Source organism: uncultured Victivallis sp., assembly GCA_944389935.1.
GTDB lineage: Bacteria > Verrucomicrobiota > Lentisphaeria > Victivallales > Victivallaceae > Victivallis.
In genome coordinates this window covers 1-57,671 of record CALXOE010000014.1, presented here as the reverse complement: position 1 = coordinate 57,671, position 57,671 = coordinate 1, and the positions used below count along the sequence as shown (strand labels likewise).

Below are 57,671 nucleotides of genomic sequence, written 5' to 3'. Positions count from 1 at the left end.
TGATGCCCTTTTTCGCGATGACGATGCTCTGCATTACGACGATCTGGATCGACTTCGAGCATCGGCTCATTCCGGATGCGACGACCTATCCGGCGATGCTGTTCGGCGTTGCGGCATCGGCGGCGTTCCCGTCGATCTGGGGTGTGAAGAACCATTTCCTCGCTGCGGGATTCGCGCTCGGCTCAGGCGCAATCGCGGGAGGACTCCTCGCTCTCTTCGCCATCGTCGGGCGCGCCGTTGCAAAGCGCGAAGTGCTCGGGTGGGGAGATGTGAAATACACGGCCGCCGCCGGAATCCTGCTCGGAATGCCGGGAGCGTTCTTCTCGGTGCTGGCGGGAAGTCTGCTCGGCTCGCTTTACGGAGTTGTATGCGCGCTCCGGGGTGGAAAAAAACTTGCACGGACGACGGTTCCGCTCGGGCCGTTCCTCGCATTCGGCAGTTTTATCTGGATGTTCGCGGGAGAAAAACTCCTGCGCTGGTATCTCGCGTTTTTTGCCGGCCGGGAAGTGTAAAAACCCGATTCGGGGCTTGCACTCTCACGACGGTGTGTTATATTACCAGAAAAAATGGATCGTCAATCAGAGTGAATGCAACCTAAGGAGTAAGAAGATGGCTTCCATGTTTGATGCGGCGAAGAAAGTTTACGAAGATCTCGGTGTGGATGTCGAAGCGGCGTTCAAGCGTCTCGACCAGATTCCGGTGAGTCTCCACTGCTGGCAGGGCGATGACGTCGCCGGGTTTGAGAACAGTGACGCGCTTGACGGCGGCATCGCCGTGACCGGCAACTATCCGGGCCGCGCCCGCAATGCCGATGAACTGCGCGCTGATATCGAAAAAGTCCTCTCGTTCCTCCCCGGAAAAAAGCGGCTGAATCTGCATGCGATTTATGCGGAGACCGACGGCAAACCGGTCAAGCGCAACGAGATCGAGCCGAAACATTTCGCCCGCTGGGCCGACTGGGCGAAAGAGCATGAGCTCGGACTTGACTTCAATCCGTCTTACTTTTCGCACCCGATGATGAAAGACGGGCTGACGCTTTCGAGCCCCGACGCGGGCGTGCGCCGGTTCTGGGTGGAGCACGGCATCGCCTGCCGTACGATCGCGGAGAGTTTCGGCAAAAAACTGCGCAACACGTGCATCACGAACTTCTGGGTGCCGGACGGCTTCAAGGACACCCCGTTCGACCGCCTCTCCCCGCGCGAACGGCTTGCCGATTCCCTTGACAAGATCTTCGCGTCTCCGTGCAACCCGCGCTACAACCGCGATGCGGTCGAGTGCAAGCTCTTCGGCATCGGCGCCGAAAGCTGCACGGTCGGCTCGCATGAGTTCTACATGGGTTATGCGATGAAGAACGGCAAACTGCTCTGCCTCGACGCGGGCCACTTCCACCCGACCGAGGTGATCTCCGACAAGATCACGAGCACGCTGATGTTCCTCGACGAGATTCTGCTGCACGTGAGCCGCGGCGTCCGCTGGGACAGCGATCACGTCGTGACGATGACGGAGGAACTCCGTGCGATCGCCGAAGAGATCGTCCGCCACAACTACGACAGGCGCGTCCACATCGGGCTGGACTACTTCGACGCCTCGATCAACCGCGTGATGGCCTGGACGATCGGAGCGCGCAACATGTACAAGGCGCTTCTGATGGCGCTGACCGAACCGGCCGCCATCATCCGCAAGGCGGAGAAGTCCGGTGACAAGAGCAGCCGCCTCGCCTGGATGGAAGAGGCCAAAACTCTCCCGTTCGGCGCGCTCTGGGAAGAGTACTGCCGCCGCAACAACGTCCCCGGAGCGAACTGGATCGACGAGGCGAAAACCTACGAAAAAGAGGTTCTTGCCAAACGCGGATAAGCCCGGCAGCAAGGGCCCGCGCGGCTCCCGGAATCTTCGGGAGCCTTTGTTCGTTGAAACCGGTAACTTCCAGGGAAGATAAAGAGGAAGAGATACAACATGTCACTGGCGATCATCCGTGAATTGTCCAACCGATACGGTGCGGATCCCTCCTGCGTGCTGGCGGGAGGAGGCAATACCTCGTACAAAGACGAAAAATATCTCTATGTGAAACCCAGCGGCGTCGCCCTTGCCGACATCACGGAATCTGATTTCGTGAAGATGGAGCGCGAAGTGATCCGCCGGGTCTTTTCGCTGCCGGAATACGCCGATGCCGCCGAACGCGAGGCGATGGTGACGAAACTCATGGCGTTCGCCGTCGCCGGCAGCGGCGCGCGGCGCCCCTCGGTGGAGGCTCCTCTGCACGAGTTGATGCCGTTCACCTACATCGTTCACCTGCATCCGGCGGCAGTCAACGGGCTGACCTGTTCACAGAACGGCCCGGAAGAGTGCGCGAAACTCTTCCCGGAGGCGCTCTGGATTCCGGAAACCGATCCCGGCTTCACACTGGCGAAAACCGTTCACGACGCGAGCGTGAAGTACGAAGCCGCGCACGGGCGGCCCGCCTCGATGATCTTCCTGCAGAATCACGGGGTTTTCGTCGGCGGCAACTCCGCACAGGAGATCGATGCCGCCTATGATCGGATTTTATCCACGCTGCGGACCGTCTACGAGAAGGCGGGCATCGCCGCGACCGCGCCGGGAACAGGGGAGCTTGACGAAGCGTTTGCGTTTGAACTCGCACCGAAACTGCGCGGCTGGCTCGGAGACGGCAGGACGCCGAAGACGGTGAAAACCCTCGCGCCGTTTCAGACGGCGCGCGGCGCATTCACGCCCGATCATATCGTCTATGCGAAATCGTATTCGCTGATTTCCGACGATCCGACCGAGGCGGAAATCCTCGCATTTGAACAGAAACACGGTTATAAACCGTTCGTGGTGGAGGTTCCGGGCAAGGCGGTATTCTGCGCCGGGGCGACCGGAAAAGGCGCGGAGACAGTCGCTCTCCTCGCCCGGGACGGAGCGCTCGTGCAGCAGCTCACGGCCGCGTTCGGCGGGCCGCGCACGCTCTCCGACGCGGGACGCGGCTTCATCGAGAACTGGGAAGCTGAATCGTACCGGAAAAAGGTCGCCGGCGGCGCGAGCGTGCGGCTCTCCGGCAAGGTCGCGGTCGTGACCGGCGGGGCTCAGGGATTCGGTTACGGAATCGCGGAAGAGCTCGCCGCCGAGGGCGCGACGGTCATCATTGCGGATTTGAACGCGGCAGGCGCAGAGGCCGCAGCCGCAAAACTCAAAGCTCCGGGCGGCGCGGGTGCGGTCGCAGTCAACATTGCGGACGAATCCTCGGTCGAATCGATGGTCCGTGCGGTCGTGCTCGCCTGCGGAGGGATCGACCTCTTCGTCGCGAACGCGGGCGTGCTCAAGGCCGGTTCGGTCAAAAGTTTTGAAAAGCGCGACTGGGAGTTCGTCACGAGCGTAAACTACACGGGCTACTTCCTCTGCGTCAAACATGTCTCCGCAGTCATGGCGCGGCAGAACGCCTGCTGCGCGGCGTGGACCGACATCGTGCAGGTCAACTCCAAGAGCGGACTCGTCGGCAGCAACCGGAACGGCGCCTATGCGGGGAGCAAATTCGGAACGGTGGGGCTCACGCAGAGCTTTGCGCTCGAACTTGTGGCGGACCGGATCAAAGTCAACAGCGTCTGCCCCGGGAACTTCTTCGACGGGCCGCTCTGGTCGGATCCGGAAAAGGGGCTTTTCGTGCAATACCTGAACAGCGGCAAGGTTCCGGGCGCGAAAACCGTTGCCGACGTGAAACTTCATTACGAAAAACAGATCCCGATGCACCGCGGCTGCTACCCGTCGGACGTGGCAAAAGCGATTGTCTACGCGGTCTGTCAATCTTACGAAACCGGCCAGGCGATCCCGGTCACGGGCGGCCAGGTCATGTTGAATTAAACAAGAGGAATTATGAGCAAGACGATTCTGTTTCAGGGAGATTCGATCACGGACTGCGGCCGCACATGCAGTCAGGATCCGTCGGCAAGTCTCGGCATGGGTTACCCGTTCTTCATCTCGGCGCGACTGCAGGCGGAACACCTCGGCGACGAGCCGACGGTCATCAACCGCGGCATCAGCGGCAACCGGGTGGTGGATCTCTACGCGCGCTGGAAAATCGACGCGCTGAATTTGAATCCGGACGTGCTGTCGATCCTGATCGGCGTGAACGACACGTGGCACGAATTCTCGTACAACAACGGGGTGGAAGTGCCGCGCTATGCGGAGTTTTACCGGAAACTGCTCGACTGGACGCGGGAGAAACTCCCGGCGTGCGCGCTCGTGCTGTGCGAACCTTTCGTGCTCGAAACCGGGGTCGTCACGCCCGCCTGGGTCAATGAGATCAACGAACGGCGCAAAGTGGTGAAAGATCTCGCCGAAGAGTACCGGACCGTATTCGTCCCGTTCCAGAGCGTTCTTTCGGCAGCCGCGGCGAAAGCGGGAGATCCGGCGAAGATTCTCGGTGATGGAGTGCATCCGACCCCCTGCGGCCATCAGTTGATGGCCGATGCCTGGCTCAAGGCGGCGGCGGACGTGTTATAACCGGCGGGGAGATCACACACATGCAGCAGCAGATTCACGAGCTTCTCGTGGAGATGGGGGAAGATCCGTCGCGCGAGGGGCTGGTCGATACGCCGGCACGGGTGGAGAAGAGTCTCCGCTACCTCACGCGCGGCTATACGCAAACGTTGGAAAAGGTGGTCAACGGGGCGCTTTTCGAGGCGGAATCCGATGATATGGTCATCGTGCGGGACATTGAATTCTTCAGTCTTTGCGAACATCACATGCTGCCGTTTTTCGGCAAATGCCACGTCGGCTACATCCCGGACGGGAAGATCATCGGCGTGAGCAAAGTCGCACGCATTGTCGATATGTTCGCACGGCGGCTTCAGGTGCAGGAACGGCTCACGAAACAGATCTCGGAGGCGCTCATGAGCATCCTCGGGGCGCAGGGAGTCGGCGTGGTCATGGAGGCGCAGCATCTCTGCATGCAGATGCGCGGCGTCGAAAAACAGCACTCGGTCATGACCACGAGTTCGATGATCGGGTCGTTCCGGAGGGAACTTGCGACCCGCAACGAATTCACGCGCCTGATCCGATGAGAGCGCTGGTGCAGCGGGCGGCCCGCGGCAGCGTCGATGTCGCCGGCGAACGGATCGGCGAAATCGGCCCGGGGCTGGTTATCCTGCTCGGGATCACGCATTCCGACACGGAGAAAGAGGCGGCATTCGTCGCGGAGAAGTGCATGAATCTGCGCATTTTCGAGGACGAGGCGGGCAAGATGAACCGTTCGCTGCTCGACATCGGCGGCGAGGCGCTCATCGTTTCGCAGTTCACGCTGTACGGTGATGCCTCCCACGGGCGGCGGCCGTCATTCACGGAAGCCGCGCGGCCGGAGCTGGCGAATCCGCTCTACGAAACATTCGTCGAACTGTGCCGCGGATACGGGGTGCGGGTCGCGACCGGCCGATTCGGGGCAGACATGAAACTCTCCCTCGTGAACGACGGCCCGGTGACAATCATGGTGGAGTCACGGTAAGATGAGTAAAGGGGTGGTGGTACTCGGAGCGACAGGCTCCATCGGAAAGAGCGCGCGTTCGGCATTGGCTGCGCTCCCGGAACGGTTTCGCGTGGTCGGGCTGGTCGCCCGGAACAATCTTGAGGAACTCGCGGCCCAGGCGGCACAGTTCCATCCGGAGTGGACGGTCACGACGGATCCGGCCCGGGAACAGGAGCTCGCCGGGCGGCTTCCGGCGGGCTGCCGGGCGGCGGGCGGCATGGAGAAAGTGCTCGAACTGGTCACTTCTCCGGAAACCGACATTGTGCTCTGCGCGATCGTCGGGACGGCCGGGCTCGAACCGGTCATCGCCGCGATCCGGGCGGGAAAACGAATTGCGCTTGCGAGCAAGGAAATTCTCGTTCTGGCCGGAGAGATCATCGCCCGTGAACTTGCAGCCCATCCCGAAAGCGAGATCATCCCGGTGGACAGCGAACACTCGGCGATCTTCCAGTGCCTCGCGGGACGGCGGCCCGGAGAGATCAAACATCTCTATCTGACCGCCTCCGGCGGCGCATTCCGGGAGTGGACGCGCGAGCAGATCGCCTCCGCGAAACTCGAAGACGCCCTCGCCCACCCGACCTGGAATATGGGGGCGAAAGTCACGATCGATTCCGCTTCGATGATGAACAAGGCGCTCGAAATGATTGAGGCGCGCCACCTGTTCGGGGTTCATCCGGATCAGATCCGGGTGCTGATTCACCCGCAGTCGGTCATTCACTCGCTCGTGGAGCTGACGGACTCGAGTCTCATCGCCCAGCTCTCGAAGCCGGACATGCGGTTCGCGATCACGTATGCGCTGACCTATCCCGAACGGGCGGCGACCGATCTGCCTGAACTGGACTTTGCCTCGCGCCTCTCACTCGAGCTCCGGCTGCCGGAACCGGGGAAATACCCTGCCCTCGAATTCGCCCGTGAGGCGATGAATCGCGGCGGCACGCTCCCCGGCGTGATGAACGCCGCAAACGAAGTCGCCGTCGACCGGTTCCGCCGCGGGGAAATCCCCTTCCCGGCGATCTGGAGCATCATCGAAAAAACCATGACTGCACACGAGACGCAGCCGCAGTCCGATCTCGCCGCCATCCGCTCCGCGGACGCCTGGGCGCGCCGTTACGCCGGGAGCGTACAGAGATGATGACCCGCCGCAGGAAGCAGTTCTATCTGACGGCGGCGCTTCTGATGCTGCTGGCGTTGGCACTGCGTCTGCTCCGATTCGGCGACGCCCTCGAATACGACGAAATCTGGACACTGGAAAGTTACGCCGCCGGCCCGGTGTCGAGGATCTTCACGGATCTGGCGCTGCCGAACAACCATCCGCTGAACTCGCTGCTGGTCAAGTTGATCGCTTTGACGGGAGCGCCGGTGACCTGGATCCGGCTCGGGTCGCTGGCGGCGGGCATGCTGGCTGTCCCGCTGGCGGGAATCACGGCGCTGGGCTTGTGGAAACGCCGGAGCACGGCACTCTGGGCGATGTTTTTTCTCGCGGTGCTGCCGGGGGCGGTTTTCTATTCCCAGCAGGCGCGGGGCTACTCGCTGCAGCTCTGTCTGCTGCTGGCTTATACGGCCGGACTTGTTACCGTGCGGAGACATCCGGTTCCGGGAGTGATCGGAATTCTGCTCGGCGCAATCGGTTCGATGCTGACGCTGCCGACATCCGCATTCTATCTCGGTGCGATCGGATGCGTCTGCGTGTTCCGCTGCCGGAATCAGTTGAGCCGCTATCTGCCGGGAGCGGCGGCACTCGCCTGCGGCGGACTCTTCTGTCTGATCTGGGTCGTAATCAATCTGGACAATTTCGCGGCGAACCAGAACTGGGGAATCCCGATCGATTCTCCGACCGCATTTCTCGAATTCCTCACGAATTCGATGGTGCTGAGTGTGCCGTTCTATCTCTATTTGCCCGCGCTTGCGGCACTGCTGCTCAGGTTTCGCCGCTCCTGGCCGGTACTCTGGCTCTGGGGCTGCCTGATTGCGGCGGCGCTGCTTTTCAACGGCGGGCCGTCGCGCACCTATCTGCCGCTCGTGGCGGCCACGGCGCTGGCGGCGGCCTGCGGCTGTACGCTGCTTTCACGGCGATTGCCGAAGTTGAAGCGCGCGATACTCATCCTCTTTGCGGCGGCCGGACTCTATTCGATTGCAGCGGCCTGCCGGGAGCCGTATCCGGAGTGGTATGCGCTGCACGACACGATCCGGGAACTTCCGGAAGAGATCACCGTGCTGCTTCCCGCCAACGATACGCGCCCGCTGGCCTGGAACAATTATCCGGATGCCTACCGTGAACAGCTGCGCCGGATCGCGCAGCTGCCGCAGGGACGTTCCCGGACGCTGCTGATTTTGAGTCGCAATCCGGAACCGGTTCTGAACGGCGGCGCAGGAAGCGGCGCGGAGCGGGAATTTCCTCTCGACGTGCCGGGGATTCCGGTTCGGCTGGGCGCCTGGTTCGGCCACATGTACGGGCTGGAGGAGTTGAAAGGCGCGCCCGACCGGGGAGATACGGTCATCGCATTCATCCGTCCGCTTCCCGAGAAAGCCGCGATCGAACTCTTCTGCTCATTCATGGAACTTCCGGAAAGTCTTTCGCTGAATCTGTGGCTCTGCCCCTCGATTACGACGGATCAGGTCAAGTACCGTTATTATCTGATGGGAGCGAAAATCGAAGATCCCGGCAGACTGAACTGGGAACAGTTTCTGAATCAATACCCCGGGGCAACGGCCGTTTTTCGCCTCGTGCCGCCAGGAAAAAAGAAATAAATCCGGGCGCGACACTTGAAAACGGCCGGAAAACGGTTATGATATGTTCATATGTTTTTAAGATGCGGGAGCGGATGGCCGACATCCTCCCGGAACGGTAACTGAGAGGGAATCAAATAGAATGATCTTGGACTGGATTTTAAATATACTTTCGATTATCTTCGTTTTTGTGGCGATCGGGTTCTGCATTTTCTCGCATGAGCTCGGCCACTTTCTCGCGGCAAAATGGAGGGGACTGCATATCGACGCGTTTTCACTCGGCTTCAAGCCGTTCTGGCGGAAGAAAATCAACGGAGTGGAGTATCGTCTCGGCTGGCTGCCGTTCGGCGGTTACGTCGAACTGCCGCAGGTCGATGCGACCGATGCGATTCCGAAAGCCGCCGACGGGACGGAACTGCCGCGTGCCAAACCGCTGGACCGGATCATCACGGCGGTGGCGGGACCGCTTTTCAATATTCTCTCGGGGCTGCTGATCGGCTGCTTCGTCTGGTGGATCGGGATTCCGCAGGATTCGCCGAAAATGCGGGAATTCTCCGTGCTCACGGTCGATAAGAACGGCCCGGAATGGGCCGCCGGACTCCGCCCCGGGGACAAGATCGTGAAGATCAACGGGGAACCGTTCTTCTCGACCTGGAAAGAGGTCATTCTCAACAAGATCCTGCTGACGGTCGGCGAAGTGACGTTCGACGTGGTGCGGGATGGGAAAACGCTGCAGATCTCCTACGTCCCGGTGGAAAATCCGGACGCTCCCGGCCAGCTCGGCGCCGAGGGAATCGCCTGGCCGTATTTCACGGTGCTGGTTCCGATCGCAATCCATCCGGAAGACGGTTCTCCTGCGGAACAGGCGGGGATCAAACCGGGCGACGTCGTGATCGCAGTCGACGGCAAACCGCTGTCGGAATTTCTCGAGTATCAGAGTGCAATCGACCTTGCCGGCAGCCGCGGTCTGCCGGTCCGCCTGACTCTGCAGCGCGACGGGAAACTGCTGGAAGTCTCCGTGCGGCCCAAAGCGATCCCTGAACTCACCGGCGAAGAAAACACGGCCTATCTGATCGGAATCAACTTCGATATCGCCAAAAACGGCAACAAGGCGCTGGTGGGGTCGCTCATCCCCGGCTATCCTGCGGAAACGGCGGGACTGCAGCCGGGCGACCGGCTTCTGAAAGTCAACGGGATTCCCGTCTCCAGCAACGTGGAGTTCAAAGAGCAAATCACGAAGAACAAAAATGCGCCCAGCGTCATTGAGCTGGAACGGAACGGCGAGACGCAGGAACTCACCATTGCACCGATCCTCTGCACACCGCAGACCATCGGCGCCGAGATCGAAATGCTCGACCATCCGACCCCGTTTCAACAGCTGGTCAATACGATCGACATGACGGAGAAATCGCTCGTCGGGATTCTGGTCGGAGTCGGCAACAAACTCGGGCTGACCGAACAGACCAGTTCGCTCAAGCCGAGCCACATGTCCGGCGTTCTCGGGATGGGGACGGTGCTCTTCACTTCGGTGCGTCATACGTCATTCATGAGCGCAATCTATTTTCTGGTCATCATCTCGTTCGCACTGGCGATTTTCAATCTGTTTCCGCTGCCGGTGCTCGATGGCGGGCACATTCTGTTCGGCCTGATTGAGATCATCTTCCGCAAACCGCTGCCGACGGTTGTCATCAAGGGGCTCTCGATGGTGTTTGTGGTGCTGCTGGTCGGGCTCATGGTTTACGTCACATTCTCCGACGGCCGCCGGCTGCTGCGCCAGACGGGAGTTCTGTCCAGCAAACCGGAGACCACCCGGAAACAGCTTCCGGATACGGAAAAAGTTCAGGAGAAACCGGTAGAAGAACATGTTACAGCGGCGCAATAGCAGAATCATCCGGATCGGGAACGTCGCCATCGGCGGCGGAAATCCGGTGTCGATCCAGTCGATGACCAATACCGATACGCGCGACGTCGCTTCGACGCTCGCGCAGATCCGACAGCTTCATGAGCTCGGCTGCGAGATCGTGCGGCTCGCGGTGCCCGATCAGGAGGCGGCGCGGGCGCTGGCGGAAATCCGGGCGGCGAGCCCGATTCCGCTCGTGGCGGATATTCATTTCGACTACCGGCTCGCGCTCGCGGCGATGGAGAGCGACGTAGACGCCGTCCGACTCAATCCCGGCAATCTCGGAGAGGGTCTGGAACTCGTTGCGGCCGAAGCGGTCAAACGGAACGTTCCGATCCGGGTCGGAGCGAATTCCGGAAGCGTGCGGCCGGCGCTGCTGCACAAATTTGAATCTCAGGGGATGAGCCGGGATGAGGCGATGGCCGAGGCACTGGTCGAAAGTGCTCTCGAACAGTGCCGGATGCTCGAAAAACTCGGCGTTACGGCAATCAAGGCGGCGTTGAAATCCTCCAGCGTTCCGGTGACAGTCGCGGCTTACCGCAAATTCGCAGACCGAACGGATTACCCGCTGCACATCGGCGTGACCGAGGCGGGGACGCCCGGTCGCGGCATCGTCAAATCAGCGGTCGGCATCGGGACGCTGCTCATGGAGGGGATCGGCGACACGCTGCGGGTCAGTCTCACGGGCGATCCGGCCGAAGAGGTCGTCACGGGCAGGCGAATCCTCGAAGCGTGCGGCCTGCGCGACGCCTCCCCGGAAATCGTCTCCTGCCCGACCTGCGGCCGCACGGAGATCGACCTCATCGGTCTGGCGGAGCGGGCGGAACAATTTATCTCATCGGCCAAACAGGAGGGGTACGAGATCAATCTGCGTAAAGTCGCGGTCATGGGGTGCGCGGTCAACGGCCCCGGCGAGGCGCGTGACGCCGATCTCGGTATGGCCGGGAGTAAAAACGGACAGCTTGTCATCTTCAAACTCGGCAAAGTCGTCGGAGCGTTCGAGCCTGAGGCCGGATTTGAATGTTTCAAGGCGGAAATTCTGAAATGCAGTCAGAAAAAGAAAGGGAAGGTATGATGAAATTCCGATGGAGGCAGCTGCTTCCGGCAGCGGCGCTCATTTTGAGCGGAACCGCGGCCGAGGCGAAAGTGGAACTTGCGCCGGTCTTTTCCGACAATGCGGTTCTGCAGCGTGATATGGAAGTCCCGGTCTGGGGCTGGGCCGATCCGGGTGAAAGCGTCACCGTGAAATTCGCGGATCAGACGCAGACCACCACAGCCGGTACCGACGGAAAGTGGATGGTCAAGCTCTCCCCTCTCTCCGCCAGCAAGGAGAACCGCACGCTGGAGGCCTCCGGCCCGACCAACACCGTGAGTGCCAAAAACGTCCTCGTCGGAGAAGTGTGGATCGCCAGCGGCCAGTCCAACATGGAGATGCCGCTCTGGGGCGGCGGAGCGAATTTCCGCCACCGCAACGCGAACGGAACGGGCAAGGAGGTCGCCGACAAAACCAATATCCCGACGTTCCGTTTCACCCGGATGCCCCGGCAGTGGAGCGGTACGGCCATGCCGAAAGAGCCGGTGAAATGGAATCTCGCGGTTCCCGGCAAAGAGCTTGAAGATGCAAGTGCGGCCGCGTTCTTCTTCGCCCGTGAACTCGTGAAAGAGCTCGATGTTCCGGTCGGCATCATCGGCGCCTACTGGGGCGGGACCCGGATCGAACCGTGGACGCCGCCGGAAGGATTCAATTCGGTTCCGGAACTCGCGAACATCGCCAGAACCGTGAATGCGAAACTCCCGGGGACGAGCGATTACAAGGCCGTCAGCGACAAGGTGATGGCCGATTACGCCGCCTGGATGGAAAAGTACAGAAATGCGATTGCCAACGGCCAGCAGCCGCCGACTCCGCCCGCGTTCCCGGCGGAACAGCAGCCGTTCAACAATCACCAGCAGCCGACTGTGCTCTTCAACAAGATGCTCGCGACTTACGTGCCCTATGCCGTGCGCGGCGCGATCTGGTATCAGGGCGAAGCGAACCTCGGCGACCGGATGCTCTACAAACACAAGATGCAGGCGCTGCTGAACGGCTGGCGCAAGGTGTTCAACAATCCGGGCATGTCGTTCTACTTCGCGCAGCTCGCGCCGTTCACCTACGGCGGCGATCCGACGGTTCTGCCGCAGCTCTGGGAAGCGCAGCAGGCGTTCGCCGATGCCAACGAAAAAGTCGGCATGGCGGTCATCACCGACGCGGTTCACAACATCCGCGACATCCATCCCGCCGACAAGGAGGTCGTCGGCAAACGTCTCGCGTACCTGGCGCTGAAGAACGATTACGGCCGCAGCGACATCAAGGCCGATTCGCCGCGCCTCAAAGATTCAAAGGTGGAGGGAAATACTTTCGTCCTCGACTTCAAATTCGTTGAAAGTTGGAAGAATGCTGACGGCAACATTCCGTTCTTCGAGATCGCCGGCATGGACGGCGCGTTCTATCCGGCGAAAGCCGTGATCGACGGGACGAAGATCCGCGTCAGCTCCGACCGCGTCGCCGCTCCGAAGAGCGTGCGCTACATGTGGAATCAGACGAACGAGGGGAAACTCGCGAACGAAGCGGGCCTGGTGCTCGGTTCATTCCGGATTCAGTACACCCCGACCTACGGCGAACTGCTCGCCTATTATCAGACGAACAGCAAGCTCGTTTACGAGTACGATCTCAAGAGCGGCTCCGGTTTCGGCGACAAGACCAAAGTCCGTTACACGCTCGACAACAGCGACGCGATCAAAGGCAAACTCACCCGGATCACCTACGTGGTCCGTCTCGAGGATAAGAACGGAAATGCGCAGTTCGTCTGCGTCTCAATGGATCCGTTCACCCAGGATGTGAAGCAGATCGGCGTGCCGGTCCGTTCGACCGGGGCGCAGTTCCAGACCCGCGTGCGCAATTTGAATGTGCATTCGAACGTCGACAGCATCAAGACCGGCTTGTTCAACGAGGGAAACATCGAGTTCTGGCCGAACAACTACGCGCAGCGCAATGCCGCCAGAGTTCCGAATGCCAGCGATTTCGCCTATGATTTCGGCGACCAGATCGACAACAACGTCAAGATCGGCTACGGCTCGATGCAGATTCACAATTTCAGCGCGCGGCAGACCATTTTCGCGTACAACAAATTCGAGGCCGGTGCGAATGCAGACCTCGGCATCGGCAACCAGCCTGTCGACAATCCGGACTGGACGTTCTCCAGTTCCGCGAAAAACTACAACAAGGCGACTTTGTACGTCTTCGTCGACGAGGTTCCGCGCAAGTCGGAATCCGAACTCATGGGACAGGTCACGGCGCGCGTGCCGGAAGCCGGCGCCATGAAGCTCGCCTACGCCTACGATCTCAGGACCGGCAATAATTTCGGCGACCGGACCCGGGTCAACTACGAGTTCGACAACAGCAGCGTCCTCACCGGCAAAGCGAAGAGAGTCGCCTATCTCATGGTTCTGACCGGCAATGACAACCGGGAAAGCTGGGTCTATGCCGCGATGGATGCGTTCGATCCGAGCGTCGCCAAACTCGGCGTCCCGACCAAGTCGACCGGCGCGTTTTTCCAGAAGAAGATCGCCAATCTCGAAGTCAAGTCCAACACGAACAAGGTCAAGGCCGGTACGTTCGCCGAGGGCAACATCGAATTCTGGTCATGCAATTACAGCAATCCCAATGCCGCGGGGATTCCGGGAGCTTCCGACACCACGTTCGATTTCGGCGACGAACGCACTCCGGGAGTCGATCCCGGCTACGGCTCGATGCAGATCCACAACTTCGGGGAGAAGCAGACGATTTTCGCCTACAACAACTTCCCGGCCGGCCGGAATGCCGACATCGGAATCGGCAACCAGCCCGCCAACAATCCGGACTGGACATTCTCCGGCGCGCTGAAGAACTACAAGAATGCGTGGCTCTACGTCCTCGTCGACATGGAGTAAATACGCCATAACGAATCCGGGCTCCGGAGCCGCATCGGTTCCGGAGTCCGTTTTGTTTTATCCAGTCGTCACAGGAGGCCGACGGCTTCGCGCAGGCGGGAAGAGAACTCCTCGAGCGTATATTCGCCGGAAAAGGCGGAGGCCCCCTGCCCGATCGCCAGAACCGGCAGCAGGGAGGTGACGACCCGCTTCGATCCCCAGCGCGCGCCGAGATGACGATCGCGCAGACTCAGCACCCGGTCGATCCACTCCCGATAGTCGCGCAGCGGAGTCTCCGGAGCGATTCCGAAACCGGAACGCAACACGGCAGCGACCTCGCCGTCCTCCAGATGCGGGACATTGAAGTAGAGTCGGTGAAGCAGCCGGAGTTCCACGGCGCCGGGGGCAAACAGTTCCCCGGCTCCAAGCAACTCCAGAGCTTTGTCGAAGCTGCGGGAAGAGCGGTTCAATTCAGCCAGCAGTGCCATCCGGCTCGGACCGACCGGAAAATCCGGCCCGGGCTCGCCGGAGAGCTGGAACTCTCCCGCATCATAAAGGGATACGACGATCAAAAGGGTATCTTCCGGCTTCTCTTTGAAGAACCGCAGCGCCTCGCCCAATGCCCGGTCACAGAGCCACAACTCCCGCAGCAGCATGGAGCTGTCGTTCTCCAGCCCGGCGCGCGCCACGTTGCTGAAGTCGGCGGCGAGGAAAAAACCGTTCCGATTGTCCAGGCACTTCAGTGCGGCCGAGACATAGCCGATCATACGGTCCCGCTCCTCCACAGACGCCCGTTCCCAGGCATAGACCCGGCCGGGCTGATCGCGGTGACGGATGAAAAGCCGGGAAACCGGCGGCGTAAGATTCCGGAGATCGAGAACATTCCGGTAGCCGAGGCGCGCCATCACGCTGCCGATCCGGTCCTCCGCAGCCTCGTCAGGGGCGACAACGACCTCCCCCGCAAGAAAGTTGAAATCACACAACGGCAACCAGTTGGCGACGGCACCCGTTCCACTCGACAGCGGCTCATGGGCGTAGAACGCACCGGGCAGAGCCCCGGTCAACTCCCCGTCGGAAACGATTCCGACGCGCTTTCCCCGCAGACGAGCCAGAGTTGCGACGGAATCGAGCTCCTCGCCGGAGGAGATTCCCCCGACGGCTCCGTCCTCCGCCCGACCAAGGAGCGCGGCGTTGATCGTCGCAAGCGCAGGGTTCTGAAACGCCCCCGGCAACGGCAGAAGCGTCCCCCCGACCGGAAGTGCGGAAAGATTCGACATCCCGGCGATCTCCGTTCCAACCTGCCGGGCAAACTCCAGCTGCGCCTGATTCGCACCGTTGACGAAAAACACGATCACATTCTTCGCCGCCGCGAACGCAGTGGCGGAGGAAAACAACAGGGCGAAAATCAGGATGGCCGCCCGATTCATCTCACTCTTCCGTCTTGACGCGGTTTCGCCGACGCTCGAGCTCGGTCAGGTAGAGTTTGCGCAGCCGGATGTTCAGCGGCGTCACCTCGACGAGCTCATCGTCCTCGATGTATTCGAGCGCCTGTTCAAGCGACATTTTGCGCGCCGGTGCGATCTTCATGTTCCGGTCGCTCCCGGCGGCGCGCATATTCGTAAGCTGCTTCGCCCGCTGGACGTTGACCACAAGATCGCCCTCCTTGCAGTGCTCGCCGACGATCATGCCCTCATAGCAATCCACACCCGGCTCGATGAAGAATTCACCGCGCTGCTGAAGTCCGTCGATCGCGAACGGAATCGCCTTCCCCTGCGCCATGCTGACCATCGTCCCGTTCGTGCGGGAGGGAATCGGGCCCTTGAACGGCTCGTAGTGATCGAACAAGTGCGAGACGATCGCTTCGCCCTGGCTCGCGGTAAGCGCCTTGCTGCGCAATCCGATGAGTCCGCGGGTCGGGATGAAGAATTCCACGAGCTGCCGTGTGCCGCGCGACTCCATCTGGATGAGTTCTCCGCGCCGCTGGCCGACGATCTCGATGATCTTGCCGGCGAATTCGGAGGGGACGTCGACACTGAGGCGCTCGATCGGCTCGTTCTTCACGCCGTCGATCATCTTGCAGATCACCTGCGGCTTCGCCACAGCGAACTCGTACCCCTCGCGCCGCATCGTTTCGATCAGAATCGCCAGATGCAGCACGCCGCGACCCGAAACTTTGAACGCCTCGCCGTTGACATCCTCCACCCGCAGCGCCACATCGCGTTCGACTTCCTTGAAGAGCCGTTCGCGCAGCTGGCGGCTGCCGACGTATTTTCCCTCGCGTCCGAAGAACGGAGAGTCATTGATCCGGAACATCATCGAGATGGTCGGCTCATCGATCGCAATCGCCGGCATCGCCTCGGGGTGTTCCGCATCGCAGATCGTGTCGGAGATGTCGATGTCCAGAATTCCGACAATCGCGCAGAGGTCGCCGCACTCGACCACACTGGTCTCCTTGCGGCCGATTCCCTCAAAAGTGAAAAGCTGTTTCACCTGGGTGTTCTCAATGGTTCCATCACGTTTGACGATCACGAGCGGCTTGCGGGTGTCAAGTGTGCCGCGGTAGACACGGCCGATTCCGATACGGCCGACGAAATTCGAGTAATCGAGCGTCGCAACCTGGCACTGAACAGGGCCCTCGGCCCGCTGCGGCGGCGGAACGAACTCGATGATCGCATCAAGCAGCGGGTAAATCGATTCGCGCGGATCGTTGAGATTCCGCACCGCCCAGCCGTCACGTCCCGAGGCGTAGAGCAGCGGGAAATCGAGCTGTTCGTCACTCGCATTGAGTTCGCAGAAGAGATCGAACACTTTCGTGTGCACCGCGTCCGGGCGGGCATCAGGTTTGTCGATCTTGTTGATGACGACCACCGGCCGCAGGTTCAGCTGCAGCGCCTTGTCGAGGACGAAGCGGGTCTGCGGCATCGGCCCCTCGGCGGAGTCGACCAGCAGGATCACGCCGTCGGCAAGTTTCAGCACCCGTTCGACCTGACCGCCGAAATCACTGTGTCCCGGGGTGTCGATGATGTTGATCTTGACGTTCTTGTACTCGATGCTGATGTTTTTCGACAGGATCGTGATACCGCGTTCGCGCTCCAGATCGTTGCTGTCGAGGAAGCAGTCGGCGACTACTTCGTTTTCACGGAAAATTTTGGCCTGCCTCATGATCTGATCGACCAGCGTCGTCTTGCCGTGGTCGACGTGGGCGATGATCGCAATGTTTCTCAAGTCACGCATGGACTTTCTGTACCTCTGTTCACATGTTGAAAAGTAAATCTTTACAATATAGCACCGGTAAGCCCGTTTTTCAATGAAACATCACTTGCAGGATCCGGAAATTACGTGTATATTATCATCACGTTCAACCCATATTCCGGAAAGCGTTACATTATGAACAAGAAAAACTTCGTCCATCCGCGCGACCAGATTGTGGACATCATGAAACGTATCTACGGATACGGCATGACAACCACCAGCGGTGGAAACCTCTCGATCCTCGACTCCGACGGCAACATGTGGATCAGTCCCGGCAGCGTCGACAAGGGAACGCTGCGCCGCGAGGACATCGTCTGCGTGAAACCCGACGGGACCATCGAGGGACGCCACAAACCGTCGAGTGAATTTCCGTTCCATCGCGCGATCTACAAGATGCGCCCCGATATCAAGGGGATTCTGCATGCGCACCCGCCCGCGCTGGTCTCTTTCAGCGTGGCCGGGAGGATTCCGGACACCAACGTCCATGCCGCCGCCAAAATGATCTGCGGCACGGTCGGCTATGCTCCCTATGAAGTTCCCGGCAGCGAAGCACTCGGGCGGAACGTCGCCGCGGCTTTTTCCGCAGGACACTCGACGATCCTGCTTGAAAACCACGGAGCCTGCACGGCCGGATCCACACTTCAGGAGGCGTTCCAGCGGTTTGAGACGCTCGACTTCTGCGCCCGGCTCATCAACCGCGCGATCCAGCTCGGCACGCCGCATTACCTCTCCGATACGGAGATCGAATTCAGCCAGCTCGACCGCAACATCGACTTCCGGCCGTTCGACCCGGAAGTGCGCTCCAGCGACGAAATGGAGCTGCGTTACCAGATGGCGCTGCTGATCCGCCGCGCCTACAAGCAGATGCTCTTTACGAGCACCGAGGGGACCTTTGCGGTGCGCGTCGACAAAGAACGGATTCTCATCACCCCGCGTGACGTCGACCGCGGCAACATCCAGCCCGAAGATATGGTGCTGGTCAAGGGAATGCGCTACGAATCGGGTCGCAAACTCAGCCGGGCCGCCTGGCTCTTCCGCGCGATCTTCGACGCCCAGCCGGAGATCAACTCGCTCATCATCGCGAACCCGCCGCACCTCATGGGCTACATGGTCGCGCACGAGGAGTTCGATCCGCGCGTGATTCCCGAGTGCTACATTCTGCTGCGCGAAATGCCGACCTTCCCGTTCGGAACCCAGTTCCGCGAGCTCGGGAAGATCACCGGAACGCTCTCGCCGCGCTATCCGATCATCATGATTCAGAACGACTGCATGATCTCGAGCGGTCGCACGCTGCTTGAGGCGTTCGACCGCATGGAAGTTGCGGAATACAGCGCCAAGGCGACCATCAGCGCGCGCAATCTCGGCGGGATGAAGCCGATCAACGACGAACAGATCGCCGACCTTGTGAAAGCGTTCAAGCTCATTCCGTGATCATCGGAATCGAATTCTGAAATCGCGTCCCGGAGTTTTCCTGCGGAAACTCCGGGATTTTTTTCAATTTCCGAAAAGGGATTCCAGCAGCGATCTCGTTCCGATGAAGAGTCCGCAGAACAGCGCGGCCCCAAGCAGAATCCAGGCGAGATAGAGCCGGGGAGTTAAATTTTCGACACCCGAATACTCCTCGACCCATCTCCAAAGCCGGTGGACGAAAATCAGCGAAACGATCATCACGACAAACGTGACAACTCCCGCCGAAAGAATGGATATCGCGACTGTCATGTGTTCGTTACAGCACTGTGCTGAACAGATTCATTGATTTTGAGCTTTCCGGTTTTTCTCCGCGAGAGAATTCAGATCCAGCGCGTTGATCGCGCCGAAACAGGAGTGAACACCACGCACGATCATGCCGTCATACTCCGGGTCGTCCTCCATCCGCTGCGGCTTCACCGGCTTGAGCAGAGGACGCCCGCGCAAATCCAGAGGAATCATCTTCCGATCCACGATCCGGATCGCCTGAACATAGAACGGCGAAGAGTCCGACAGCTCCTCTTTCAGATAGCGCGTCAACCCTTCGCGGATTCCCCCTTTCTCCAGCTGCGGCGTCACGATCTCCACGCAGAGCAGCCGACCGAACATGAAAGTCAGCGCCGTGCAGGTCGCGGAACGGTCAAAGTGATTTCCGGCGAAAACCAGCGTCTCGCCGAACGCGTTCGGGATGCGATAGAGCGGCTTCTTCCGGTAAAACACGAACCGGGCAAGCTCCTGCTGTTCCATTCCACCGAGAAGAAATCCGCAGAACGTCTGCCCGGCTTCCGCAATGTGCCGCCCGGCGGCATCCTCGAGCTCCTTCGGGTAGGTGAAGCAGATCCGTTCCGACCAGAGCGGACGTTTGCCGTTCCCGTTGCAGACCGGGCACTTCCTGCGTTCGATGACCCAGCGGGCGTAAGCGGATTTCGGCCTATAAAGCGGATTCGGTTTCTTGATCGAATTTTTTCCGCTGCCCATGCAGAAGAAACAGCGCACGGGAGATCCCTCGCGCTTCACAGAAAGCAGACTGGACGCGTGTTCATCAAGCAGTACTCCGATCCGGGAGATCTCCACAAGAAAATCGAGCTTCAGCACCTTCAGAACCGCCTCGATCATTTCGCGGTTCTCGGAAAACTTGTTCCGCAGATAAGTGTTGCTCCATTCCGCCGCCTCCCCCTCGATCAGCACCCGGCAGCGGCGGAAGCACTCTTCGCGAAAATCCTGAAACCGCTCGAGCGTGAACTCCTCATCCTCCTTGAAGGTGTCGCTGATGCAGGAGACCCATTCGCTGCTTCGGCGCACCAGTTCCCGCTCGCGGCCGATCTTCTCCAGAAAGACCGGTTCGAGATCGGAGGGATCAAGATTGTCGATGCGGGTGGCAAACCGCCGCACCTGCCGCTTCAGTTTCGTCGCCTCGTATTTGGAACCGGTCGTGCTCCGATCCGGTTCAAGAATGCGCAGATATGTCGAGACGCCAATCACCTCGCCCCCCTCGTCCAGCACCACCGGGCCGCCCGAGTTGCCGGGAACGAAAGGAGCATCGACTTCAATCTTATCCGGGCCGATGCCGAGCAGTTTCCCTTTCTGCGTGACGATCACATCGTCGCCAAGGCTGTTGCCGTAAGCAACCACCCCGGTGTCAATCGGAATGGCTCCCGCATCGCCGACCGCGGTCAGCAGTTCCCGCTGCTCCTGTTCCGCCCCCTCGTAGGAGATGATGACCAGATCGCGCGTTTTCGAGGCAAGCACCTCTTTCGGAACGTACTTCCGCCCGTTGATGTCCACAATCTCGGGATCTTTCATCGAAAGAAAGACATGCGCATTCGTCACGATGACCGGCTGCTCCCACAGCCGGACCAGAAAGGCCGAACCACGCCCGTCCGGCGACTTCACGATCAGATAGTAATCGCTGTCCCGCTCGCTGACGGCTGTTCCCCGGTGATTCTTCCGGATTCGCGACAGCAGCGAAGATTTCTGCCCGCTGCCGCCGGAATTGTCCCGGGCGGGAGCTTCCGTATTCAGCTGATTCGCCTGTTCCTCGGCATCAACCCCGCAGAAACAGGTCAGGCAGAATGCCAGGAACACCGGCCGGATGACGCTTTCCCATCCCGAATACCCATAAGATCTTCGCACCAGATTCCGAATCATCATCCCCGCAATGCCTCCTGACATGCCGTTGTCTTTGCCGCGTATAATCGAACGATATTCCAACTCCCCGCCGACACTGGGGGGATTCGCAAACTCAATTCAACGAATCGAGCAGTTCCTCCGTGCGCGCGAGTTTCTCCTCCATGGACGCAAGCTGTGCTTTCGTATCCGCGACGACGTTCTCCGGCGCTTTTGCGAGGAACTTTTCGTTGCCGAGACGCGCTTTCGTTCCGGCGATCCAGCCGGTCAGCTCCTTTTTCTGCTTCTCGAGCTTCGTCTTTTCCGCAGCGACGTCGATCAAACCGGCCAGCGGCAGATAGACCGTCCCGAGCGCACACACCCGCGAGGGTGCCGCGCCATTCGCCGCCGGATCATAGTCCGCAAGCGAAAATTCGATCTCTTCGGCGTTCAGCAGACTCATCATCGACGCCTTTTCCGACTCAAGGAACGCGAGCGACTCCGCATCGACCGCTTTCACGAAGAACTTCACTTTCTTTCCGTCCGGCAGATTGTAGGAAGCTTTCAGGAAGCGCCCCGCGCGCACCAGCTCGAACTTGCCGTCGATCCGCGCGAGCGTCGCAGCGTCCGCATTCCGGAACCCGTCATCCTCCGGGAACGGCTCGAACATGATCGTCTCCGCCTCCCCGAGGAATCCCATCTGATGCGCGAGCTCCTCCGTGATGAACGGCATGAACGGGTGCAGCAGCCGCAGAATCCGGTAGAGCGCGTAGTCGAGCACCGCCAGTGCCCGCTCTTTCTCCGCGCCGCCCGCGCGCATCGGCACTTTTTCCGCCTCGATGAACCAGTCGCAGAAGCTCGACCAGACCAGATCGTACACCTCATGCGCGGCGGAATGGAACCGGAATTCCGCAATCGCCGTGTCGATCGAATCGATCGCCGCGTCAAGTTTCGCAAGCATCCAGCGCTCATCGCCGGAAAGCGCCGCGACGATGTTTTCCGGCAACGCGCGGAAGTGTGCGGAAGTCTCCCCCTGCATCTGCCGGAAGCGGCAGGCGTTCCAGAGTTTGTTCGCAAAAGTCTTGCCGATCTCGCACTTCTCGTTGCTGTAACGGATATCCATCCCGACCGGCGCGATGTAGGTGATTGTGAAACGCAGCGCATCCGCGCCGTACTCGGCGATCACGTCGAGCGGATCCGGAGAGTTCCCGAGCGACTTCGAGAGTTTCCGCCCCTGCTCGTCGCGGATGATGCTCGTGAAATAGACGTTCCTGAACGGAATTTCCTTCATGAACTCGCACCCGGCCATGATCATGCGGGCGACCCAGAAGAAGATGATGTCCGGCCCCGTCACGAGGTCGCAGGTTGGATAGAAGTACTTGAGTTCTTCGGTCTTTTCCGGCCACCCCATGATTGAGAACGGCCACAGCCAGCTGCTGAACCAGGTGTCGAGCACATCCTCCTCCTGGCGCCATTCTCCCGGAGCGGTCGGGGCATCCTCGCCGACGTAGACTTCGCCGGTCGCGTCGTTGTACCAGGCGGGAATCCGGTGTCCCCACCAGATCTGACGCGAAATGCACCAGTCCTGAATGTTCTCCATCCAGTGAAAATAGGTCTTGCTCCAGCGCTCGGGATAGAATTTGATTTTCCCGGACTGCACCGCTTCGATCGCGGGCTTCGCGAGCTCTTTCATGTTGCAGAACCACTGGTAGCTCACGAGCGTCTCGATCGGAACGTCGCCGCGCTCGGAGTAGCCGACAGCGTGCCGGATCTCCTCGACCTTTTCGAGCAGCCCCTGCTCCTCCATCATCCGGACGGCCTTGTCGCGCGCGGCGAAGCGGTCGAGCCCCTCGAACTCTTTCCCGGCGCGCGCGTTGAGCGTCGCATCCGGATTCATGACGTTGATGACCTCGAGGTTGTGGCGCTTGCCGACCTCGAAGTCGTTCGGGTCGTGCGCGGGGGTGATTTTCACGCAGCCGGTTCCCTTGGTCGGGTCGGCGTGAACGTCGCCGATGATCGGGATTTCGCGGTCGGTCAACGGCAGCTTCACGGTCTTGCCGATCAGGTGTTTGTAGCGTTCGTCCTCCGGATTCACGGCGACGGCGGTATCGCCGAACATCGTCTCGGGACGGGTCGTCGCCACGACCAGATAACCGGAATTGTCCGAAAGCGGATAGCGGAAATAGTAGAATTTGCCCGCAACGTCCTTATAGATCACCTCTTCATCCGAGAGCGCGCTCTTCGCGACCGGACACCAGTTGATCATGCGCTGACCGCGGTAGATGTACCCCTTTTTGTAAAGTTCCACAAACACCTTGCGCACGGCGGCCGAGAGCCCCTCGTCCATCGTGAATCGTTCGCGCTCCCAGTCGCAGGAGCAGCCGAGCGTGCGGAGCTGCCGGATGATCTTGCCGCCGAACTCCCCTTTCCACTGCCAGACGCGGCGGATGAACTCCTCGCGCCCGAGCTGATCGCGGGAGGTGTTCTCTTTCTGGCGCAGATACTTCTCGACCCGCGCCTCGGTCGCGATGCCGGCGTGGTCCGTACCGGGAAACCAGCACACCTCTTCGCCTTTCATGCGGTGGTAGCGGATCAGGATGTCCTGAAGCGTGTTGTTGAGCACGTGCCCGAGCGTCAGGATTCCGGTGACGTTCGGCGGCGGAATCACGATCGAATAGGGTTTCTTCTGCGGATTCGGTTTCCCGTGGAAATAGCCGGACTTCTCCCAATGCGGATACCATTTGGCTTCCACCGCGGCGGGCTCGTAAGCGCGCGGCAAAGATTCGCGTGTGCTCATATCGTACTTTTCACTCCATAGTGTCTCTGGTTATCAATGACGTATACCGGATTAATATAGCATGAATCCGGCGCAATTTCGCGGGGAGTTCTCCGGAAAATCCGATTTTTTCCGAGGGGGGGCGGCGCCCCCGGCGTCACACATCTACGCCGAAGAGGTTGACCGGCAGCATCAGAATCCGGAACACGAGCTCGAACGGCGCAACGCCTCCCTCGATGATGTTTCCGACGCCGGGCCCGAAACCGCCGAGCGGAAGCCCGAGGGTGCACTGCACGATCCCCCACGGCAGGTAGAGGATCCGGAAGCCGGCCATCCCGGCTTTCGCGAGGCCGCGCGCAGCGCACCCGAGTCCGTACATGACATAGGGATGCGTCGCCTCGGCCATGCGCATCGCGGCGGGCGCGAGAATCGCAATGGTCACCGGATCCATCGCCTCGGCTTTCGGCGCGGCGAAGAAACCGGTTCCGGCAAATATCAGAATCAAAATTAAAATGCGTTTTTTCACAAGCCGCGCGACTCCATGATTATAAAGCTGAAAGAATATCTTTTAAACTACATCCGCAAATGATTTTTTTCCATTGAAACAAAAAATTTTTCAAAAAAAATCATCGTGGGCATTGGTTGATGATTCCAGTCAGTTCCGTGATGCCGGACGAGCTTGCCATGGGCGAAATTCCGTGCCCCTCCCCGGCCGAACAAGGCGGAAAGAACGCAGGTGCCGCTGCCACCGGCAGCGAGGCTGCGAGTCACCGCGACTGGAGTCGGAAGATGTTGCGTATGGCTCCGGAGAGTTCCACTGAGAAATATCACAATGATTCTTTCTTCGGTTTTCTCACACGTCCGTTCGACGGCCATGCCACCGTTCCAGACTCGCTGCGGGGAGAAGCATTCCGGAACGGACGGAGGAGCTTTCCGGGAAAATCCGGCTGGCATATGGCAATAAGGCGCTGCATTATGTGGTATGACTCGACATGAATCCGTACGTTCCGCTGGCGCGGTATTTCGCTTGAATTCCACAACTCGGCCGTCGACTGAAATCAGGAAAGCGATCCGAACATCAGTCATCATCATGATGAGATTTTCCGGACTTCCTCTCGTCGGCGAGCTCGTCGAATAACGGTCACAGGACCGAAGTGCGGCCGGACTCCGCCTCCGGCAACACCGGAGGATTTCCGGAGGACACGTCCGGCTGTGACTCCTGCGTTTCTGCCGCGCAGCGGTGGATGAACTCGCGCGGCGACATGCCGGTCCGGCTCTTGAACACCGTGCAGAAGTAGTTGCTGTCGGAAAATCCGCAACGCCGTCCGATCTCTCCGATCGAGTATTTCCGGTGATAGTGGCGCAGCAGAAGTTCCGCCTCCTGCATCCGCCGCTCGGAGAGCAGTTCCCGGAACCCTTTCCCGCCCGCACGGCGGATCACGCCGCCCAGGTAATTCACATTCACATGCAGAATCTCCGCCAGATCGCTCAGCGCCGGATTCTGGTGGTAGGAACGTTCGATGAAGTGGCGGCACTGCTCCATGTAGAACTCATCGCCGCGTTTTTTGCCGCACCCGCCCCGGGATTCACGATAGGACTCAAGTTCCAGGATCACGTACTCCCCGAGAAACGCGGCGTAACGGGCGATTTCACTGCGTCGCTCGCGCGACAACTCCCCGGGACGGCGGCCATTCCAGCCGGACGCGAACTCCTGTCCGGGCGGCAGCAGGTAGCCGAGGTAGATGATCGCGGCAAGATTTCCCTCGAAAATCACCGGATGCGCGTAATCCCAAACCCCTTTCGGGCAGAATCCCCAGAACGGACGGCCGCGGAGAGCGATTTTCCGGCTGCGGGCCTTGTTGGCGGAACAGACGGAAAGCCCTCCGGGCTGTTTCTTCGCCCAGCGGCAGAAATCGCCGTGGTGATGGTACTGGTCGGGAGCAAGCTGGAGTTCCGGCATCTCCGCAAATGCCGGATGCAGGACCTCCAGATCGATCACGGTCCCGAGCTTCAATTCCAGATGTCGAATTGCATTCTGCAAATCCATGTGCAAACTCCATTTCTGTAATAATTTAAGATTTGATCCCCGATTTTTCAAGGTTTCGACCGAAAAAACCGTTAAATTATAAGAAAACGGAAGCGGTGACGGCGCCATTCCGCTGCCGGAGTGCGAAACCATTCGGCGACCAAAATTTCCAAATCAAGGAGATCACGATGAAATTCTATCAGGAACCCGCGAAGCAACTGCCGATCGTTGCAGAAACCGAAGTCCTCGTCGCAGGTGGCGGTCCGGCCGGAATCGGCGCCGCCCTCGGCGCCGCCCGGGCCGGTGCGAAAACCATGCTGATCGAAAATGCAAACTGCCTCGGCGGCATGGCCACTTCCGGCATGATGTCCCATTGGAGCGGCGGCACCGAGTCCCCGCTGCTCGACGAGATTTTTCAACTGGCCGAACAATCTCCGCTCCTGCCGGCCGATTCCGGCCTGCCGCACTCACACTGGGCGAACGCCCATGAAGTGCAGAAAAGCGTCATGCAGAAACTCCTGCTCGAAGCCGGCGTCACGATTCAATACCATACCCGCATCGCCGGGGCGATCGTCGAAAACAACTGCGTGAAAGGGGTCATCACCGAGAGCAAATCCGGGCGCGAAGTCATTCTCGCCCACACGGTGATCGACGCAACCGGCGACGGCGACGTCGCGGCCGAGGCGGGTGCGGAATTCGTTCTCGGTCGCCCCGGGGACAATATCTGCCAGCCGGTTACCCTGATGTTCCGCATCGGCGGCGTCGATCGGGAACACGCCGTCTACCCCGGCAGTTTTGAAACGCTGATCGACCTGCCGAAAGGGGAAATTCAGGCGCTCGGTCACCAACACCTCCCGTTCCCCGCCGGCCACGTGCTGCTCTACGAAGCGCCGCTCCCGGGTGAAGTCTGCGTGAACATGACGAACGTCATCAACATCAACGGAACCGATGTGCGCGACCTGACGAAAGCGGAACTCGTCTGCCGCGACCAGATGGAGAAAATCATCCTCTTCCTGCGCGAATTCGTACCCGGCTACGAGAACTGCTACGCCGTTACGAGCGCATCGAACGTCGGTGTGCGCGAAACCCGCCACTTCAAGGCGCTCTATCAGCTCACGGAGTTCGACATCGTCGAGGCGAAACTCTTCGACGACTGGATCGCCACACGCAATTCGTTCAATTTCGACATTCACAGCCTGAAAGGCCCGGGGCTCGACGAGCACGGCGCCCAAAAGCACTTCAAATCCAAAGGGAAATACTCGATTCCATACCGCTGCTGCATCCCGGAGAAACTCGACGGCCTGCTGCTTTCGGGACGGAATATCGACGGCAGCCATAAGGCGCACTCGAACTTCCGCGTCATGCCGATCTGCCTGAACATCGGTCAGGGAACCGGCATCGCCGCCGCCATCGCCGCACGCAAAAACATCTCCGTCCGGGATGTCGATGTGCGCGAAATTCAGCAGAAACTCCTCGCCTCCGGCGTTCGCCCCTGAACCCGGATACACCAAAAGCCCCGGAAACACGGTCTCAGCCGGCTCCGGGGCTTTTTCGTTCAAACCTATCGTGAAAAACGCAGCCAGAGATAACTGCGTTCCGCCGGGAGCGTACAGCGAATCCCGCGCTTCCCGGCCAACTCAAACCGCCCCTCGCCTGCAATCGTCGCAATGGCGTACTCGGTCAGCTTGACCGGCAGATCGATCTCGCGCGTCTCCTCCCGGTCGAGATCGCGCAGCAGAATCAGGTGGCAGATCGACTGATCCGTCGTCGCCGTGAAAAATCCGGAAGTCGTCGTCCCGTCCGGGCAGGGTCCGACCGGCCAGGCGACACCAGCATGGAGCTCGTCACGGAAATTCCGCCACAATGCCAGAATTCCTTTCAATTCCGCGCGGCACTTAGCGGAAAGACCGCTCAATTCACACCAGAGCAACGGCGAAGACACCATGATCGATGCGAAAATCCAATCCATTCGGTAGTGATACGGCGCCAGCGGATCATTCCCGTACTTGTCCTGGTTGCGCTCCGGATTCAGACATTCAAACCGCAGCCGCACCGGGGGAACCGCCCGGGAGAGCTCCCAGAGATTCCGGAACGTCGCATACGGCCACCATCTCCGCCAGTCGCTGTAGCGGTTTTCGACAAACAGCGTTCCGAATTCAGGCATGCCGAAATACCCCGGACGAATCTCCGCAGTCACATCCAGATCGAACGTCAGCTTCCCGCCGGTACGTTCAAGCGCCTCATGGAAAAAACAGCGGAGATTCGCCTCACCCGCACGGGTGCGTGACTTCACGCCGTCGACTTTGATCCAGTTCACGCCGAACTCCCGCTGCAGACGGCAGACCGTATCCACATCGCGCCGCCAGTTCGCAAAATCATTCGACGAATCGGGAGAAAACCAGAGTCCGAGTCCGACCTGCTTTTCCGCCGCCCGCGCCATCAGCGGCGAAAGCCCGTTCGGGAAACGCCCGGGATGCACTTCCCAGAATCCCGCATTCGCCGCGTAATATCCCTCCCAGACGCCTCCGGACTCCTGGGCTTTCACCGAATTGACCGTCACGCCGCGCTGCCAGCCGTCGTCGATCTGGCAGACATCGATGCCGAGCGAAGAGGCGATATCGATCTCCTCGAGCATGAAAGATTCGTTCAATGCCTGATCCCGGTTGCGGTCGCCCCAGGTGTTCGAGAGCGCCAGCCCGTCCCGCCCCGGAACAACGCAACGCAGCTCCCGTTGAAACAGATGAAGCGCCCTCGTGAGGCCCATCCAGCCGCCGTCAAAACCGATCACCGCCCACGGATAGCGGTCCCCATGCAGAGCGAATGTTTCAGCATCCCACTCAAAATCAATCGGATCGGTGAGAGGACGACGTTCCGGAAGCGGAGCGAATTTCAAAAGGATGATGCCCCGTCCGGAAAGCGGATCCTCCACCGCGAACAAAGTTCCACGCAATGCGATCTTCTCCACCGTGGCAAGGCGGTATTCGTTGATCCGCAGAAGATTGTCATGCCGGTCCGTCTGATCCGCAAACACAAATTCGCGCAATTTCAAATGTGCCGAGGCCGCCCGGAAGCTCTCACAGCAGGAAAACCCCCGATCCCGAACCGCCTGCGCAACGTCCGGGTCAACCTCCAGCCCGGTCGGATCGGCCGCTTCCGGTTTATTCGGGAAATCCCCGGAACTTTCCGGCGCAGTGCGTTCGACCACCACCGCCGACACCTCGGAAGAGACCGCGAAATGGTAATGCATGCCCCCCGTCGGCAACTCCAGCTCCAGCAGCGCATGCAGCGCCGGAGCTCCGGTCTGCGTCAACGGAGCTCCGTACACCTGAAACCGGGACCGGATCTCCTCCTGCACCGTCTCGTTGCGCACGGCGAGCAACTCCTGGCCGTCAAGCAGAATCGATACGGGAAGCAGCCCCCGTTCCGTAATCCGCCAGCTGCGGGAAAAACGCCGGTTCCCGATCGTGACGATTCCCGCATTGGAAGAGGCAAAACAACCCGCGGGCGTTGCGAACGATTCAACCGGGCCGGACAACAGCATACCCATGAAAAACTCTCCTCCCGACCGCTCAAAATGAAACGTTGACATCGCCGTGAATCCGCGTCGGCGGCTCCATCAGCAGCATTCCGGCCGGAGTCTCCCAATCCCGGTTCCAGTCCCGCACGAGGAGCGGATCGGTCGGTTCCCCCCAGGGATTCAGGTCGATGATCAGAATCTTGCCGGTGCTCGTGAAGTAGATATCCATCACCAGAGTCTTGACCGGCAGCAGCCAGGAGATCTTGTCGATGAAATCCGCGGCCTGCGTCCAATACGAATTCCTCACCCCCTCCAACCGCCGAAAATGGCGGATCAGGTGATACTGACTCATCGCGTTGAGTTTCCCCTCGTAGATAAACAGACGGAACTCCCGCGTCCGGTTCATGCGCCGGAACGGCTTGAGGCAGATATACTGCGCCCGGCCGGCGGCGGCGGCTTCCCGGACCTTTTTGCTCAGCGCAAGGTACTTCCACGCACTCTCCGGAGAGTAAACCGCACCGCGTTTCGATGCGAACCGCTCCGTATCCGTCGGAGCGCAGCTGTCGACACAGACGAACGCATTGCCCGGAATCGCCGCCAGAGGCTGCCGCAGATCTTCAATGATGGAACGCACCGCGACCCCCTGCGCTTTCTCTCCGGTTTCCCCCGCGGCGAGACACGCGATCACATCCGAACGCATTTTCACGAAAGATGTCAGAAACGTATGCCCGGCAAGCACCGGATACCAGTTCTGCATCCGCAGAAAATCATTTTCTTCACTCATTGGACTCTCCTCCTCCCGGCTTGATTCCGGCTCGTTCGATTCGACCGACAATCAACAGCCAATAAACCATCAGCCCGACCATGAACACTGTACTGTACCTGAAAAACGGCAGATCGAACGCCGGAAAGCAACTGGCGACCAGCATCACCGGGAAACCGGCGTAAACGCCGATCTTCCAGAACTCTCCGAACGACAGCGTCTGCAGCCGCCCGCCTCCCGCAAAACGGAAAACCAGTGCAAACAACGACGTGTAAAGAACCGCCACCCAGAACACCGCCAGAAAATTCCAGACAAACACCACCAGCGCAAACATGACTTCCAGCGTCCGGAGTCCGCCGCCGCGTGTCAACTCCACCATGGATTCCTCATCCACCTGATCCGGCGAAGCGGCCGACTCTCTCAACGCGGCCAGGTACTCACGCAGCTCCGCCGTGGAATATTGCCCGAACTCGAGAACGCCGCTCCGGCCCTGCTCCATCGTCCGCCAGAAATCGCTGCCCGATTCGTGGAGCAGATACACCACCCGGCGCGGCATCCAGATGATTCCGAGCTTGAGCAGCTGCAGCTCCTGATCCGGAATCACAACCCCGTCCGGCGCCGCGGGAAAGTAGAAGATCCTCCCGCCATCCGGAGAAAAGTCAAACGTACGCGCCCGACCGGGATCCGTGAGCGGAATCAGACTCATCTGATTGCCGCGCACTCCGCCGAACGTATCGAAGAAACCGTCGGCCACCGTCCGGATCTCCGGAATGATCCGCATCCCCTGGACAAACGTGATCGCCGCAGCACAGAGTACGGAAAGACAGAACAAATGCAGAACCGCACGCCAAGCCCGGTTGAATCGCAGCTCCTCGAAAACCGCCGTGCCGCAGCAACTTCCCCACAACGCCTTGAAAAATCCGACCTGACCGCTCATCGCTCTATTTTACCTTGATCCGATGGAAGTGATGTTTCTCCCCGTATCGCTGCATCTGGCGCAATTCGCGTTCAACTTTCGCAAGTTCAATCGGTTCGACACGGTCGACGAACAGTTTCCCGTCGAGATGATCCAATTCGTGCTGGATGCACCGCCCCAGCAACCCTCCGCATTCGCATTCGATCAACTCCCCGTCGATCGTCACAGCCCGGAAAAACACCCGGGCCGGGCGCTCCACCGGCGCCCAGACATCGGGCAGCGAGAGGCAGCCCTCGTCCCTCGTCTCCGTATCGGGCGAAACGGAGATGATCTCGGGGTTGATGACCACAAACGGCATCTTCGGCAGCAGCTTCTCCTCTCCCGCGCTCGGGAGATCACTCATCGACTCCATCGGCAGATTGAACGCCACCATCCGGATCGACTCTCCAACCTGCGGCGCGGCCAATCCCACTCCCTCAAACGCCTGCACGACTTCGATCATCCGATCTGCAAGCTGCCGGAGTTCCGGCGTAACAGCTCCCACCGGCCGGGCGACTTCGCGCAGCACGGGATCCCCCATCGTGTGAACGACGTAACGTTTTTTATTTCTGAAGAGCATCCTGCCTCCTGTTCTATTGTTCAAAAAAATGATCTTCCGCGGTCGCCTCGCACCACGTCGTGCGACCCGGCGTCAAGATACGCAAAAACCGTCGGTGTGGCCCGACGGTCAAAGAGGACACCTGTCCTGTCACTTCTTTTCCGGCGCCCGGGTCGGATCCGCCGGAATCGCCGGCGGCTGCACCACGGGCTCTTCCACCACAGCCTCGGCGGGAGCGGCATCCGTAGTTTGCTTTGCGGGCTCCGGAGTCGAATCCGGTTCTTCCGCTGCTGCGACAGGGGTATTTTTGATCTCGCCCGGCGCGTTGTGCTCCGGATCCCCGTAATAGGCGGCCGAATTCGCCGCCACGGCGGCGTCAAGCTGCGCTTTCGCATTCTGAATATTGATGTAACTGCTCGCGAGGTTCGTCTCGGCCTCAACGAGGTCACGCTGCGCCTCGTTCAGTCGGGTCAACTCGGTGTTGCCGGCTTTGTACCCCTCGTCGACCAGATCACGCTGCTGCGCGGAAAGGTCACGGGTCTTTTCAAAGATACGGGTCTGCTTCACGCTCTGCACGTAATTCGCATAGGCCGTGCGGACTTCGCCGACGACTTCGAGCCACTTGGCGGAGACCGAAAACTCCGCAACCGCCAGATTCGCCTTGTATTCGCGGATCTTGTTCTCGCGGATGAGTCCGTCGAAGAGCGTCCAGTCCGCAGTCAGGCCGTAACCGATCGACGGGGATTCACTGTACGTGCTGTCACCGTTGTGGCTCGCACCCTCCCAGCCTTTGCTGCGGTTGAAATTCGTGCCGTAACCCATGTTGAAATAGGCGTTCACCGTCGGGGAGTAGGCGCTCCAGGTCTGATACATCTGATATTTCGCGACTTCGAGCTGTTCCCGATAGCCTTTGAGGTCCGGGCGATTTGCCAGTGCCGTATCCAGATACACGTCGACCGACGGCAGATCGGTGAAATTCGTCTTGAAGTCGGAGGGGAACTTCAGCTCTTTCGGGAACGTCCCCTCGGGATAGCCCATCAGAACCGCCAGCGCATAAATCGCGGTCTCATACTGATAGTCCGCGCTGATGAGGTCGGTTTCAGCGGAGTTCACCGCGATCTCGAAGTTCAGCACGTCCGAGAGCGGAACCGCACCGGCCTGATACTTCAGCCGCGTATCGCGCAGACTCGACTCCTGGAACTTGCGGTCCTCCTCGGCGATCCGCTTGTTCTCGATCGCGAGCAGCACCGTGTTGTAGGCGTAGGCGACCGCCTGCATCATCGTGCGGGCCTCATCGTCTTCGAGCAGTTTCTGATAGTTGAAATTATGTTTGTAGATCAGAACATTGAATTCACGGGCCAGACCGTCGAAAAGCATCCAGTTCACACTCAGATTCGTGCTGGTCGTAATGCTCTCGGTCCGGGACGGCGTTCCGGGGGTGTTGTGCGGACGCCGCGTCCAGCTCTGGTTGTCCCCCAGCGAGAAACTCGCTCCAACCGTCGGAGAATAAGCGCCCCAGGCCTGCAGATAGCGCATCCGCGCGGCGTTGACCGCGTGAAAGGCGGCAATATAAGTCGGATTGTTCTTGATCGCAATCCGCTGCGCATCGGCAAGAGTCAGATCCGTAATGTCATCCAGAAGCCGGTCTGCTCCATCCTGTTTGCGCTGCGTGTAAGACTCACTCATCGTTGCGGACGGCGGAGGCGTGTACTCGTAGCATCCGCCGACCGCCGCCAGCAGGAGACCGAACGCACCGAATCTGAACACGTGTTTCAACTCCATACTTCTCATTCCCCCCAAATCTCTGTCTGACCAGTATCAGGAAATATCTTCCCATCACAATCTTAGGTTATCCTAAGAATATAACCGCCATTTTCGATTTTTCAAGTCATATTATGCAAAATAACGCGGTTTCTTCCCGGATTATTGTCCCGAGCCGGAAAAAAAGCGAAAAAAGCGGAAAAATAATTTGCATTTCACCGCTGAGCCGATAGATTTTACATCGACAATATATTCTGGATGATCCACTTTGAAATCGTTGCTGTTACCACTGTTGCTGCTTGTGCTTCCCGCCTCCGCCGCGGAGTATTACCTCTGGCAGCGGAAATGGACCGCCGCCGTGAGAGCCGCGGCGCAACAACCGTGCGACGGACTGCAGGTCTTCGCCGCAGAACTCTCCGCAAAACGCACGGAACGCTCCGAGGCTCCGCCCGAACTCTGGAAACGGGAAGATGTCACGGCGGTCTTCCGTCTCCGGGTCGACGCGCTGAATTCCGGGGGATTCGCGCGCCTCGCCGCCGAGATCGCGCGGAACGGCTGCGCGAACATTCAGCTCGATGCCGACGTCCCGGAACGGCGGCTGGCCGAATATGCCGGGCACCTCAAAGCGCTGCGTGCCGCCCTGCCCCCGCAGGTCAGGGAGTTCTCCGTGACGGCCCTGCCCTGCCATCTTGCGCACGCCGATTTTGCCGCCGTCGCCGCGCAGACGGATTACTATGTGCTTCAACTGCACGGACTCGACGTTCCCGCCCGGATCGACGAACCGTATGCGTTGATCGACGGAACGGTCGCCCGAACGGCGATCCGGCGCGCGCGGCAGTTCAAAAGGCCGTTCCGCATCGCGCTGCCCTCGTATGCCTACCGGCTTGAATTCGATGCGGCCGGGAAATTCGCGGCGATTGCGGCCGAAGGGGCGCCTCCGCCTGCCGTCGGAAATCGACGTTACCGTCTTGCGGCACCCGACCCGGAACTGCTCGCAGCTCTGATCCGGGAGAATCCGGATCTCAGACGGATCTGGTTCCGGCTGCCCGTCCGGGGAGACCGCCTCTGTTACGACCGCACTTCGGTCGAAACGCTCGACCGGGGAGAGCTCCCCTCTCCCCGTCTTGAAATCGAACTGCGGCGCGTCGCCCCGAATGCGCTGGAGCTCTGGATTACCCCGTGCGCGCAACTCCGGCTTGAACCGCTCGAACTTGCGCTCGAATGGCCCGATCGACATGGGGAATTCGAGCTCGCACCGGGGACGAAATGCGGACAAGACAAACTCCCGTTCGGGATTCTGCCCGGGCGTCTGAGGGTCGAATTTCCCGGGTGCGGCGCCAAAGTGCGCGCGGCAACCTTTCTCATCAACGAAACCAATCACCCCGCTGTCAAGGAGATACAACCATGAAACGACTGCTTTCCGCCCTGCTGCTGGGGGCCTCCGCCGCCGCAGTCGGCTGCGGGCCCTACTTCCCGCCCTCCTATCTTGCGTCGGAGGCGCCGAGAAGCCCCGAACTCAAATACGAATACGATCTCGAGCTGCTCGGGAAACACTTCTACCCCGACGCCTGGGCGTTCAAACCGGACCCCGCCGGCGGGCTCTCGACCGCCGACGCGACCCGGAGCGACTTTCTTGCCGCCGCCGCGCTTCTCCCGGAAGAAGAGCGGCAGAATGCACTGGCCTCCTATCTCGCTTACGACCGCGCCTGCCGTACCGGGGAAGTGCCGAAATTCAACACCCGGTCGCTGCCCGCATGCCTGAAAGAGTTCTATCTCTACTCCTCCGGCTATGCCGAGATGAAAAACAATCCGGACTGCCGGGAGCCCGCCGCCTGGAAAGAGCTGATCGGACTCCCCGCCGCCGACCGGAAGTTCCGCACAACATGGGTCCACTACATGCTCGGCAACCTCGCGCTGAAAGAGAGCGCCGACGCAGCGTACCGCCACTATCGGGAACTCCGGCTTGCGAGACAGGCGGGGTTTGTCGACTCCTGCGCCCTCGCCGAACGCAGCGGCCGCAACAACTGGCTGCTCGCGGACAACCCGTTCGACCAGCTCCGCTACCTCCCCGCCGACCGGATCACGCCGCTCTGGAAGAAGAACTTTCTCCGCCTCGCAGCCGAAGCGTGGGAGCTCGATCGGGAACGCGTGCTCCGCGATCCGCTGCTGCGGGAAATCGCGCTGCTCATCTTCGATCCGCTCCCGATCCTCAAGGAGCTTCCGAACGGGGAAACGCCGCTCGTGCTCGAGCGGGTCGCGGCGGACTGTTATTTTCACAACAAACTCGACCGCTGTCGCGCGCTGCTGCCGTATCTGCCGGAAGATTCCCTCATCCGGCTCTACCTCGAGGCCCGTTTCGCCAAACGCGAGGGGAATCTGGAAGAAGCCGCCGGAAAACTCTCGCTCTGGCTTGCGAACTACCGGAAACAGGCCCTCCCCGCGAAAGGATTTTCCTCTCCGGCCGGAGAAAAGCTGCGTCAAACCTGGAGCGGCTCTCCGGAGTTCTCCCGCGATGTGCACGGGGTGCTCGGTGCGATTCACGTCGACCGGGAGGACTTTCTCGAGGCGCTCCACGCTTTTCTGCAGGCCGGAAGCTGGGTTGACGCTGCCGTGGTCGCCGAACAGCTGCTCCCAACCGACACTCTGATCGAATACTGCCGCAACCATACTGCAACTCCGGAGAACCGATACGGTACGGAAGTGCGTTATCTGCTCGCGAGACGGCTCATGCGGGAGAACCGCGTCCGCGAAGCCGGAGAGTTTTTCCCGCCTCAGCTCCTGCCGCTCCATGAACTCTACATCGAAACCAGCATCGCGGCGAATGATCCGGAACGGTCGAAAAACGAACGCGCGCTCGCGCTTTTTGAACTCGGCCGGCTTCTGATGCAGAAAGGATTTGAACTGCGCGGAACGGAACTCGAACCGGATCTCTTCTACCTGGACGGGAACTACCCGGAACTGCCGTCGGAAAACTGGCGAAACGGCCAGATCTCCGTGGACGGTTCACGCCTCTTCTTCTGGAAAGCCGAGCTGCCGAACCGGAACCGGATCTCGCGGAGATTCCACTACCGCCGGATCGCGGCGGACTATTTCGCGCGCGCGGGGGCGCTCTCCGAAGATCCGGCGCTCCGGGCGGCGGGATTCTGGGCCGCGGGATTCGTCCTCGCCAAACGCCATCCCGACGAGGCGGACGGTTACTACCGCATGCTCTGCGACTGCGCGGGCTCTCCGCTCGCGGAGGCGGCGCGCAAACGCAACTGGCTGCCGGCGGCACCGGGACTCCGGGACCTCATTCTGAAAGCCCCGCTTCTGCCGCAGCCCCCGCTCGAGGAGATCACCCGCGCCGCAACGCTGTAAACGGGATTGCATAATGCGCAAACCGGGATTATATTACTCCAACACCAACGGGGAGGAGGTTAAGATGAAACCAGTCAAAGTTGCGTTTTTCGACACGAAACCCTATGACCGCAAATCGTTTGACGAGGCGAATCAGAACTTCGGTTTTGAACTCACCTACTTCGAGGCGCGGCTGAATCCCGCCTCGGCGAAGATGGCCGCCGGATTCGATGTGGTCTGTGCGTTCGTGAACGACGACATCGGAAAAGAGACGATCCAGGTGCTCGTCGAGGAGAAAGTTCAGATGATCGCCATGCGCTGCGCCGGCTACAACAACGTCGACCTCGCCGCCGCCTACGGCAAGCTGGTGGTCGTTCGCGTTCCGGGCTACTCGCCCTATGCCGTCGCGGAGTATGCGCTCGCCATGTACATGACGCTGAACCGCTCGCTGCACCGCGCCTACAACCGCGTAAGGGAAAACAACTTCTCGATCAACGGCCTCATCGGATCCGATCTGCGCGGAAAGACCGTCGGAATCATCGGAACCGGCAAGATCGGACTCGTGTTTGCGGAGGTTCTGCAGGGATACGGCGTCCGCATTCTCGCGTACGACATGTACCCGAACAAAGCCGCCGCAGAGAAGCTCCACATCGAGTACGTCCCGCTCGAGACGCTCTACCGCGAATCCGACGTGATTTCACTGCACTGCCCGCTGACCCGCGAAAACGTTCACATGATCAACAGCGAAGCGATCGCCATGATGAAACCGGGGGTTTACATCATCAACACGAGCCGCGGCAAGCTGATCGACACCGCCGCGCTCATCGAAGCGCTCAAGCACGGCAAGATCGGCGGCGCCTGCCTCGACGTCTATGAGGAGGAGGGCGACTACTTCTTCGAGGATCGCTCGGACGGGCCGATCATCGACGACGTACTCGCGCGATTGCTGACATTCCCGAATGTTCTCGTCACTTCGCACCAGGCGTTTTTCACGCGCGAGGCGGTCCGGAACATCGCGAACGTCACGCTTGAAAACATCCGCGACTACTTCGAGAAGAACGAGCTGCCGAACGGGATCTGCCAGATGTGTGACGGCAGCAAGGGCTGCCAGGGCAAGCCGTGCGGGAAATGACGACTCCGCATTCGCAATCTTCACAGCCGGCCGCCGGGACACCGAGTTCCGGCGGCTTTTTTTCGGCCATCAGCAAAAGAGGATGATGAGTCCGGCGCCGATCATCGTCACAATCGTGCCGAGAATTTTCTTTTTCATATCCCGTTCCCGGAAGAATCGCCAGCCGAACCAGAGATTCGCCGCGGCAGAGAGTTGGAAAAGCGCGAGCGCCGGTCCGACCGGGAGCTCATCGAATACGAGATTCGTGGCGAACTGCATCGCCCCGAAGCAGAGAGCCAGCGCCGCAAGCGGGAACCAGTTCCGCCGCAAAACAGAGAATGCGCCAGAAGTTTCTCCGCTCCTCCGCCCCCGGAACACCGCCGCACCGGCCAGCGAAAAGAGCGCCCCGAACCAGCACCAGCCGAGGAATGAAATCTCCACGGAAGAGAGCAGGATCACCCGTTTGATGAAAACCGCTTCAAGCGCCGTAAGCACCAGCGCCCCGAACCGGTAAAGGATATCCTCGCGCAGCAGAATCCGCCAGTGAAATCCTCCGCTGCCCGCCCCGAGAATCCAGTAACTCCCGAGCAGGATCAGTCCCAGACCCGCGATCCCCGTTCCGGAGGGGAGTTCATGCAGCAGGGCGACTCCGCCGGCCATGCCGATGACGGGCTTCCAGGCGTTGATCGGCCCGAGGACCGAGAGCTCCCCATGCTGCAGTGCCTTGACCATGAACGCATTACCGAGAGCGCCGAAGAGTCCGCCCGACGCCGCCCACAGCCAGACCTCCCCGCCGCCGGGAAGCGGAAGAAACCAGAGCCGCGGCAGCAGCAGAACACTGAGAAGCACGTAGACGACCGCGTTGATGAGCAGCGGATGCGGAAACGCCGTCACGAGCCGCTTCTGAAACACGTTGGCAAGGGAGTTCGACAAAATCCGCACCCCGACCAGCAGAACGATTCCCGCAACCGCCATCGTCCACCCTCTCCCCTCGTCTCCGCCGATTCAGTTCCGCACAAGATGGATCAACGCGATCTCCGACGGAACGCCGATCCGCACCGGGAATCCGTTCCAGATTCCCGCCCCGTTCGTGATGAAAAGCGCCATTTCCCCGACCCGGTAGAGCCCGGAGACATATCCCGCGTTGAACCCGGCGATGAATCGATCCACTCCGACGATCATCCCGCCGTGCGTGTGCCCGGAGAGCATGAGATCGACCCCCTGCCCCGCAGCCTCCGCGGCAAGTTCCGGCCGGTGTGCGACGAGAATCCGGCACGCTCCGTCCTCAATTCCGGCGAATGCCCCGCCGATCTCCGGCCCCTCGAGCCCGAACCGCGCGGCGGCGGAGTCGGTCACCCCGGCCAGAACGACTTGGTTCGGCAATACCCGGTGCGCGTTCAGGAGCAGTTCAATGCCGAGCGTCTCCAGAAACGGCATCCACTGCCCGTAACCGGAGTAATACTCATGATTCCCCGGCACGCCGAACACCCCGTACGGCGCAGAGAGCTCCCGCAGCGGCAGAAGTTCGGCGCCGCTCCCCTCGACCGTACCATCGACCAGATCCCCCGCAAGCACAATGAGATCGGGTTTCGCGGCATTGGTTCGCGCGACCATTTCGCGAATCCGGTCCGCCCGCGTCAACGTATCGGCGTGAATGTCCGCCAGCAGCGCGATCGTCATACCGTCGGCCTCCTCCGGCAGATCCGGAATCCGGATCGTCACGTGCCGAACCTCGGGAACCGCAGTCCCCGCCCCGATTCCGACCGCAGCGAGCACACCCGCCGCCAGAAGCAGCCCGAGATTCACCCGGTTGCCGACGACCCGGAAACAGGGGGAGGGTTTCCGTCCGCGGCAGAGAAGCACAATGAGAATCCCGCCGCGCACCAGATCCGCCGCCAGAAGCAGAAAAAAGAAGAGAAACAGCAGCGTGAACAGCCACGCCGCCGTCAGAAGCAGCGCCACCGGCAGCTCCGGAGCAAAAAAGCGCGGCCCCCCGAACCAGTGCAGAACGTGAAACTTGAACGCCGTCAGAAGAACCGGCACGGCAAGCCCGATTTTCCACCCCCAGTGCAGCCGGAGCGGCAGAATCGCCCGCCCGATCACATAACCGGCAAGGATGCATCCCAGAATCAGCATGAGCACCTGTTTCTTCCCCCTTTCTCTTCCCTCTTCGCCCGGGAGAGCGTGTTCCGCACGGCTCTCCGAAACCATGACCGTCCCGGTCAATGCGCCAGCAGTGCGGCAACCTGCTGCAGAGTTCCGACGATCGCCCCGAGCAGATAGCCGAGCACCTGGATCATACCGAGATGTTCGGCGGTAACCTGGTTGATCATCCCATGAAATTCACGCACATTGAGCCGGGCGATCGACTGCTCGATGCGGTTGTTCAGATCGAGCATCTCCACGATGATGCGCCGCCCGTCGTGCGCCATCCAGAAATTGAAATAACGCTGCAGCGCCGGCAGCAGTTCGCCGCGCACCCAGTTCCAGAGATCGTCCGAAGAGAGAATCCGGTTCACCATCTGCGGCACATTCTCCGACAGCCAGCGGTGCAGGAAATCTCCGAGTTTCGCCCGCGTTCCGTCCAGAAACGTCTGCATCTGCGGCGCGGCTTCATCGCTGTGCAGCCAGTCGTGCAGCCGGAGAGTCAGTTTCGTAAGTTCGTCGCTGATGAGGCCGTAAATTCGTTCATCGGTGAGTTTTGCTCCGATCTGCTGTTCGATGTCATTCCAGTTCAGATAGTCCACCAGCCCGGACAACTTGTCGCCGATCGCGCCGGAAAAGAGCCGGATCCGCTGATTCACATAATTCCGCACGCCGTCGCGCAGAAATTCGCGCAGGAGCTCGCGCAGCTCGGGCGTCCGCGCCCGCAACCCGCAGACGATTTCCCCGGCAACCTTCCCGCGCATCTCCGGCGAAGCGAGATTTTTCTCGAGAACCTCGTCCCAGAAGATCCGCAGATTTTCCGGGGTCAGACTCTGTCTGAGCGCATCCGAAAGCGAAGTTTCAATCTGCGGAATCAGAAACCGGATGACAGACTCCTCGTTCTTCCTCAGCAGCAGCTGAACCGCCGTCCGGATCTGTTCGAGCAGCGCCGGATCGGTCGTCATCTGCGCGAGACGCCCCCCGATCTCGCGGGAAATCTCCTCCGGCTTCAGAAGCTGTTCCGTAATCACATTGCCGAGTTCGTGGCCGACCCGCTCCTTGTTGGCCGGAATCATCCCCTGCCGCCACAGGCCGAGCGAAAGCAGCCGCAACCAGTGAAATCCCGTCCGCTCATACGGCTTGAACAGCATCTCAATCGCGATGAAGTTCGTGAGATATCCGACCGCCGCCGCCACCAGAATCGGGAACACCCAGAACGAAAACCACTCCGGCCCGCTCCAGCCCGCTGCCGCTTTGGCGACAATCGCCAGAACCGTCATCCAGCTCACAATGGAAAGTACCGTTTGAATTCTTCGCAAAAAACAATTCATTCCCTCAACCTCCCCCCGGCAAAAAAAGGGGAGACACCCTGTCAGTCCCCCCTCCTCTTCTTTCGTTTTGTACGCGACTCAGCGTTCGCGCCGGTCGATCACGCGGCGGGCCTTGCCTTCGCTGCGCTGAATCGTGTTCGGCGCGACGAGCTTGACCCGGACCCGCAGCCCGATCAACCCCTCGACCGCGGCGGTCAGCCGCTGCTGCAGCCCCTCCATCGAACGCACCTTGTCCGAGAAGAGCTCTTCAGTCACCTCGACATCGACCTCGAGGCTGTCAAGACCGTTCTCGGTACTCAAAATGATGTTGTAATTCGCGGTCGTCCCCTCGACCGAGAGCAGCGCCGTCTCAATCTGCGACGGGAAGACGTTCACGCCGCGAATGATGAACATATCGTCGCTGCGCGAGGAGATGCGCGCGATACGCCGGAGCGTCCGCCCGCACGCACACGGTTCGGCGACGATCCGCGTCAGATCGCGCGTGCGATACCGGATCATCGGCATGGCGTACTTCGACAGCGTCGTGAGCACGAGTTCCCCGAACTCCCCGTCCGGCAGAACCTCGCCCGTCTCCGGATTGATGATCTCCGGATAAAAATGATCCTCGAAAATGTGCATCCCTTTCTGGCAGCGGCACTCGATCGCCACGCCCGGCCCGATGATCTCGGAAAGACCGTAGATGTCATAAGCCTTGATGCCGGCGGCATCCTCGATCCGTTTGCGCATCTCCTCGGTCCACGGTTCGGCGCCGAAGACACCCGCCCGGATCGGCAGCTTGCGCATGTCGATCCCGTTCTCCATGGCTTTTTCGGTCATATGGTAGAAGTAGGAGGGCGTACAGCAGACCGCGGTCGTCCCGAAGTCGCGCATGAGCATGATCTGCCGCTGCGTGTTGCCGCCGGAAGTCGGCACCACGGTCGCGCCGAGCGCCTCGGCGCCGTAGTGCGCGCCAAGTCCGCCCGTGAAGAGCCCGTACCCGTACGATACCTGAATGATATCCTCATTTGTGAGCCCGCAGCTCGCGAGAGCCCGCTTCATGACCTCCATCCACACTTCAAGATCCTGCCGGGTGTAGCCGACCACGATCGGCTTGCCCGTGGTCCCGCTCGAAGCGTGCAGACGCACCACCTGCGACATCGGCACGGCAAAGAGCCCGAACGGATAGGTGTCACGCAAATCCGCTTTCACCATGAAAGGAAGTTTGCCGAGATCGGAAAGCGTCTTCACATCCTCCGGGCGCAATTTGCGTTCGTCCATCCGGCTGCGGAAAAGCGCCACATGGTTGTAGGCGTGAGAGACAATCTTCTTCAACCGCTCGAGCTGAAGTTCGCGCAGGTAATCCTGCTGCACGTAGTCGAGCGCGCTCAGGTTATCATTCTGGTAAAGCGACATTTTTCAGGGCCCCTTGTTGGTTTGATCGCGTAATATACACCATAAAGCGCCGGAAATCAACTGTTTTCTCCTCCTGCGCGCCTCTCTTCGGCGTCGAGCAGCGACAGCGCGGAAGCGAGCGCCTCCTCCCGTGAACCGAACTCCCCCGCCAGCTGCCGGTCGTAAATCGCGTCGAGCACCGGGCGGAAACAGCGCCCGGGACGCCTCCCCGCCGCAACCAGGTCGCGTCCCATGACCAGCGGATCCGGCAGAACAGCCTGTTCCGGTGCGCGGCGCAGCTCATCCAGCAGAAAAACGAATCCGTCCATGATCCCGTGACAGGCGATGCAGTCGAGACGGTGCAGCTCCAGTTCCAGCGGGAAATTCGGATCCGCCAGCAATCTCCGCAGCTTCGCGCTCTTCATCTCCGTCACAAAGGCGAACCGCATGTGATTCCGCACCGCCTGCACCACCCGGTCCCGGTCGGCGCAGGAGAAGTGAAGCCGGTCCAGAATCTCCGCGGCCATCTCCGCCCCGAGCGCCTCGTGCCCGAAAAAGCGGATCCGCCCGCTCTCTTCTTCCACGCTGAATGTCCGCGGCTTGCCGATGTCGTGCAGCAGCACGCTCCAGCCGAGCAGCGGATCGGGATACGCCATGTGTTCGAGCATCAGCATGGTGTGGACAAACACATCCCCCTCGGGGTGAAACTCCGGCGGCTGTTCGACCCCCGCCATCGCGGCGACTTCCGGCAGAACGGCCGCCATGAGGCCGGTCCTCTGAAGCAGCCGCATCGCCCGCGCGGGATCCGGCCCGGCCAGCATAGAGGAGATCTCCGCCCGGATCCGCTCCCCGGCCAGAAGCGCGGCCCGGGGCGCAAGTGCGGTGATGGCACGCTCCGTCCCGGGAGCGAGTTCAAACCGCAGCCGCGAGGCGAACCGCACCGCCCGCAGCATCCGCAGAAAATCCTCCCCGAACCGTTCCTCCGGATTCCCGACGGTCCGAATGACGCCCCGGTCGAGATCGGCGAGCCCCCCGACCGTGTCGTAAACGAGTTTCTCCAAGGGATCAAACCAGAGTGCGTTGATCGTAAAGTCGCGGCGGCGCATGTCAACCGCGAGATCTTCCGTGTAACGCACCTCCTCCGGATGGCGGCCGTCGAGGTAGAACCGCTCCTCGCGGGCGGAGGCGACTTCAAACTCGAATTCCCCCGCACGCACGAGCGACACCCCGAAACTCGCGCCGACCAGACGACTGTCGGGAAACAGCCTCGCGATCCGCTCCGGGTGCGCCGTCGTCACGATATCGCAATCCGCCGGCGTCCGGCCGAGCAGCAGATCGCGGACGCAGCCGCCGACCAGCCCGCTCTCGAACCCGGCCTCGCACAATGTTTTCACGACCGACGCGGCCGCCTCAAGCATGGGCGTGGAGCGGAACTCTGCGGAGATGTGCTCCATATGGACCTCACCGGACCGAGAGAATCCGCACCGGATCGGGCTGAACCGCCCGGCGATACCGCAGATCCGTCGGTCCGAAGAGCATGCAGTATCCAGCCCGGTAGCCCTCCGGCAGATCCAGCCGCTTCAACAGTTCCGGGAACGCCTGAAGCGCCCCCATCGCAAGTCCGCACCAGAGCGTGCCGACTCCGAGCGACTGTGCATAGAGCTCAAAGTACGAAAGCGCGATCACCGGATCGACCACCGGCGTGGCGGAATCCTCTTTCGCTGCCACCACAAGCATGTGCGGCGCTCCACGGAAAATCACATCCTTTCCGCGCCGGAGCTGTTTGTGATAACGGGCCATCCGGGCGAGGAACGGCGGCAGCGGATCCTGTTTGAACATCGCGGCGATTCCGTCCGAAACGCATTTCCGGAACTCATCCATCACATTCATATCGTCGACAAACGCGAAGCACAGAGAGTGCGAATTGACCCCCGTCGGCACGAATTTCAACATATCCTTGAGTTTATCGAGCGTCACGGCGTCGAGATTCTCATGCCGGTAACTGCGGAACGAACGGCGGTTCGCGATGAGCGAGAGGATCTCCTCCGGATTCGGATTGGAATCCGGCGGCAGACTCTCCTCCGGATCGCGCCCGAAAATCTCCAGCGCTCCGGTCGGGCAGATGGCGAGACAGTGCTGGCACCGGGTGCAGGAGTCTTCCGTCCCCGGAATCACATGCGGCAGTTCCCGCTCCGGGTCGAACTCCAGCATCTCCAGCGCGCAATCCCGGATACAGGCTCCGCATTTGATACACTTTGAATCATCGACGAAAAACTGAAACTCGTTCATCTCTTCCCTCCTCATCTCTTCAGTTGAATTGCTCAAGCAGCAGCTCCGCGATCGCGAACCGGTCGCGTTTCGCGCGGTCATAATCGCCGCAGCGCGTCGTAAGCACCACGGCGGAACGTCCTTTCTTCCAGTCGTACAGCACGGTCTGGCCGCTCCAGCCGGAGTGAAACACCGTCCCGGCGGAGGCGGCGGGCGGCGAAAACCCGTCCCGCACGATCCAGCCGAAACTGCGTTCGGGCAGCGCTCCTGCCGGCGTGCGGGGCGTCGTCATCTCCCGGAACGACTCTTCGCTGAAAAGCCCCTCCCCGTGCCGCAGAATGCAGCGCCCGAATTTCACGAGGTCGCGCGCCGTCGAGAAGAGCCCCGCATTGCCAGCACACAGACCGTCCCGGTAGACCCGGAACGCGATGAAATCCGAAATCTCCCCGGGATGTTCCGTCCCGATCGTCTGCGCGAGTTTCGCACGATCCTGCGATACCGGACGCCCGAGCGCCGTGTCGCTCATGCCGAGCGGTTCAAAAATCTCCCGTGCACAGAACGAGTCGAGCCGCTCCCCGGCCACACGTTCGACGATGAGTCCCAGCAGCAGGAAGTTCCAGCACATGTATTCAACGCATTTCCCGGCCGGTTTCTCCGGCGGGAAGCGCAGAATATTGCGCATGATCTCCACCCCGGACTCGGAGAAATACTGCCGCTCCGCATGCCCGTCGTGCGTAAAGCCCGAAACGTGCATCGCAAGCTGCCGCACAGAGACCGGCTCCGGCAGCGCGGGTCCGAAATCCGGCAGATACCGCGTGAACGGCGCATCGAAATCGATCAGCTTCCGGTCGCGGCAGATCAACAGCGCCGTGGTCGTCGCCACCGCCTTGGTCACGCTCGCGACGTCGACGATCGTTCCGGGAGTCATCGGGACTCCGGGCGCCGCTTCGCCATACCCGGCTTTCAGCAGCAGTCCGTCGCGACTGCCGGCGGCAACGGCGGCGCCGTGGATCACGCCGTCGCGGATTCCGGCTTCGACGATTTCACGGATTCTCTCCACGGTGCGACCTCCCCCCACCCGGCGCGCTGCCGCTGCTCAATAAGCGAATTCCACCATCTGATGGCAGAGGAGTTCCGGAACGGTGAACTCGATCCGCCCGTTCTTCTCCACAAACGGAACGGCCTCGCCCTGCGGGACGAACCGCACCGACCTGACCGGGCGCGGCGGTTTCACCGAGACCTTGACATTCGCCAGCGGCAGAAGCTCCTCGATCACCTCGATCGCGTAGCCGTTCGAGTGCGGCTGATTCAGCAGATGCAGCCCGCCGCCACCGCGGTTGACCGTGTTCGCGTAGAGCAGATGCAGCACCGCGCGTTTCTCTTCCGGCTGGTCGAAAAACGTCACCCGGCCCGTGGTCGGCAGAGAGGTTTCAACCTGCAGCTCCGCCCCGAGAAAACGCCGCAGGGCGTTCACCACAAACTCCTGCAGGTAAACCATTCCGAACCCGCGGTAGATCGAAAAGACCGGGTGAGCGAAATACAGGACATTGTCCGTCATCACCCCCGCGTCGAAGCCGGACGGTTCCGTACGGTACGGCGCATGCTGATGGCTGCAGAAGTGCCGGAATCCGCGGTTGAACCAGGGATCGTACACCTGTCCGAGCGAGACGCCGCCGCGCGCCCTGATCCGGCGCGAGGGCAGATACATCACAAACGGCGTCTTCATATATCCGGGCGCGAATTCCGGAGCCGCAAGCACGTAATCCGGCGACCACGGACTCCACCCCTCGTCGACAAACGGCAGATCGAGCACAAACGCCTGCCGTTCCGGATCGAGTCCGCTCCCGGCCGAGAGGATCAGCTTCCCGCCATCCGCAGTGAAGCGCCCGAGCTTCTCCCGCAGCGCCGCGTCGACCGTCACCTCGTCCGGCAGCACGAGGAAGCGATAACGGGAGAAATCCATCCCCGCGTCGACCACATCGAACGGAATATGCGCCTCAAGCAGAATGCGCGCCGCACCCACATCAGGCGGGACATCGCGTTTGCCGGTGATCCCGGCCACGGCGAGGATCGCGACCTCGGCGAGGGAGCTGACGTTGTCGCACCAGGCCTCTTTCTGTTCAACTTCGGCGTAGGCCTCCCCGATCATATCGTAAGTGGTCTCATCGAGTTCCCCGTCCGGATGAAGCTGGTCGCCGACGCTGCATTTGGAACCATTCGCAATCATCGCAGCGCACTCGTAACGCAGCGCGTTCGGATGCTTGAAACCGCCGAATTCCCCCCAGGTCGTGTGGAACTTCCCGGTCATGCCGAGGAAATCGAGCCCCAGATTCCGGCTGTACGCCGCGGAAAACGGATAGTGGTCGTACCCCCAGCCGCCGGTCGGCAGGCTCTCGAGTTCAAGGTGGCTGAAATACTTGAGGATTCCGGTGTCGCCGACCGAGACATGACCGCTGTTATGAAACACCGGCATCTCCGGATTGAGCTTCCGGGCGGCTGCGGTCGTGCGAACATAATAGTTCTCGAGCACCTTGCGGGCGAATTTGACCCGGTCTGATTCCAGGGCGGGGTCAAGCCCCGCGTCCAGCATTCCCTTCATACAGCGCGGACAGCAGCATTGCCCCTGGTTGATGATGTCCAGAAAGATTCCGTTCGCATCCGGGAACAGAGCCGCGGTCTCCTCAATCTCCTCGCACAGCAGATCGAGGTACGGCGTGTTGAAACAGAGTTTGATGAAGCCGCCGCGCAGCGGGTCCGGCCCTTTCCCCTCGAACGAATATTCGTTCCATTCCGGATGTTCCAGCGACAGCCGGTGATTGAATCCGGCCGTAATGTAAACCGGAACATTCACATCGATCTCATGAGCCGCATCCATCTGCTCCCGCAGCAGATTGAACTTCAGATGCGGGTGCATTTTCCCGACCCGGGTCGGGTGATAACTCCAGCCATGATGGCAGATCGAAAAGCAGGTGATCGAATTCACGTGCGCCCTCTTCAGCTGTTCCTGCCACTTCCGGCGATCGAACCTCTCCCCGATTCCGGAGATATCCGGTGAAGTGTGAAAATCAAGATGGACCTGGCGGAATCTCAGATGATACATGCGTTTTCTCCTGATTGACCAAATGCTTCGGATTGAGAATCTGCGTTTAAAACCCCTTGACAGCCATGACGAATTCCGGAAACGAACCGACTTCGAAATCGAACGTCTCCGATTTCGGATCTCCAAATCCGTAACGCGCGAGCGCGCGGCGGCATCCTGCCCGGCGCGCCGCCTCCAGATCGGTGTAATGATCTCCGAACATCCAGCACTGTTCCGGGCGGCAGTCGAATTTCCGCATCAGCGCAAGGAGTGCGTCCGGCTCCGGCTTCAGCGGAAAATCGCCGTCCCCGCCGATGATCTCGGCGAACCGGTCGCCGACCCCGAGCTCCTTGAGAATCCGGCAGCTCGCATCGGTCGGCTTGTTTGACAGCACGGCCAGCGTGATCCCGGCACGGCCGAGTTCGGCAAGTCCGCTCGCGACTCCGGGATAGAGGGAGGTCGTCTCAACCAGATGTTCCGCATAATAGCGCTTCATGCGGCGCAGCGCTTCGTCAAAATCGACGTCCGCATCCGCCACCGAACGCCGAACGAGATTCGCGACCCCGTTGCCGACGAAAGTCACGATCCGTTCCGTCGAAATCGGTTCGAGCCCCATCGAACCGCGCATGTGATTGACCGCTCCGGCCAGATCGCGCCGGGAGTCGATCAATGTACCGTCAAGATCGAATACAATCAATTTCACCATCGAAGTGTCTCCTCCTAATCCAGGAACGGAATCTGCGTGATCCGCGGCAGCCGCGCATACGAGTCGATGTCGAGCGGAGAAAACGTTCCTTTTTTCCAGTAATGGTATCCGAGTCCACCGATCATCGCGGCATTGTCGGTGCAGTATTTGCGCGCCGCCAGCCGGAGCTTCACTCCGCGCGGCGTGAGCTGTTCCAGCCGCTCGCGCAGCACGCTGTTGCAGGCGACGCCGCCGGCAGCGACGATCATCTTCGCGCCGGTCTCCTGCGCGGCGGCGAGCGTCTTGCGCACGAGCACGTCAATGACCGCCTCCTGATAAGAGGCGGCCGTGTCCCGCAGCAGCTCTTCCGGCAGCGTGCCGTCCGCCCCGGCATGATTCTTCACGTGATAGAGCAGCGCGGTCTTGATCCCGCTGAAGCTGAAGTTGTAGCGGTTCTCGGGCGCGAGCGGCTTGCCCGCCGCCCCCATCAGCGGCCGGGGAAACGCAAAACGGTGCGGATCCCTTCCCTCGGCCGTCTTCTGCATGATCGGTCCGCCCGGATATCCGAGCCCGAGCAGTTTCGCGCCCTTGTCGAGCGCTTCGCCGGCCGCGTCGTCGATCGTGCTCCCGAGCGCGGTCGCCCGGCCGTGTTCGTCGATGAGCACGAGCGACGTGTGGCCGCCCGATACCACCAGCGCCAGCAGCGGATAGTTCGCCGGATCCTCCAGCTCGCGGTTCGCTTCGTCGAGAAACGCCCCGTAGATGTGTCCGATAAAATGGTTCACGCCGACGTAGGGAATCCCATTGCCCATCGCCAGCCCTTTCGCAAACGACAATCCCACGAGCAGCGCCGGAATCAATCCCGGCCCCTGCGTAACCGCGATCGCGTCGATATCGCGCAACGTCACATCCGCCTCCCGGAGCGCCCCCTCGAGTACCGGCGTGAGCGCGGTCAGATGCTCCCGCGCCGCCAGCTCGGGCACAACTCCGCCGTGAGCGGCATGTTTGGCGATCTGCGATGCGACGCTGTTCGAGAGCACCTCGAACCCGTCACGCACCACCGCGGCGGCGGTTTCGTCGCAGCTCGTTTCAATCCCCAGAATCAAAGCCATAAGAAAAATCCTCGTCCCACTTGATATTTTGAAAATATACCATATCTTTGTTTCAAACACAAACAACCTATGAAAAAAACAGCGGAAATAACCCGATTTCTTCTTTTCGGCCGGCAGCCCGGAGCCAGACGGTTCCGGGCCGTGCTCACGCTGCTGCCCGTGCCGCTGCTTCTGCTGCGACCGCCGCTCGGAGCGCTTGCCGGGTGCGGGCTCTTCCTCCTGATCGCGGCGGGGATGATGCTCCTCGCCGCGGGGGTGCGCAACCGGCATCACCGCATCGGACTGCTGCTGACTGCTCTCGCGACGACGGGCGCGCTGCTGCTCTTCTTCTCCCGGCGCGACCGGCTCGGAGCGATCGGCATCGGACTCTGGGTGATTTTGCTCGGTGCAGGGCTGCTCCCGGAACTGCGACGGAAGGGAGTTGCGTCCCAGGAACGAATCCTCTCGATTCTGGAAGCGGTGCTGCCGCTGCTGCTCGGAGCGACTTTCTTCGCAAGCGCGGGCGGGTCGTTCGGGTTGGCGGCGCCGTTCTACGCGCTCAGCCTCGTGATTCTCGCGTTGCGACAATGGTGAGGCCTTGCCTTTTCGGGAAAATGGAGTATTGTGTTTCAACCAGGAGATCATAACATGGGATTCGGCTGCAAAACCTTTCCGCTCTGCAGAATCGGCATCCGGAGCGAAAACGGCGCCATCACGGCGCTGATTCTGCCGTGCGACGCCCCGGAAACCGCCCCGGACGATCCGCTTCTCGCAGAGGCGTTCCGCGAACTTGAGGAGTATTTTTCCGGAACGCGGCAGACATTCGACCTGCCGCTGGCTCCGCAGGGAACCGCGTTCCAGCGGAGAGTCTGGGAGGCGCTGCGGCGCATCCCTTACGGCGGGACCGCCACCTACCGGGAGATCGCCGACGCGGTCGACTGCCCGGGAGGAAGCCGCGCCGTCGGCATGGCGAACCACTGCAACCCGATTGCGATTTTCATTCCATGCCACCGCGTCATCGGAGCAAACGGAAAGCTCGTCGGGTACGCGGGAGGGCTCGATCTGAAACGGAAACTGCTTGAACTCGAAGCCGGTACGGAGAGTTTGTTTTAAAATGATCGTGAGCGCCAGCCGCCGGACCGATATCCCGGCTTTCTTCATGCCATGGCTGCTGAACCGGCTCTGCGCCGGATTCGCCATGACGCGCAACCCGATGAATCCCGGCCAGGTCCGCAGGGTCGACCTGACTCCGCCCGCCGTCGACGCCATCATTTTCTGGAGCAAGAATCCGGCCCCGCTGCTCGCCGGGCTTGGCAAACTTGAAGCATTCGGCATTCCGTTCGGCATCGCTTTCACGCTGAACGCCTACGGCTCCGACCTCGAGCCGGGCGTACCGCCGCTGCGGGAACGGATCGCGACGTTCCGGGCGCTCGCGCAGCGGATCGGCCCGCGGAAGATGGTCTGGCGCTATGACCCGATCGCTTTCTCTCCGGATTACGATGCGGGCTTCCACCGCGATTCGTTCCGCCGCATCGCCGATGAACTCGCGGGCTGTACGACGCACTGCGTCACAAGTTTCCTCGACTTCTACGCGCGGACCCGCCGGAATCTCGCGGGAACGTCAATCCGCGAACCCGCCCCGGAAGAGTGCAGCGCCCTCGCAACCGAACTCGCCGCCATCGCCTCCGGGCGTGGACTCCGGCTCGAAGCGTGTGCGGAATCGGGACTCGAACTCCCGCCCGCCGCCTGCATCGGCAGAAAATGGGTCGAAGCGATCTGCGGCCACGAGGTCGATGCGAAGAAAGATCCGGGGCAGAGAAAGCTGTGCAACTGCTTGAAGAGCATCGATATCGGTACTCCGGGCTGCTGTCCGCACGGCTGCCGTTACTGCTACGCGAACCGCTCGCCGGAGTCGGCCCGGCTGCGGGCTGAAACCACTTACGACCCGGATTCGCCTTTTTTGTGCAGCTCTCCGGCGTGGTAACTGCTGCGTACGAGCGGCGAACTCGCCACCGCCGAAAACCCGAGCTCCTCCGCGATCCGGCCGAAGCGGGCGAACTCCTCCGGCGTGACGAAACGGTCAAGCGGCCAATGCTGTGCCGACGGCGGCAGATACTGCCCGATCGTCACGATCGAGACCCCCGCGCCCCGCAGATCCTCCAGCGTTTGAACGACCTCCTCGTCGCGCTCCCCCAAACCGAGCATGATCCCGGATTTCACGGGGATTCCGTTGCCGATCTCATGCGCGAGGCGCAGCACTTCCAGCGATTTGCGGTAAGTCGCGCGTGTGCGGATCTCCCCCGACAGCCGCTCAACCGTCTCGATGTTGTGGTTGAAAACCGTCGGCCCGGCGGCAAGTACGGCGGCAATCGCCCTGCCGTCGCAGTTGAAATCGGGAGTCAACACCTCGACTCCCGCCCCCGGCAGCCGCCGGTGCAGCGCGTCGATGACCGCGGCGAAACAGTGCGCTCCACCGTCCGGCAGATCGTCCCGGGTCACGCTGGTCACGACCACATAGTTCAAATGAAGTCGCGCGGCGGCTTCCGCGAGCCGTTCGGCCTCGTCCTCCTCCGGCGGAGCAGGGTGCGGCGAATGGTCGATCGCGCAGAAACGACAGTTGCGCGTGCAGCTGCTCCCCATGATGAGAAACGTCGCCGTACCGGAACAGAAACACTCCCCGAGATTCGGGCAGAGCGCCCCGGAACAAACCGTGTTGAGCCGCAGATCGCGCAGAATCCCGGCGACCTCCTCGCGGGCGCCTCCTGCTCTGACCCGGACTTTCAGCCACTCCGGCAGCCGGGGGCGCTGCGGCTTGCCCTCCCCTCTCACGATCTCTTACTTCCCGCAGTCGGAAATCACCACCGCCACGTTCGACCCCCCGAAAGCGAAACTGTTTGAAATGCCGTGGCGGATATCGACCCCGTCGCGGCACTCACGCACAAGATCCGCCCATGCGAACTCCGGATCGGGGTTGTCGAGGTTGATCGAGGGAGAGATGAATTTGTGTTCCAGCATCAGCGAGGTGAAGATGATCTCCGCCGCGCCGGTTGCACCGACCATGTGGCCGGTCTGGGATTTCGTACTGTTGATCGCCACGCCCGTGCCGAGCACTTCGCGGATCGCGGCGAGCTCCACCGGGTCTCCGACCGGAGTGCCCGTACCGTGGGTGTTCACGTAACCGACCTCTTCCGGGCGCAGCCCCGCATCGGCGATCGCATTGCGCATGACGTTCGCGGACGCCGCCGTATCGGGGACGACCATATCTTTCGCGTTGCTGTTGGCCGCGATGCCGGAAACCTCCGAAATCGCCCGGCCACCGCGCGCTTTCAGGTGAGACTCCGACTCCAGAACCACGTAAGCCGCGCCCTCCGCCAGGACGAACCCGTCGCGGTCGCGGTCGAACGGCCGGCTCGCTTTCTCCGGTGTGTCGTTGAATTTGCGCGAAAGCGCGCGGCAGGCGGTGAATCCGAGCGCCTCGACCCAGTCGAGCTTCTCCGCACCGCCTGCGATCACCACATCGTACTGCCCCGAACGGATCAGCCGGGTCGCGACCATGACCGAAACCGCGCTCGACGCGCAGGCTGCCGAAACGTCATAGGACTCACCGGTCAGACCGAGCAGCAGCGAGAGACTCGCAACCGCGTTCGAGGGCATGATCCGCGGCACGCAGTAAGGGCTCACGTTGCGCAGCCGGTAATTGGCGTTCATGTAGCTCGCAGTCTCCTCGTAAAGCTCCCGGTAGTTGCCGCCCGCGACACCGCCGATGATCGCCACGCGCATCGAACGCAGCTCCTCGAGCGTGATCCCCGCCTCGGCAATCGCCTCAAGCACGGCGACAACGGACATGACCCCGACCGGAGGACAGAACCGCAGCGTCTTGCGGTCGATCAGCGGACAGGAGGGAATCTCCCCGATCGATCCGCCGACCTGACTCTCGAGCTTGTGCTCGACAAACGACGGCTCCCGGATGATCCCGCTTCTGCCGGAACGCAGCCCGGCGATGTTCTCCTGTACCGTTTTTCCAATGGGAGTGATCAGCCCCCGTCCCGAGATGAACGCTCTTTCCATGTACCCTCGCAAATTGTCCGGAATGATGACAGATTTCTTATTTCCACGGTAATATAATGGTGATTTCCGATTTTTTCTACTGTCTGCGGTGAAATATTGTGGAATCTCGCCGTATTTCGTGTTATATTGAAGAAACAGGCTTTTTTTCCACCGCAGATATTGATTTCCGGCATGGCGCTTTTATCGGTAAAAAATCTGAATATCTCGTTCGGGGCGAATGCTCCGGACATCGTGAGCAACGTATCGTTCGATGTCGACCGCGGCGAAATTCTCGCCCTGGTCGGAGAATCCGGCTGCGGCAAGAGCATAAGCTGTCTTTCACTGACCTCGCTTCTGCCGACTCCCCCGGCGCGCGTCCGGGCCGACGCGATCGAATTCCAGACGAAAGAGGGAACCGTGGATCTGACCCGCCTCCCCGCCCGGAAACTGCGGAAGATCCGCGGCGGAGGAATCGCCTATATCTTTCAGGAGCCGTCGGTCTCGCTCAATCCGGTGTTCCGGGTCGGCAGCCAGATCGCCGAAGTGCTCGCCCTGCACCGACCGGAAGTGACCGATGTGCGCGGGGAAGTCATTGAACTTCTGCGACTGGTCGGGATTCCCGCGCCCGAGAGCCGCGTGGACTCGTTTCCGCACGAGATGTCCGGCGGCATGCAGCAGCGCGTCATGATCGCCATGGCGCTCGCGGGCAATCCGGAGCTGCTCGTCGCCGACGAGCCGACTACGGCGCTCGACGTGACGATTCAGGCGCAGATCCTCGAACTCATCGACGAACTGCGGCGCGCCCGCGACATGGCAGTGATCCTCGTGACTCACAACCTCGGCATCGTCGCCCGGCTCGCGAACCGGGTCGCGGTCATGTATGCCGGAAACATCGTCGAATACGCCTCCGGACCGGAACTCTTCGCCCATCCCGCCCATCCTTATACCCGGGCTCTGCTCAAAGCGGTTCCGCATCTCGGCGGAGAGGGGAAGCGGCTCTCGACGATTCCCGGCCACGTTCCGCCGCCGGAGGAGTTCGCTCCGGGCTGCCGCTTCTGCGACCGGTGCGAACGGCGGAAAGATCTTTCGCCGGAAGAGCAGGAACGGTGCTGTTGTGAAATTCCCGCTCCGGTGTCGATCTCGAACACCCATACGGTTTACTGCCGGCATCCTTTCGCAGCCGGAACGGGCAACCTGGAATGAACAGAGAGAAAAAAGGACTTTTTCTGCTGCTCGGGCTGCTGACGGGCGTCGTTCTGCTGACCGCCTGCGTCATCCGCAGTTACAACAATCAGAGTCCGGACCAGTACCGCAGCCGCAGGGAACCGGAGGCGTCGCCGCAGGTCGTCAGGGGATTGCTGAACGAATCCGCGCGTTTTTTTACGCAGGAGCGTTACCCCGAGGCGGAACACTCCCTCCGGCGGGTTCTGAACCTGGACCGGGACAATATCATGGCGATGCGGATGCTTGGAAACGTCTACTTCCTCTCCGGGAGGTACTTTGAAGCGAGCAACATCTTCCGCGCCGTCCTCGCGAAACATCCGGGCGACCCTGTCGCCCACGCGAATCTCGGAGAGACGCTGGTCCGATTGAAGTGGTACGAGGCGGGCATCCGGGAACTCCTGACCGCCCGGGCCATCGATCCGAATCAGCCGGACATCGATATGAGTCTAAGCCGGGCCTATGAGGAACTCGGCGACCTCGCGGCGGCGGAGGAGTACCGGCGCAAGGCATCCGAACGAAATGCCGAACAGGAGAAATCGGCGGGAGAGCTTCCGCCGCAAAACGAGAACCAGGAGACGGAACCCTCCCATTCCGACTCCCCGGAGCAGAATCATGAGCAAGATTAAAGTCATGTCCGAACACCTCAGCAACCGGATTGCGGCCGGGGAGGTCATCGAACGCCCCGCCTCGGTCGTCAAGGAGCTGGTGGAAAACGCCATCGATGCCGGCGCGAAACGAATCCGCATTGAAATCGAGCGCGCCGGATCGCGGCTGATCTGTGTCACCGACGACGGCTGCGGCATGGATGCCGACGACGCACTTCTGTGCATCGAACCGCACGGCACGAGCAAACTTCTCGACGAAGCGGGAATCGATCACATCGTCACGCTCGGATTCCGTGGCGAAGCGCTCCCCTCGATCGCCTCGATCAGCCGGTTTGAACTCACGACCCGGACGGCGGAACAGCTTGAGGGAACCCGCGTGACCGTCGAGGGGGGGCGGCTCATCGAAGCCGCCCCCTGCGGCGGCGCGGTCGGCACGACGATCCGGATTCGCGACCTCTTCTTCAACACCCCGGCCCGCAGAAAATTCCTGAAAGCCGACGCGACCGAGTCGCACCACATCGAGGAAGCCGTGCTCGCGCTGGCGATTCCGCGCCCCGGGGTGGCGTTTGAACTTGTGATGGACGGCCGCTGTTCGTTCCGTTCACCCGCCTCGGAGAAGCCGGAGCCGAGGCTGCGCGAATTCTTCGGCAGAGTTTACGCCGACGCGCTCTGGCCGGTTGCCCATCAGGAAGGCGGCATACGGATCAGTGGTTTCATCGCCAGCCCCGGATTCACGAGGAACAGCCGACGCGAACAGCGGACGTTCGTAAACGGACGCGCGATCGAGTCTCCCGCGATCTACCGCGGCATCCGGGAGGGATACGCCACGCTCGCCGAGAGCGGCCGTTTTCCTCCGGTCATCCTGTTTCTGGAGATGCCTCCGGAAGATGTTGACGTGAACGTCCACCCGGCCAAGCGGGAAGTCCGGTTCAAGCACGAATACGCCGTCGGGCGCGCCGTTGCGACGGCGGTCGGCAACGCGCTCCGCCGCACGCGTGAAGCAGCTCCCCTCCCCCCGCCCGGGGCGGAGGAGAACTCTCTGCCGCTCTCGGGACAAATTCCGCTGAAACTTGTGCTCGACGCAGCCACCGTTCAGTACGAACCCGGGAACAGCGAGCAGCCCTCTCTCCCGGCGTTCCGGGAAGAGCGGCCGCGCCCCGTCCCGGCGCCCCCCGCCGCAAAACCGATTCCGGAGTCGAAGCCGCTCTCCGGGGAGGAACCGTCTCCGGCATCGATTCCGGAGGAGTCCCCGGAGAAACCGGAGACGAACAGCGCAAGTTTTCTCACCGACACTCCGGCGGTGGCGATTCCCGCCCGCTCGAAGTTCGATTATCCCGACATTCCGTTCAACGGGGAGTGGCCGGACCGGATCATCGGCGTACTTGACGACACCTATCTTCTGGCTGCGGGGAAATCGGGGCTGATTCTCATCGACCAGCATGCGGCGCACGAGCGAGTGATGTTTGAGCGTCTGCTCGACTCCGCCCGGCAGGGGGTTGCCGCGCAGCCGCTGCTGCTGCCGCAGACGCTGGAGCTGCCCCATTCGATGGCCGCGCTGCTGCTGCGCAACCGGAAGATCTTCGAGGCGGTCGGGTTCGATGTTGAGCCGCTCGGAAGTCACACGGTGATGTTGAACTCCGTTCCGGCGGCGCTGCCGGAACACCGCGATCTGTCGGCTATGATCCCGGATATGCTTCAGGAACTGGTCGACAACGAGGAGCACAAATTGCCGGTGGAGCTCGAATACGTCGCGCGCGCCGCGTGCCGCGCCGCTGTGAAAGCGCACGACGTGCTGCCGCTCACCGCAGCGGAAGAGCTTCTGCGCCAGCTCGGCGAGTGCCGGCAGGGAACGCTCTGTCCGCACGGCCGTCCGACCATGATTACCATCACGCTGCGCGAGATCGAAAAGCGTTTCAACCGGAGATGAGCAAAAATCCGCAAAAAATTCTTCCGGGAGAGCTTGCAATTCCTGCTGACCCGGCATATATTAAAGAACATTAAGCGTGCACCCATAGCTCAATTGGATAGAGCGTCTGGCTACGGACCAGAAGGTTTGGGGTTCAAATCCCTATGGGTGTACCATTTTTTTGTGTTCAGCGTGAACGCTTTGCG

47 protein-coding genes and 1 tRNA gene (1 of these 48 running past the window's edge) are annotated in these 57,671 nt (G+C 60.9%); 23 read left to right on the top strand and 25 right to left on the bottom strand.

Translation table 11 applies throughout. The features are described 5' to 3' along the window. The 11 genes from Q0J85_RS06285 to Q0J85_RS06235 all read left to right on the top strand — a co-directional run. Positions 1–512 carry the 3' portion of an A24 family peptidase gene (locus tag Q0J85_RS06285; RefSeq protein WP_294479265.1) on the top strand. Its footprint begins 388 nt before the window's first position, so the window shows 512 of its 900 coding nt (coding positions 389–900); the start codon falls outside the window, past its left edge; its stop codon occupies positions 510–512. 97 nt (positions 513–609) lie between these two features. After that, on the top strand, positions 610–1,854 hold the full coding sequence (locus Q0J85_RS06280; protein ID WP_294479262.1) for an L-rhamnose isomerase: 1,245 nt from the start codon (positions 610–612) through the stop codon (positions 1,852–1,854). A 99-nt stretch (positions 1,855–1,953) separates the two neighbouring features. Then, the gene (locus tag Q0J85_RS06275) at positions 1,954–3,852 is read left to right on the top strand and encodes an SDR family NAD(P)-dependent oxidoreductase (RefSeq protein WP_294479258.1); all 1,899 of its coding nucleotides are present in this window, start codon (positions 1,954–1,956) and stop codon (positions 3,850–3,852) included. A gap of 12 nt (positions 3,853–3,864) precedes the next feature. After that, complete coding sequence (locus Q0J85_RS06270; RefSeq protein ID WP_294479255.1) at positions 3,865–4,494, top strand: SGNH/GDSL hydrolase family protein; 630 nt, start codon at positions 3,865–3,867, stop codon at positions 4,492–4,494. A 20-nt stretch (positions 4,495–4,514) separates the two neighbouring features. Then, entirely contained in the window at positions 4,515–5,054 is a 540-nt protein-coding gene (gene folE / locus Q0J85_RS06265) for a GTP cyclohydrolase I FolE (RefSeq protein ID WP_294479253.1), read from the top strand. After that, entirely contained in the window at positions 5,051–5,491 is a 441-nt protein-coding gene (gene dtd / locus Q0J85_RS06260) for a D-aminoacyl-tRNA deacylase (protein ID WP_294479249.1), read from the top strand. The genes folE and dtd overlap by 4 nt, the downstream gene beginning before the upstream one ends. 1 nt (position 5,492) lies before the next feature. Then, complete coding sequence (gene dxr / locus Q0J85_RS06255) at positions 5,493–6,644, top strand: 1-deoxy-D-xylulose-5-phosphate reductoisomerase (protein ID WP_294479247.1); 1,152 nt, start codon at positions 5,493–5,495, stop codon at positions 6,642–6,644. Further along, positions 6,641–8,260 (top strand): phospholipid carrier-dependent glycosyltransferase, encoded by a 1,620-nt coding sequence (locus tag Q0J85_RS06250; protein WP_294479244.1) that lies wholly within the window; start codon positions 6,641–6,643, stop codon positions 8,258–8,260. Before dxr ends, Q0J85_RS06250 begins: the two co-directional genes overlap by 4 nt. A 121-nt stretch (positions 8,261–8,381) precedes the next feature. Further along, positions 8,382–10,121, top strand: coding sequence for a M50 family metallopeptidase (locus Q0J85_RS06245; protein ID WP_294479240.1), 1,740 nt, complete (start codon positions 8,382–8,384; stop codon positions 10,119–10,121). Further along, positions 10,102–11,214: a flavodoxin-dependent (E)-4-hydroxy-3-methylbut-2-enyl-diphosphate synthase gene (ispG, locus tag Q0J85_RS06240; protein WP_294479237.1), complete on the top strand. Its 1,113-nt coding sequence runs from the start codon at positions 10,102–10,104 to the stop codon at positions 11,212–11,214. The genes Q0J85_RS06245 and ispG overlap by 20 nt, the downstream gene beginning before the upstream one ends. Beyond that, entirely contained in the window at positions 11,211–14,105 is a 2,895-nt protein-coding gene (locus tag Q0J85_RS06235) for a sialate O-acetylesterase (RefSeq protein ID WP_294479235.1), read from the top strand. The genes ispG and Q0J85_RS06235 overlap by 4 nt, the downstream gene beginning before the upstream one ends. Positions 14,106–14,173: 68 nt before the next feature. Here the strand turns inward: Q0J85_RS06235 and Q0J85_RS06230 are convergent, their stop codons facing one another. Then, complete coding sequence (locus Q0J85_RS06230) at positions 14,174–15,511, bottom strand: hypothetical protein (protein ID WP_294479234.1); 1,338 nt, start codon at positions 15,509–15,511, stop codon at positions 14,174–14,176. A 1-nt stretch (position 15,512) separates the two neighbouring features. After that, positions 15,513–17,318: a translational GTPase TypA gene (gene typA, locus Q0J85_RS06225; RefSeq protein ID WP_294479230.1), complete on the bottom strand. Its 1,806-nt coding sequence runs from the start codon at positions 17,316–17,318 to the stop codon at positions 15,513–15,515. 153 nt (positions 17,319–17,471) lie between these two features. On the opposite strand from typA, the gene Q0J85_RS06220 reads away from it, so the two are divergent. Next, positions 17,472–18,767: a class II aldolase/adducin family protein gene (locus Q0J85_RS06220; RefSeq protein ID WP_294479227.1), complete on the top strand. Its 1,296-nt coding sequence runs from the start codon at positions 17,472–17,474 to the stop codon at positions 18,765–18,767. Between the two features lie 63 nt (positions 18,768–18,830). Here the strand turns inward: Q0J85_RS06220 and Q0J85_RS06215 are convergent, their stop codons facing one another. The 6 genes from Q0J85_RS06215 to Q0J85_RS06190 all read right to left on the bottom strand — a co-directional run bounded on the left by Q0J85_RS06215 (position 18,831) and on the right by Q0J85_RS06190 (position 25,732). Further along, positions 18,831–19,055 carry a hypothetical protein gene (locus tag Q0J85_RS06215; protein ID WP_294479226.1) on the bottom strand — a complete coding sequence of 75 codons (225 nt, stop codon included), beginning with the start codon at positions 19,053–19,055 and terminating at the stop codon, positions 18,831–18,833. Positions 19,056–19,085: 30 nt separating this feature from the next. Then, positions 19,086–20,954 (bottom strand): serine protease, encoded by a 1,869-nt coding sequence (locus Q0J85_RS06210; RefSeq protein ID WP_294479225.1) that lies wholly within the window; start codon positions 20,952–20,954, stop codon positions 19,086–19,088. Between the two features lie 91 nt (positions 20,955–21,045). Further along, positions 21,046–23,706, bottom strand: a complete 2,661-nt coding sequence (locus Q0J85_RS06205; protein WP_294479223.1) for a valine--tRNA ligase — start codon at positions 23,704–23,706, stop codon at positions 21,046–21,048. 136 nt (positions 23,707–23,842) lie between these two features. Beyond that, positions 23,843–24,211, bottom strand: coding sequence for a hypothetical protein (locus Q0J85_RS06200; protein WP_294479222.1), 369 nt, complete (start codon positions 24,209–24,211; stop codon positions 23,843–23,845). A 47-nt stretch (positions 24,212–24,258) separates the two neighbouring features. Further along, positions 24,259–24,777 carry a hypothetical protein gene (locus Q0J85_RS06195; protein ID WP_294479220.1) on the bottom strand — a complete coding sequence of 173 codons (519 nt, stop codon included), beginning with the start codon at positions 24,775–24,777 and terminating at the stop codon, positions 24,259–24,261. A gap of 49 nt (positions 24,778–24,826) precedes the next feature. Next, positions 24,827–25,732: a helix-turn-helix domain-containing protein gene (locus Q0J85_RS06190; RefSeq protein WP_294479219.1), complete on the bottom strand. Its 906-nt coding sequence runs from the start codon at positions 25,730–25,732 to the stop codon at positions 24,827–24,829. 167 nt (positions 25,733–25,899) lie between these two features. Between Q0J85_RS06190 and Q0J85_RS06185 the strand changes: the two genes are divergently transcribed. After that, positions 25,900–27,207: an FAD-dependent oxidoreductase gene (locus tag Q0J85_RS06185; protein WP_294479217.1), complete on the top strand. Its 1,308-nt coding sequence runs from the start codon at positions 25,900–25,902 to the stop codon at positions 27,205–27,207. A gap of 65 nt (positions 27,208–27,272) precedes the next feature. Here the strand turns inward: Q0J85_RS06185 and Q0J85_RS06180 are convergent, their stop codons facing one another. The 5 genes from Q0J85_RS06180 to Q0J85_RS06160 all read right to left on the bottom strand — a co-directional run bounded on the left by Q0J85_RS06180 (position 27,273) and on the right by Q0J85_RS06160 (position 33,287). After that, the gene (locus Q0J85_RS06180) at positions 27,273–29,258 is read right to left on the bottom strand and encodes an alpha-galactosidase (RefSeq protein ID WP_294479215.1); all 1,986 of its coding nucleotides are present in this window, start codon (positions 29,256–29,258) and stop codon (positions 27,273–27,275) included. A gap of 22 nt (positions 29,259–29,280) precedes the next feature. Continuing rightward, positions 29,281–30,012 (bottom strand): hypothetical protein, encoded by a 732-nt coding sequence (locus Q0J85_RS06175; RefSeq protein WP_294479213.1) that lies wholly within the window; start codon positions 30,010–30,012, stop codon positions 29,281–29,283. After that, positions 30,005–30,928: a hypothetical protein gene (locus Q0J85_RS06170; protein WP_294479211.1), complete on the bottom strand. Its 924-nt coding sequence runs from the start codon at positions 30,926–30,928 to the stop codon at positions 30,005–30,007. The genes Q0J85_RS06175 and Q0J85_RS06170 overlap by 8 nt, the downstream gene beginning before the upstream one ends. 4 nt (positions 30,929–30,932) lie before the next feature. Then, on the bottom strand, positions 30,933–31,526 hold the full coding sequence (def, locus tag Q0J85_RS06165) for a peptide deformylase (RefSeq protein ID WP_294479210.1): 594 nt from the start codon (positions 31,524–31,526) through the stop codon (positions 30,933–30,935). A gap of 129 nt (positions 31,527–31,655) precedes the next feature. Continuing rightward, entirely contained in the window at positions 31,656–33,287 is a 1,632-nt protein-coding gene (locus Q0J85_RS06160) for a TolC family protein (RefSeq protein WP_294479209.1), read from the bottom strand. A gap of 247 nt (positions 33,288–33,534) precedes the next feature. Here Q0J85_RS06160 and Q0J85_RS06155 point away from each other — a divergent pair, with 247 nt between their 5' ends. The 3 genes from Q0J85_RS06155 (at position 33,535) to Q0J85_RS06145 (ending at position 37,734) form a co-directional block, all read left to right on the top strand. Further along, a complete protein-coding gene (locus Q0J85_RS06155) occupies positions 33,535–34,674 on the top strand; it encodes a DUF3142 domain-containing protein (RefSeq protein WP_294479207.1) in 1,140 nt (379 codons plus the stop codon). Beyond that, positions 34,671–36,623, top strand: coding sequence for a hypothetical protein (locus Q0J85_RS06150; protein WP_294479205.1), 1,953 nt, complete (start codon positions 34,671–34,673; stop codon positions 36,621–36,623). Before Q0J85_RS06155 ends, Q0J85_RS06150 begins: the two co-directional genes overlap by 4 nt. A 64-nt stretch (positions 36,624–36,687) precedes the next feature. Then, on the top strand, positions 36,688–37,734 hold the full coding sequence (locus tag Q0J85_RS06145; RefSeq protein WP_294479203.1) for a 2-hydroxyacid dehydrogenase: 1,047 nt from the start codon (positions 36,688–36,690) through the stop codon (positions 37,732–37,734). A gap of 69 nt (positions 37,735–37,803) precedes the next feature. On the opposite strand, the gene Q0J85_RS06140 is transcribed toward Q0J85_RS06145, so the two are convergent. The 10 genes from Q0J85_RS06140 to tsaD form a co-directional block, all read right to left on the bottom strand. Next, positions 37,804–38,688, bottom strand: a complete 885-nt coding sequence (locus tag Q0J85_RS06140) for a DMT family transporter (RefSeq protein ID WP_294479201.1) — start codon at positions 38,686–38,688, stop codon at positions 37,804–37,806. 30 nt (positions 38,689–38,718) lie between these two features. After that, positions 38,719–39,924: a metallophosphoesterase gene (locus Q0J85_RS06135; protein WP_294479199.1), complete on the bottom strand. Its 1,206-nt coding sequence runs from the start codon at positions 39,922–39,924 to the stop codon at positions 38,719–38,721. 11 nt (positions 39,925–39,935) lie between these two features. Further along, positions 39,936–41,189 (bottom strand): DUF445 family protein, encoded by a 1,254-nt coding sequence (locus Q0J85_RS06130; protein ID WP_294479197.1) that lies wholly within the window; start codon positions 41,187–41,189, stop codon positions 39,936–39,938. 78 nt (positions 41,190–41,267) lie between these two features. Then, positions 41,268–42,581, bottom strand: coding sequence for a phenylacetate--CoA ligase family protein (locus Q0J85_RS06125; RefSeq protein ID WP_294479195.1), 1,314 nt, complete (start codon positions 42,579–42,581; stop codon positions 41,268–41,270). A gap of 56 nt (positions 42,582–42,637) precedes the next feature. Beyond that, entirely contained in the window at positions 42,638–44,014 is a 1,377-nt protein-coding gene (locus Q0J85_RS06120) for a CCA tRNA nucleotidyltransferase (RefSeq protein ID WP_294479194.1), read from the bottom strand. 7 nt (positions 44,015–44,021) lie between these two features. After that, complete coding sequence (locus Q0J85_RS06115) at positions 44,022–44,849, bottom strand: nitroreductase family protein (RefSeq protein WP_294479192.1); 828 nt, start codon at positions 44,847–44,849, stop codon at positions 44,022–44,024. 19 nt (positions 44,850–44,868) lie between these two features. After that, on the bottom strand, positions 44,869–45,888 hold the full coding sequence (locus Q0J85_RS06110; protein WP_294479190.1) for a serine hydrolase: 1,020 nt from the start codon (positions 45,886–45,888) through the stop codon (positions 44,869–44,871). 36 nt (positions 45,889–45,924) lie between these two features. Beyond that, positions 45,925–47,928 (bottom strand): alpha-amylase family protein, encoded by a 2,004-nt coding sequence (locus Q0J85_RS06105; RefSeq protein ID WP_294479188.1) that lies wholly within the window; start codon positions 47,926–47,928, stop codon positions 45,925–45,927. 46 nt (positions 47,929–47,974) lie between these two features. Then, positions 47,975–48,613 (bottom strand): HAD-IIIA family hydrolase, encoded by a 639-nt coding sequence (locus Q0J85_RS06100; protein ID WP_294479187.1) that lies wholly within the window; start codon positions 48,611–48,613, stop codon positions 47,975–47,977. Between the two features lie 14 nt (positions 48,614–48,627). After that, positions 48,628–49,704: a tRNA (adenosine(37)-N6)-threonylcarbamoyltransferase complex transferase subunit TsaD gene (gene tsaD / locus Q0J85_RS06095; RefSeq protein WP_294479186.1), complete on the bottom strand. Its 1,077-nt coding sequence runs from the start codon at positions 49,702–49,704 to the stop codon at positions 48,628–48,630. A gap of 69 nt (positions 49,705–49,773) precedes the next feature. Here tsaD and Q0J85_RS06090 point away from each other — a divergent pair, with 69 nt between their 5' ends. Genes Q0J85_RS06090 through Q0J85_RS06080 form a run of 3 tightly spaced genes read left to right on the top strand, consistent with a single transcriptional unit; the run spans position 49,774 to position 51,667 of the window. Further along, positions 49,774–50,277, top strand: a complete 504-nt coding sequence (locus tag Q0J85_RS06090; protein ID WP_294479185.1) for a hypothetical protein — start codon at positions 49,774–49,776, stop codon at positions 50,275–50,277. A gap of 54 nt (positions 50,278–50,331) precedes the next feature. Next, complete coding sequence (locus Q0J85_RS06085) at positions 50,332–50,796, top strand: methylated-DNA--[protein]-cysteine S-methyltransferase (RefSeq protein ID WP_294479184.1); 465 nt, start codon at positions 50,332–50,334, stop codon at positions 50,794–50,796. A 1-nt stretch (position 50,797) separates the two neighbouring features. After that, positions 50,798–51,667: a DUF1848 domain-containing protein gene (locus Q0J85_RS06080; RefSeq protein ID WP_294479183.1), complete on the top strand. Its 870-nt coding sequence runs from the start codon at positions 50,798–50,800 to the stop codon at positions 51,665–51,667. On the opposite strand, the gene lipA is transcribed toward Q0J85_RS06080, so the two are convergent. Then, positions 51,622–52,512, bottom strand: coding sequence for a lipoyl synthase (gene lipA, locus Q0J85_RS06075; protein WP_294479182.1), 891 nt, complete (start codon positions 52,510–52,512; stop codon positions 51,622–51,624). The two genes, Q0J85_RS06080 and lipA, sit on opposite strands and share 46 nt — an antisense overlap. 6 nt (positions 52,513–52,518) lie before the next feature. Next, the gene (locus Q0J85_RS06070) at positions 52,519–53,751 is read right to left on the bottom strand and encodes a beta-ketoacyl synthase (protein WP_294479181.1); all 1,233 of its coding nucleotides are present in this window, start codon (positions 53,749–53,751) and stop codon (positions 52,519–52,521) included. 171 nt (positions 53,752–53,922) lie between these two features. Here Q0J85_RS06070 and Q0J85_RS06065 point away from each other — a divergent pair, with 171 nt between their 5' ends. The 4 genes from Q0J85_RS06065 to Q0J85_RS06050 all read left to right on the top strand — a co-directional run bounded on the left by Q0J85_RS06065 (position 53,923) and on the right by Q0J85_RS06050 (position 57,641). Then, complete coding sequence (locus Q0J85_RS06065; RefSeq protein WP_294479178.1) at positions 53,923–54,933, top strand: ABC transporter ATP-binding protein; 1,011 nt, start codon at positions 53,923–53,925, stop codon at positions 54,931–54,933. Beyond that, a complete protein-coding gene (locus tag Q0J85_RS06060) occupies positions 54,930–55,580 on the top strand; it encodes a tetratricopeptide repeat protein (RefSeq protein WP_294479176.1) in 651 nt (216 codons plus the stop codon). The genes Q0J85_RS06065 and Q0J85_RS06060 overlap by 4 nt, the downstream gene beginning before the upstream one ends. Then, positions 55,567–57,486, top strand: coding sequence for a DNA mismatch repair endonuclease MutL (gene mutL, locus Q0J85_RS06055; protein WP_294479174.1), 1,920 nt, complete (start codon positions 55,567–55,569; stop codon positions 57,484–57,486). The genes Q0J85_RS06060 and mutL overlap by 14 nt, the downstream gene beginning before the upstream one ends. 78 nt (positions 57,487–57,564) lie before the next feature. Beyond that, positions 57,565–57,641 (top strand) — tRNA-Arg (locus tag Q0J85_RS06050). Positions 57,642–57,671: the final 30 nt, after the last annotated feature.

Excerpts from the sequence above, each read along its gene's own strand:
- Q0J85_RS06150 (WP_294479205.1), top strand. The coding sequence starts at position 34,671 with ATGAAACGACTGCTTTCCGCCCTGCTGCTGGGGGCCTCCGCCGCCGCA.
- Q0J85_RS06185 (WP_294479217.1), top strand. The coding sequence starts at position 25,900 with ATGAAATTCTATCAGGAACCCGCGAAGCAACTGCCGATCGTTGCAGAA.
- Q0J85_RS06080 (WP_294479183.1), top strand. The coding sequence starts at position 50,798 with ATGATCGTGAGCGCCAGCCGCCGGACCGATATCCCGGCTTTCTTCATG.
- Q0J85_RS06120 (WP_294479194.1), bottom strand. The coding sequence starts at position 44,014 with ATGGAGCACATCTCCGCAGAGTTCCGCTCCACGCCCATGCTTGAGGCG.
- Q0J85_RS06090 (WP_294479185.1), top strand. The coding sequence starts at position 49,774 with ATGAAAAAAACAGCGGAAATAACCCGATTTCTTCTTTTCGGCCGGCAG.
- Q0J85_RS06275 (WP_294479258.1), top strand. The coding sequence starts at position 1,954 with ATGTCACTGGCGATCATCCGTGAATTGTCCAACCGATACGGTGCGGAT.
- Q0J85_RS06280 (WP_294479262.1), top strand. The coding sequence starts at position 610 with ATGGCTTCCATGTTTGATGCGGCGAAGAAAGTTTACGAAGATCTCGGT.
- Q0J85_RS06250 (WP_294479244.1), top strand. The coding sequence starts at position 6,641 with ATGATGACCCGCCGCAGGAAGCAGTTCTATCTGACGGCGGCGCTTCTG.
- Q0J85_RS06085 (WP_294479184.1), top strand. The coding sequence starts at position 50,332 with ATGGGATTCGGCTGCAAAACCTTTCCGCTCTGCAGAATCGGCATCCGG.
- def (WP_294479210.1), bottom strand. The coding sequence starts at position 31,526 with ATGCTCTTCAGAAATAAAAAACGTTACGTCGTTCACACGATGGGGGAT.
- Q0J85_RS06235 (WP_294479235.1), top strand. The coding sequence starts at position 11,211 with ATGATGAAATTCCGATGGAGGCAGCTGCTTCCGGCAGCGGCGCTCATT.
- Q0J85_RS06105 (WP_294479188.1), bottom strand. The coding sequence starts at position 47,928 with ATGTATCATCTGAGATTCCGCCAGGTCCATCTTGATTTTCACACTTCA.
- dxr (WP_294479247.1), top strand. The coding sequence starts at position 5,493 with ATGAGTAAAGGGGTGGTGGTACTCGGAGCGACAGGCTCCATCGGAAAG.
- Q0J85_RS06170 (WP_294479211.1), bottom strand. The coding sequence starts at position 30,928 with ATGAGCGGTCAGGTCGGATTTTTCAAGGCGTTGTGGGGAAGTTGCTGC.
- Q0J85_RS06205 (WP_294479223.1), bottom strand. The coding sequence starts at position 23,706 with ATGAGCACACGCGAATCTTTGCCGCGCGCTTACGAGCCCGCCGCGGTG.
- tsaD (WP_294479186.1), bottom strand. The coding sequence starts at position 49,704 with ATGGCTTTGATTCTGGGGATTGAAACGAGCTGCGACGAAACCGCCGCC.
- Q0J85_RS06215 (WP_294479226.1), bottom strand. The coding sequence starts at position 19,055 with ATGACAGTCGCGATATCCATTCTTTCGGCGGGAGTTGTCACGTTTGTC.
- ispG (WP_294479237.1), top strand. The coding sequence starts at position 10,102 with ATGTTACAGCGGCGCAATAGCAGAATCATCCGGATCGGGAACGTCGCC.
- Q0J85_RS06100 (WP_294479187.1), bottom strand. The coding sequence starts at position 48,613 with ATGGTGAAATTGATTGTATTCGATCTTGACGGTACATTGATCGACTCC.
- Q0J85_RS06190 (WP_294479219.1), bottom strand. The coding sequence starts at position 25,732 with ATGGATTTGCAGAATGCAATTCGACATCTGGAATTGAAGCTCGGGACC.
- Q0J85_RS06175 (WP_294479213.1), bottom strand. The coding sequence starts at position 30,012 with ATGAGTGAAGAAAATGATTTTCTGCGGATGCAGAACTGGTATCCGGTG.
- Q0J85_RS06135 (WP_294479199.1), bottom strand. The coding sequence starts at position 39,924 with ATGGTTTCGGAGAGCCGTGCGGAACACGCTCTCCCGGGCGAAGAGGGA.
- mutL (WP_294479174.1), top strand. The coding sequence starts at position 55,567 with ATGAGCAAGATTAAAGTCATGTCCGAACACCTCAGCAACCGGATTGCG.
- Q0J85_RS06130 (WP_294479197.1), bottom strand. The coding sequence starts at position 41,189 with ATGAATTGTTTTTTGCGAAGAATTCAAACGGTACTTTCCATTGTGAGC.
- Q0J85_RS06195 (WP_294479220.1), bottom strand. The coding sequence starts at position 24,777 with ATGATGATGACTGATGTTCGGATCGCTTTCCTGATTTCAGTCGACGGC.
- Q0J85_RS06210 (WP_294479225.1), bottom strand. The coding sequence starts at position 20,954 with ATGATGATTCGGAATCTGGTGCGAAGATCTTATGGGTATTCGGGATGG.
- Q0J85_RS06245 (WP_294479240.1), top strand. The coding sequence starts at position 8,382 with ATGATCTTGGACTGGATTTTAAATATACTTTCGATTATCTTCGTTTTT.
- typA (WP_294479230.1), bottom strand. The coding sequence starts at position 17,318 with ATGCGTGACTTGAGAAACATTGCGATCATCGCCCACGTCGACCACGGC.
- dtd (WP_294479249.1), top strand. The coding sequence starts at position 5,051 with ATGAGAGCGCTGGTGCAGCGGGCGGCCCGCGGCAGCGTCGATGTCGCC.
- Q0J85_RS06145 (WP_294479203.1), top strand. The coding sequence starts at position 36,688 with ATGAAACCAGTCAAAGTTGCGTTTTTCGACACGAAACCCTATGACCGC.
- Q0J85_RS06180 (WP_294479215.1), bottom strand. The coding sequence starts at position 29,258 with ATGGGTATGCTGTTGTCCGGCCCGGTTGAATCGTTCGCAACGCCCGCG.
- Q0J85_RS06220 (WP_294479227.1), top strand. The coding sequence starts at position 17,472 with ATGAACAAGAAAAACTTCGTCCATCCGCGCGACCAGATTGTGGACATC.
- Q0J85_RS06115 (WP_294479192.1), bottom strand. The coding sequence starts at position 44,849 with ATGAACGAGTTTCAGTTTTTCGTCGATGATTCAAAGTGTATCAAATGC.
- Q0J85_RS06270 (WP_294479255.1), top strand. The coding sequence starts at position 3,865 with ATGAGCAAGACGATTCTGTTTCAGGGAGATTCGATCACGGACTGCGGC.
- Q0J85_RS06160 (WP_294479209.1), bottom strand. The coding sequence starts at position 33,287 with ATGGAGTTGAAACACGTGTTCAGATTCGGTGCGTTCGGTCTCCTGCTG.
- Q0J85_RS06140 (WP_294479201.1), bottom strand. The coding sequence starts at position 38,688 with ATGGCGGTTGCGGGAATCGTTCTGCTGGTCGGGGTGCGGATTTTGTCG.
- Q0J85_RS06125 (WP_294479195.1), bottom strand. The coding sequence starts at position 42,581 with ATGTCGCTTTACCAGAATGATAACCTGAGCGCGCTCGACTACGTGCAG.
- folE (WP_294479253.1), top strand. The coding sequence starts at position 4,515 with ATGCAGCAGCAGATTCACGAGCTTCTCGTGGAGATGGGGGAAGATCCG.
- Q0J85_RS06065 (WP_294479178.1), top strand. The coding sequence starts at position 53,923 with ATGGCGCTTTTATCGGTAAAAAATCTGAATATCTCGTTCGGGGCGAAT.
- Q0J85_RS06060 (WP_294479176.1), top strand. The coding sequence starts at position 54,930 with ATGAACAGAGAGAAAAAAGGACTTTTTCTGCTGCTCGGGCTGCTGACG.
- Q0J85_RS06070 (WP_294479181.1), bottom strand. The coding sequence starts at position 53,751 with ATGGAAAGAGCGTTCATCTCGGGACGGGGGCTGATCACTCCCATTGGA.
- Q0J85_RS06230 (WP_294479234.1), bottom strand. The coding sequence starts at position 15,511 with ATGAATCGGGCGGCCATCCTGATTTTCGCCCTGTTGTTTTCCTCCGCC.